The sequence below is a fragment of the Virgibacillus salexigens genome (assembly GCF_000723585.1).
Taxonomy (GTDB): Bacteria; Bacillota; Bacilli; order Bacillales; family Amphibacillaceae; genus Virgibacillus; species Virgibacillus salexigens.
In genome coordinates this window covers 346,029-403,699 of the sequence record NZ_CCDP010000001.1, presented here as the reverse complement: position 1 = coordinate 403,699, position 57,671 = coordinate 346,029, and the positions used below count along the sequence as shown (strand labels likewise).

The following is a 57,671-nucleotide window of genomic DNA, read 5'->3' as shown; positions in this document are numbered from 1 at the left end:
AGGTTCTAAATGATAGTTAGGTACCTTAGGACTTAAGTGATGTACATGGTGAAAACCAATATTCCCTGTCATCCATTGTAAGACCTTTGGCAGCTTATAATACGAACTTCCATCAACAGCAGCTTTTACATAATCCCATTCGGCTTCATTCTCAAAATAAGAATCCTCAAATTGGTGCTGAACATAAAACAACCAAATTCCTAGAGACCCAGAGATAAATAAAATTGGTAGCTGGATAATGAGAAAAGCACTCCAGCCAACTGCCCAAATTAAGCAAGCGTAGATAACTAGGATTGATAAATTAATCACATACGTATTGTATCGCTCTTTTCTCTTTGCGCCTTTTCGATTAAACCGATTCGATAGTAAGAAGAGATACAAGGGACCTAACCCAAACATAACAATAGGGTTTCTGTATAGACGGTATGCTAGCTTTCTCCAAAAAGAAGCTTCTAAATATTCATCCACCGTCATGATCCACACATCGCCTGTACCACGCTTGTCTAGATTACTGCTTGTTGCATGATGAATCGCATGACTGCGTTTCCATTTTTCAAACGCAAATAAAGTAATAACTCCTGTGATGGTTCCTATAATTCGGTTAGCTTTTGGGTTCTTAAAGAAAGAACTATGGGTACAATCATGAAAAATAATAAATATTCGAATTACGAATCCAGATGCAACAACAGCTAAACCAAGTGTAAGCCAGATGGAAATGGCAAGACTTTGGTAAGCAAGGTACCATAACAGTATAAAGGGTAGAATTGTATTTATAAGTTGGAGTATGCTCCGTTTTACATCCGAATTCGCAAAGCGAGCCACACTTTTCCTTAATTGAGCTTGTTTTTGTCTACTCATGTTTTCCTCCTAGTTTATAGCTTTTCTCTCATCTTAATACGATCTAAGAGAGACCTGAAGGCATAAATATCAAGGAGGATATATGACAAGTATCATATATCAACAATTAGTGCCTCTTCTGTTCAATTACCAGTAATACATAAACCCAAGATAAAACTTCCTAATCACCATTGAAGTTCATATCATCCTCCTTTTTTATGATATAAATCAGCTAAACGCAGTTGTTTATTTTTCATCAAGCCGACCAAAAAGCATTAGATTTGTCGAATTTTTATATTTCAGGCTTGGGTACTTGAAAAATTTTACAGCACCCATCGTCGTTTCACCGCTTTAGGAGGAAATAGTGATATTATGGAGCTTCTACAAATAAATCATAGCTTATTTCGTTTCATTAATGATTTAGGTAAGCAATTCCCTAGTCTCGACCCAATCATTATCTTTATTGCTGAATACCTTGCCTTTATCTTAGCGTTTGGTGTAATTATTATTTGGTTTACTCGACATAGACAGCATAGACGTATGATTATGAGTGCCTTGATTGCTTTCTTTCTTGCTGAGATCTTAGGAGTTATAGCTAGCAGTGTTCATTTTAATAACCAACCTTTTTACGAACTAACAAATGTTAACCAGTTAATCACGCATGAAGTTGATAACTCTTTTCCAAGTGACCATACTATTTTATTCTTTTCATTTTGTCTTACCTTTTGGCTGTTCCAAAGAAAAGGTGGGTGGATGTGGATTAGCTTGGCTATAGGCGTAGGTATATCTCGGATTTGGGTTGGGGTACATTATCCTTTCGATGTAGCAGCGGGAATTATTTTAAGCACATTCGCAGCAATGATTGCTTTTCAATTCACAACAAGACTATTAGTTGTAGATAAAGTACTTATTTTCTATGAGAAACTAGAACAACGAATATTTCCCAACTTAAAAAAGAAGGATAGCCAACAGCAGCATAACAACGGCAAAACAACCCACGTATAACTGGACTAAGACATTACAAAAACGGATATTTCTTAAATTCCAAACATTGAGCTATTGAACCGCAATCCAAAATAGGCATGCTTTCCAGAGGAATGATCTTAGGAATTGCTTACTCGTTTGGAACATGCCTATTTCATTCACTGTGATTTTCGAATAGTTATATTCCCTTTCTTTCGGCAGTAATACAACTTACTAGAACGAATCATGAAAATCATCTTTACTTTTTTGACTTATGAAGATCACATAAAAACACTGCTGCGGCTAGGAGATTTGGAAAAGTCCAATCTGCTTTGCTTGTTGTTTGCCGGTTTCCTACTAGAATTGTTTTTACACCCGCTTTCTTACCAGCCTCCACATCTACTTCTCGATCACCAACCATAAAACTATGTTGTAAATCAATTTGATGTTTCCTTGCTAGTGTATAGATCATTTCTGGTTTTGGCTTACGACAGGCGCAGTTAGCATCGGGCTTATGTGGGCAATAAGCAATATCGTCAATATGCCCATCAGATTTAGCTATTTCCTCCTTCATCTTTTTATGTACCGCATGTAAATTTTCCTCATTCATATACCCTAGTCCAATTCCACCTTGATTCGTCACAACAAACACCTTATAACCTAAATCATTACATATTTTTATTGCCTCAGCTACACCTTCTAACAGGTAAACATCTGCAGGCTGATTTACAAATTTCACCCGCTTTGTTAAAACTTCATTGACAACTCCATCCCGATCTAAAAAGACGGCCGACTGTTTCATACTGCTCCTCCTCACTATGCGTTATTACTTTATTTTGAACCAATTTGTCTTGTTTTATAGATGAATACTGTTTAGTGTTCTCTAAAAACGATTAACAATATCTTAACTTGACATTCACTTGACACATTTCCTATATACACTGTTATTGTCCACGGCATGAAGGAGGTTAACCCACATATTGTTTCAATGAACCTAGAAAGGAGGCAAATAAATGCCAATACAAACTTCTTTTAACCCAAAAGGACGTAATGAATTAAAACACGCGATATCTGTAGCAGAATATCACGTGTTACAAGATAAACTACAACATTACCTAAGAAGAGATCCAAACGCTAAACGAAACGGGAGATATCTTATTCGATCTACCTATTTTGATAACGTTGACAATAAAGTATTACAGGAAAAGAAAGAAGGATACTTGAATAGAGATAAATACCGTGTCCGTATATATGGAAAAAGCGGTAAAGTCATTCATTTAGAACGTAAAAGTAAGCGTAATAACCTCACATTTAAAACCAAATGCGAGATTTCAAGATCCGAGTTTGAAAAACTACGGATAGGCGATATTACCTGGATGGAAAACGACGAAAGGGCACTCATCCGTGATCTAATGTTCGAAATGAAGTACCATCAGCTAAAGCCGAAAGCGGTAGTTGATTATGAACGAGAACCGTGGATCTATCCATATGGCAATGTTCGCATTACCTTTGATATGAAGGTGCAGTCAAGTATACAAAATACAGATATGTTCAATAGACATTTGCCAATGATAGATGTATTAGAACCTCATTTAATTATTTTAGAAGTAAAATACGATGCGTACTTGCCAGACGTTATTAAACATCTCTTACAATTATCGGATACCAGACAGGAAGCGTATTCCAAGTATCAATTAAGTCGCATGTATGGTTAAAAAAAGCTAAAGGAGAGAGAAATATGGATTCAAACACAACAAACTTTTCAGATATATTCAAATCAAGTTTTTTAGAAAATACATCATCCATCGTAGATTCCTTACTTGGACTTGGATTATCATTCCTAATAGGATTATTCATTTACATGATTTATAAGAAAACATTTAAAGGCGTAATATACTCACATTCATTTAATATTTCATTAGTTATTATGACGATGGCTACAGCATTGGTCATTATGGGAATCAGTCAAAACGTATTATTATCACTTGGTATGGTAGGTGCATTGTCGATTGTACGGTTCCGAACACCCATTAAAGACCCAATGGACTTAGTATTTTTATTTTGGTCTGTAATTGCAGGTATATTATGTGGAGCAGGTTTTCTATTATTAGCTATTGTCGGTACCATCGTTATTGGGATTGTCATTGTATTATTTGGAAACAAAATTAAGGTAGAAAATCCTTATCTTTTAGTCGTTAAATACAATAATGATCGCCTTGGAAACCAAATAGAAAGTCTGATTAACGAAAAAACGAAACGATTTTCTTTAAAATCAAAATCTATCATACAACATGATGAAATCGAGGTTACATATGAAATCAGAGTTAAAGAGAATGACTCTGCCATCACATCCGAAATTTCAACAATGGATGGTGTCAATTCAGCAGTCATGTTGAGTTACGATGGTAACTTCACGGCATAAACAAGGCAACGAAGTAGTTCTATTCCATTAGGCTACTTCATTCCTATCATGATAAAGGGAGGTTATACAATGAAGGTAAAGAATATCTGGATCGTATTTTTTATTAGTATTCTATTAATGATCAGTGGTTGCGGAACCGAGCAAGCTGCAACAACTAGGCAATCAGATAAGCTGATTAGTAACTTAGTTACTTATGATAAGGAAGATGCGTATACAGATTGGGATAATGAAGATGTTACCCATATATATCTGGACAAAACAACTGCTAATGTTGATGGAAACGAAGGGGTAGTTGTTGAAGATCAAAACATATCCATCCGTACGACTGGTACGTATGTAATTGAGGGAACATTAGAAGACGGTCAGATTGTCATTGATGCAGAAGATGATGGGACAGTACGGCTCGTAATGAATGGTGCTACCATTAACTCATCAACGAGTGCTCCTATCTATATCAAACAAGCAGATAAAACCATCTTGTCTTTAGAGGGAAATACGGAGAATACAGTAACAGACCCTGAACAATATACGTATGAAGATGCCGACGAACTAAAAGCAGCCATCTTTAGTAAAGATGATTTAACCATCAACGGCACTGGCAACTTAACAGTGAATGGAAACTATAACGACGGAATCACGAGTAGAGATGAGTTAAAGATTACTGGTGGTACCATTGAAGTAACGGCAAAAGATGACGGCATTGTTGGACGAGACTTATTTACAATGAAAGACGCTGCTATTTCTGTTACATCTACCGGTGATGGAATAAAAGCCTCGAATGATGAGGATGAGCAAAAAGGAAATATCGTCTTACAAAGTGGTTCTTTATTCGTTGAAGCATCCAAAGGTGACGGTGTCCAAGCTGAAAAAGCAATAGTCGCTGTTGATGGGGAATATACGATAACATCAGGTGGCGGAAGTCCAGAAACAATTGAAACAAACCAAGCAGGCGGCGGTATGGAAGCGGGCGGCCCAATGGGTAACCAAGATATTTCCACCATGATTGATCGTTTATTGGAACAAATTGATGTTTCTGAGGAAGTAAAAGAACAGCTCCAAAACGCGGAAAGCTTTGAAGATATGCAAGCAATTATACAAGAAAATCCAGAAATCCAAGAACAAATGCAAACTTCTGGTGGAATGCCTGGTGGCCAGCCTCCTCAAGGAAAAGCACCTCAAGCACCAAACCAAAACAATAATTCCCAAAGCCAGGAGAATGCAGGAAACGCATCAAATACCGATGTATCATCACAATCAGCTAATGAAGAAACGGATTCTGAAAATACAGTTAGTACAAAAGGTATCAAGGCTGGAACCGATCTGACTATTGTTGGCGGCACATTCACGATTGATGCCTTAGATGATGCGATTCATAGCGATCAGGATGTTACCATTTCTGGTGGTGAATCATACCTTTCTACAGGCGATGATGCCCTGCACGGAGATGGAGACCTTACCATTGAAGGTGGAACAACTACGGTTGCTAAAAGTCTAGAAGGTGTTGAAGCAACAAATATTACAATCACAGAAGGCACAACCTATATTCATGCAGAAGATGACGGTATCAATGTTAACGGAGGAAGTACTGAAGGAGAGATGTCAGGTATGGGTGGCGCTGGTGGTGCGTCCCCTTCTGATAATGGGGGAAACGCGACTAGCGAGCAACAAGAACAAACATCTACAACAGAAGAAGTATCAAGCGAGGAAGGACAATTACTGATTGAAAATGGGTATGTCTATATTAACGCCAATGGTGATGGCTTAGATTCTAATTCGTCCATAAAAATGACGGGTGGTAAAGTACTTGTCTATGGTCCAACTCAATCAATGAATGGATCCTTAGATTATGATCAATCCTTTATTATTGAAGGTGGTACGTTAGTTGCTAGTGGAAGTAGTGGAATGGCACAAGGAATCTCTGAAGAATCCACACAACAAGCCATTATGATGACGTTCCCTGAAATGCAGGATGCAGATACATCTATATACCTAGAAGATAGTGCAGGCGAGCAAATACTTGGTATAGCTCCTGAGAATGCATTCCAGTCTGTATTGATTAGTACACCATCTCTTGAAAAAGACGAATCCTATACATTCAACGCAGGTGGTAAATTAACAGGTGAAAGTAACGATGGGGTATATCAAGATGCGACTTACCAAGAAGGTTCCTTAGCCGTCGATTTTCCGCTTTCTGAAGTTATGACGTATATAGATGAATCAGGAGTGACCGAAAATCAATCAAATAACATGTTCGGTGGAAATCGTGGAGGAAATCAAAGAAACGGTGACGGCAATCCACGGAGTAGCAATCAAAACTAAAAATAAACAAAAACGAGGCTGAGACAAAAGTATCTTATTCCTATAATAATCCGAACGATCGCATTCGAATCTGTTCGGATTATTTGTTTACCTATTTTGGTTTGGTTGTGTCCCGGCCCCATTTTGCAGCGAACGAAAAAATACTCTCGCTTTCCAAGGACGAACGCCCGAGCCCCCTCGCGAAATCCACACTGCGGGATCTCTGATCGTCCGGTTTTTTGTTGTTTTTGCTTTTGTATACGTTGTAAGTAAAGGACATTCTATATTTACGACCTGAATTATAGCGGCCAAACCAGCTACGTAAGGATGCATAAGTGAGCACACTTCTCCTTACCGAACGCTGCTATATCAAATCGGTTATTCGATGGTCGAGGTAGAAAACAATAAAAGGGAAAGAGATTAAATAAGGCTGCAAGAAAGCCTCTACAGTACGTATTTAGGAAAAAGCAATAATTATTTTGGTAACGATATTCGAAATATGGTTCCTGTATCACTGCTTTGTTTTAAACATAAATCACCGTTCATCGCCTGAGCGATCATTTTACTTAGAGACAGACCAAGACCAAGTCCCCTTGTTTTATATTTCTTTCCTTCTCCTCGATAAAATCGTTCAAAGATAAATAGTTGTTCTTCAAACGGTATTCCTGGACCATTATCTTCAATATCGATAAACACATTATTCGTATCACTACTTAAATTCACCTGAATTTCCCCTGCTTGCATCGCCTGCATTGCGTTATTAAGTAAATTTGTAATAATTTGTTCAAGCCGAATAACATCCACTTCTAATTGAACAGCAGATTCTAAGAAAGAAACCCTTGTTTCCATGTTTTCTTCCTCTTGAGAAATACTCCAATGATAAACAATATTTTTCACTACATCGTTCACATTTACCTGTTCCCTTGATAAGGGTACAGCATTTGCAGCAAATGAATTAAATGCTAGTAAATCTTCAACCATTGTTCGCATTTTTTCCGTTTCTTTCAAGGATATTGCTAAAAACTCTTTTGCCTCATATCCAGTTACTACATCATCATTTACAGCCTGAAGTAACCCATTGATAGAAGTAACTGGAGTTTTTAATTCATGGGTAACTCCAGCTAATAATTGGGTTCGTAAAGATTCTAGTTGTTCTAGGCGATTCGCCATGTCTTTAAATGAAGACACAAGCTCGTATACTTCTTCTTCCTTATTATTTTCTGGTAGATCGATTCGATAATCCCCATCCTGCACCCGTCTAGCGGCTTGAGCAACTTCTTTGATTGGCCTTGATAAACGTCTTGTTAATAAATAAATAGCAACCCAGCCGAGTAATGCTAGACTGATAATCATGATTGCTAATAATGTATATTCTTGCTTTACTTTTGCCAATACGTTTTCTGATTCGACCATCATAACCCAACCAACCGTATCTTCATCGACAGCTATTGGTGCTTTTACCAAATAAAAATACGTATTGTTCTCACCAAGCTTCCGCTTTTGTACGGACGCTTCTGATTGTATCCATTCTTTCTTTACTTGATTTTCTAATGGTCCCATAGGACGGTTGCTGGAAACAATTTGACCATCCGACTTGATAATATATACAAACGGATCACTTTCTAAATCCATCCAGTGTCGACGTTCAGGGAATCCCCCTTCACCATCAGGATGTGGTCCTATTTCGCCAGTATTTGTTATTTGATTCGCCATATCTTCTGTTAATAATTCCATGATATGAAGACGATTTTCTAATGTCGTATGGCGAATCCATAGTGCAGAAAGAATAGCTATAACAATTAAGCCAATACATAATGTCAATAAGTAACGGCTTGTCCAAAAGCGACTTAATGGAATTCGTTCTTTCTCTTTAATAAACACTTAACTGATACCCCAATCCACGAAGTGTTTTAATTTCTCCTTCTATCTTAGGCCAATCCTCTAACGCTCTTCTTATTCGCTTTATTGCCAAATCAACTGCTCGATCACTGCCTTCATATTCCCACCCCCAAACATGTTCAATTAATTGGTCCCTTGTAAACGTTTGGTTTGGATGATCAGCTAAAAATAAAAGTACCGAAAGGTCTCGGGGTGTTAATCGAATGATGTTTCCTGACAATTTAATGGAATGTGATTTCATGTCAATTTCGAGTTTACCAAAGCGTTTGACCTGAGAGTTCTCTGCTTTTGATCGACGTAAAACAGCTTTCACACGAGCTACCACTTCTTCTGCATTAAATGGTTTTGCGATATAATCATCTGCACCTTCATTTAATCCGTCTAAACGGTAGTTGATATCACCTAAAGCAGTTAACATGATTACCGCACATGTGTCCATGTTACGTATCTCTTTAAGTAAATCCCATCCGTCTTTACCTGGGAGCATGACATCTAATAGTACAAGGTCCGGATTAGTTGAATAAAAGGCCTCCATTGCCTCTTCTCCATTAAATACCTGATCCACACCAAAACCAGCCTTTTGTAAGTATGCTCTTAGTACTTGGCTTATTGAAAATTCATCCTCTATAATTAATATACGTTTCATTCTATTCATTCCTAACAAAGTAAACGTTTTTACCTTTTATTATAACCTCTGTTTATGTCAGGAATAAGTCAATTCTGTCCTTCAACTGACCCTAATGCTGAGATAACGGAACCAATTGCCTGAATCCAGCTTCCGATTGCATTAATTTCCTCTTCATTTTCTTCCACTCTTCCAGATAAAGCTTGGAGCGAATTACCAATGGCTTGCAAAAGATTACCATATATATTATAAAGCTCATCTTGACTTGGTTCACGACCTAATGCATCCCCGAATGCAATTCCACCTCCTAAGGCCTGCATAAGGTTGCCTTTTGTATTTAAATCATTTTTGGTTTGTTGATTAAAATCAATAACAATACCAGCAATGACTGTGGAATTACCAATCGCCTGAATTTCATTGGCAATTTTATTCAGGTTTACATATTCGATGCTGTCAGCTACTAATGCATTTCCTGTTCCTTGCAAGACATTTCCTATCAAATTCAAGTCGTTTGCTAATGATGTCTTTATAGGGATAGAGGGGGTTGAGCCAATAGCTGATAGTACAGTTCCAACCGCTTGGATCCATGAACCAACTGTCCCTTTCCAACTATTATCCCCCATCAACTGAACCCCCTAAATTAGCTCTCCCTATATTCTAAACAATACCTCTACCACTTGTTACAAAGGAACTAAAAATGAATCATTCGTTTATTCAACTTATTTGTCATTCGATAGTATATAAAAAAGGCTTCATCTCTCTCCCATAAGAAACGAAGCCTTTTGGCCCAGCCTGTATGTTACCCCTTTATTCTCACAGACGGTGCTGCGATTTCCAAGATCTGCCCACTCAGAAACCGTTTCCAACCCATTATAACAGTTTATCCTAATAAAGAAAACCAACGAAATCTAATACGCGTACAGCTTATGTCTACGATGCTGAAGCATCTGCTTTTAATCCGTATAGCATCATTGCATCTATTGGAATACTAGGAGTGAGAACACATGCCATCGATTGATTACTTATTCACTTGTCGAAAGGAATCAAATGGTGACATCTATCCATATCTTCGCTAGAATAAAGGGGAGAAGATTTTATCAGAGATGGGGTTTTGCGGCATGAAGAGATTGGTCATTCTTGGTGGGGGTTATGGTGGTCTAAAGGCATTATTAGGGATCCTTGATTACCAATTACCAGAAGAACTAGAAATTACGTTAGTTGATAGAAATCCATACCATTCGATTAAAACAGAATTCTATACAATAGCGGCCGGTACATCTGCGGAAAAGGACGTTCGTTTAAGCTTTCCAGATGATCAACGGGTTCGCTACTTTTATGGAGAAATTAAAAAGATTGATACTGACAAAGAGGAAATTTTATTCTCTAATTCCAGTGAAGTGATTCCTTATGATTATCTTGTCATCGGATTAGGATGTGAAGATAACTATCATGGCATTGAAGGAGCGAAAGAATTCACTCATAGCGTACAAACATTCGAAAAAGCTCGTAAAACAGGACTTGCCGTCTGTAACCTAAAAGCTCATGGAAAGGTTTCTGTAGTAGGTGCTGGCTTAAGTGGTATTGAAGTAGCTTCCGAAATTAGAGAAAGCAGACCGGATCTCAATATTCGATTACTTGACCGAGGCGCGAGTGTATTAAAAGCATTCGATTCTAAGATTCAAGCGTATGTATCAGAGTGGTTTGTTCGAAATGATGTAGATGTGATCCATCATGCAAACGTGGAATACGTTGAAAAGGATGGTGTTTGTAATAACGGTATCTGTTATGTAAATGATGTGACGATCTGGACTGCTGGCGTTCGCCCTAATTATTTAGTTAGAGAATTGCCATTTGCTAAAGACGATCAAGAAAAAATGATTGTAAACCAATTTTTCCAAATTCCTGAGCAGCCCAATATCTACGTCGTTGGCGATTGCGCTTCTTCTGAGTATTCACCTAGTGGTCAACTAGCTGGACAGCAAGGAGAAAGAGTTGCAGAGGTATTATTAGCTGTTTTAAATAATAAAGAACCGAAAAAACCAAAAGAAATTAAATTAAAAGGAACGTTAGGATCCCTCGGAAAATCAGATGGCTTTGGTAATATGATGCAAAAACCAATGACAGGGCTATTACCACGATTAGCAAAATCTGGTGTTCTTTGGTTAAATAAACGACACTAGGTGTACAGCATAAAAAAGCCGAAGCAAACAATAGCGAGCTGCATTGCTTCTTCGGCTTTTTTTAAACTACATTAAGATAAGCACTAGCCCTGGGGTAATAACGGAAACTACAATCGCACTAACTACCATTGCTATCGTGCTAATCGCCCCTTCCAATTTACTGGATTCCATGGAAGTAGCTGTACCAATCGCATGCGATGCACTGCCCATCCCTACACCACGGCCAAGGTAATGGTCAATTCGGAATAAGCGTAGTACATAAGTGTGCATAAGCACCCCGCCAATACCAGCAATCATGACAAATACTGCAGACAATGACATGACGCCACCTAACGTCTCTGTAACCGCCATTGCCACAGGGGTGGTAACGGACTTTGGTGTTAATGAGTAAATAATAGAAGAATTAAAACCTGCCCATTTTGCCAGTAGCAAGCCAGTTGAGATTCCTAAGATTGCTCCAAAGGAAGTCCCAACTAAAATCGGACCGGTTAATGTCCTTAATGTATCTCTATGCTGATATAAAGGATAGGCGAGCGCAACTACAGCAGGTCCAAGTAATTCATCTATCCATTTACCACCTAACATATATGTTTTATATGGGATATGAAATATTACTAATATAATAATGATAATTGCCGTTGCGATTAAAACAGGAGCAGTAAAGGGATGATTCCACCTTTCATGAATTTTCAATGCGAGATGATAGATTAAAAACGTCCCTAGTATTATTACAACGGCTAACATAACCTCATTCATGCTTATATTCCTTTCTACGAACAAGCCACTGACTGACAATGCCTGATCCAGCCATTACAAAGATGGTACTAATTAATACAATGATAATTAATAAGAAGCCTTTGCCCGAAAATAATTGATAATAATTTAAAACTCCTACGGTTACAGGAATAAAAAAGAATGCTAGATTCTTAACAATAAAATTAGCACCTTCCGCAATCCATGAAACCTGAATAATATTTGTTATTAACAAAAGGAATAAGATTAGCATACCAATGACGCTTCCAGGAATAAATAATCCTAACGTATGTTCTATCCAATTTCCCAATAGGAAAATAAGATAAAGCAAACAAATATGCACTGCAATTTTACCTAACTTTACCAAGATTGTCACTCCTACTCTTCTGTGATGTCAGGGTAAAATCTCCTAAAAAATGATCTGAAGAATATCTAAACATAATACATTAAAGTAAATCACGTATGAAAAGACAATATAAGTAGTATAGCAGGTATACTATCCATCAGGAAACGAAAGGCTTTTTATCGATCGTCCATAAATAGATTTCAAGTAAAAAACCAACTGAACCTCATATGTCCAGTTGGTAAAAATAGTTTAAATTGATCGGTAGCTGCGACTAGATAGAATTTCATTTTTAGCTGAAACCCATTGGTTATTTTTTTCAATTGCTTGTGTTACCTTCTTCAATTGTGCAGTTACTTGATTCTTCGCAGTACCTCCTGTTGCATTACGTGCCTGCACGACAGCTTCAGGTGCTAAGTAATCATAAATATCTGATTCAATTGCATTCGAGAAGGTTTGAAACTCTTTTATTGTTAAGTCAGTCAAGTATTTATTTTCTTTGATACAATAAAGGACCGTCTCTCCTGTAATGGCATGGGACTCCCTAAATGTAATACCTTTGCCCACAAGATAATCAGCAAAATCAGTAGCATTTGAATAATCATTCTGCACTGCTTTGTACATAGCTTCTTTATTCACGTTCATTGATTCAATCATTGGGGCAAATAACGAAAGTGCACCTCTTAGTGTTTCCACGGTATCAAACATACCTTCTTTATCTTCCTGCATGTCTTTGTTGTACGCTAGAGGAAGACCTTTCAATGTTGTTAACATCCCCATTAAATGACCATATACACGTCCAGTTTTTCCTCTTACCAATTCAGCAACATCGGGGTTCTTCTTTTGTGGCATCATGCTGCTGCCTGTAGAAAATTCGTCATCAATCTCAATAAAATTGAATTCTTGACTAGACCATTGCACAATTTCTTCGCAAAGGCGAGAAAGATGCATAGAAATCATGGACGCATCACTTAAAAATTCTACCACAAAATCTCGGTCACTTACCGCATCCAAGCTGTTTTCACAAATTCCTTCAAAGGCAAGCTGCTGCGCAACATATTTTCGATCAATTGGAAATGTTGTCCCAGCTAATGCGCCTGCACCTAAAGGGGACTGATTAACCCGTTTCCAACTATCTATCAGACGTTCAATATCACGCTGAAACATCCAGGCATATGCTAGCAAATGATGGGAGAATAAAACTGGCTGTGCTCTCTGCAAATGCGTATATCCAGGTAAAATCGTATCCATGTTAGCAGTGGCTTGTTTCACTAGGGCTTGCTGAACTTGAACAGCCAATTGTGTTATTTCTACGAGTGCATCACGGAGATACAGGCGCATATCAAGGGCAACTTGGTCATTTCTACTTCTACCAGTGTGAAGTTTCCCACCAACAGGGCCGATCGCTTCAATGAGTAAACGCTCGACATTCATATGAATATCTTCATGCTCTTCCCTTAATATTGCTTCACCACTTTCAATAGTGGATGCAACTTTTTGAAGACCTTCTGCTATTGTCTTCGCTTCTTCTTTCGTAATGATCTCACATTTACCAAGCATAGCAACATGGGCTAAGCTACCTTCAATATCATAGACTGCTAATTTCTTATCAAAATAGATAGATGCTGTATATTCATCTACTAGTTGACTTGTTGGTTTTGTGAAACGTCCTCCCCAGAGCTTCATGGTTTTACAGCTTCTTTCACATCTAATACCGCTTCTTTTACTGATTCATCCATATTAGCATGTGTTTGATTGACAGTTGCATGGACTTTTGTCGGTAGCCCCCATAGTTTGATAAAACCTAATGCTGCTTCATGATCAAATGCATCTTTCGCATTATACGTAGCTAAATCAAAATCATATAACGATTGTTGTGATTCACGCCCAACGACTTGAGCAAGGCCTTTATATAACTTTACTTTAACTGTTCCTGATACATATTGCTGAGTTTCATTAACAAATGATTTTAATGCATCCGTAAGAGGAGAATACCATAGACCATCATAAACAGATTGGGATAACTTTTGCTCAATGGTTGGTTTAAACTGAGCCACTTCTCTCGGTAATGTCAATGCCTCTAATTCTTGATGTGCAGTAATCAGAGTAAGTGCTGCTGGCGCTTCATAAATTTCACGAGACTTTATACCAACTAAACGATTTTCCACATGATCGATTCGACCGACACCATGTTTTCCTGCAATGGAATTCAATTCCAAAATAAGCTCTTCTAAAGGCATTGATTTTCCATCCAATGAGATGGGTTTTCCTTGTTCAAATGTAATCTGCACCGTTTGCGCTTCATCTGGCGCTTCGGTTGGATCCGTGGTTAAATCATACGCTTCTTTCGGTGCCTCAGCCCACGGGTCTTCTAAAATACCACATTCATTACTGCGTCCCCATAGGTTTTGATCAATGCTAAATGGATTATCTAAATCGATCGGTACTGGGATATTATGTTGTTTCGCATATTCGATTTCTTCTTCTCTTGACATAGCCCATTCACGTACTGGAGCAACAATTTTTAATTCCGGACTCAAAGCAGTAAATGCAACATCAAACCGTACTTGGTCATTTCCTTTTCCAGTACAACCATGAGCAACTGCAACAGCGCCTTCTTCCTTGGCAATATTCACTAAAATCTTTGCAATCAATGGACGGGAAAGTGCAGATATCAATGGATATTTCCCTTCATATAATAGATTGGATTGAAGGGCAGGCAGTACAAATTCCTTGGCAAATAAAGCTTTTGCGTCAACGACATAAGACTTAATCGCTCCTACTTGTAGGGCTTTATTTTTCACAAATTCAAGGTCTTTTCCTTCCCCGACATCAAGTGCTACCGCAATAACATCATAATTATATTTATCCTGTAGCCATTTCACAGCAACAGATGTATCTAATCCGCCTGAATAAGCTAAAACGATTTTATCTTTACTCATTTTCACCACTCCTGTGCTTATTTCCTTATTGAATTATTATGCATCAATATGAATAATTATTCAAGGGGCAAATACAATATTTTTGTAGAAATTATTTACCAGTTTGTTTTTCACTACCTTTTATTCCTGTCCACATTTTATTGTTCATGTTCAGTAAAACGAAAATTGCAGATAAACTAATAAGGGAGAGTGTAGCAGTATGTGAGATAAAAGAGGGAAATTTCCGACTTCCCTAGGTGCTGAAAACCAAACCTGTGTCAAAGAGAATTTCATGGTTTAACACGATTTGAGGAAATGACCTGTAACAAAGCTATCGTCACTAGTAAAATGAAGGAAAAACCAAATGTAAAATAAAGCTGCTATTATTTGTTTAGGCAATATAAAAACGCTAGCCTCTTTTTCCTGGCTAGCGTTTGTTGGTTTATAATTTTTGTAATGCGTCATCTATCTGAATCTCACCAGAAATGAGATCAAACGACTGATGGTACGTCTTTTCATTCGTTAGTGAGGACACTACTGTTGTTGCAACATCCTCTCTTGGTATGGAACCTCTTTCTAGATTTTCTGCGGCTGAGATTTTTCCTGTCCCCGGTTCATTTAATAAACCACCAGGTCGAACAATGGTATAGTTCAACTTACTTGCTCGTAAAACTCGATCTGCGTAATGCTTTGCTACATAATATGGCTTAATTTTTTCATTCCAGTTTTCGCGATGATGAGACTGATGGGCACTGACAATAATATATCGTTCAAGACCTACCTCTTCAGCTGCTTCAATTGTTTTAATCGCCCCATCTAAATCAATTAATAACGTTTTATCTGGACCCGTACTTCCACCTGACCCAGCAGTAAAGATAACAGCATCTGATCCCTTCATTGCTTTCGCTAATTCATCTACGCTATCTTCAAGATTTGCTACGACTGTTTCAATTCCTTGATTGTTTAGCTCATCTGCTTGTTCTTGTTTTCTAACCATTGCCTTAACTGTATGTTCGCTGCTAGTTGCTAATTGTTTTACGACATGCTGACCAATCTGACCATTGGCTCCTACTACAAGTACTTTCATTGACTGAACCCCTTTCTTAATTGAGTGTTCTAATGATATTATTTCAAACAATACGATCAGAAGCAAAATACTTGTTTGTTCTTCTGATTAAGAAAAAACCTAGGAATGAATTAATCGACGACAATATGTAGATAATGGACAGCCGGTACAAATAGGATCTGATTTACAATGTACCTTCCCATGCTCTACTAACAATGCATGATATTCATTATATAAATCCACATCGCTGGATGATAATGCTTCTTCTACATCAATACGGAAGGCATCATATCCTTTTGGTATATTATATCCAAACCGATGAAAAATCCTTCTCGCGTATGCATCTGCTATAAAAATTGATTTGTCAAAAACATAAAGCAAAATGACGTCTGCCGTTTCATGACCAACACCTTGAATGGATAATAGTTCTTTTCGTAGCTTATCTCGATCGAAATGCCTGATTTTTTCGATTTGGAATTGATACTTTTTAAACCAATCTAGGAAGGTTTTGATCCGTTTTGCTTTTATGTTGTAAAAACCACTTGGACGAATCCGATAAGCTAACTCCTCCAACGGCATATTGTCCAACGCTTCCGCGGTTAAAACGTCTTTTATATTTTGCAAGGCCTTCTCCGCATTTCTCCAATTTGTATGTTGCACAAGAATGGACCCTACGATCATTTCGATTGGTGTATCCGCTGGCCACCAGCCTTGTGGTCCATAATAGCAATACAGATTATCATAAACTTCTTTAAAGGTAAGCATCTATTAATCCTTCCATCAAAACATTAGATTATAAAACCTATCGTAACAAACAAATTGAAGTATCTCTACTACCTTTTCTCCTAAAAATTACCTATATCGACATTCCTTTACCAGCTTTTATACATCTTTCAAGTTAAAATGGTACTATTTTTTAGCAATTTACAAAAGCTTTACATTCCAAACATACTTCCTTAATATTCGCCTACTATACTAGCAGTTGAGAGGGGAAAAACTCCTCATAAAACTATCCACATATTTATAGGGGGAGGCAATTTTAATGAAGTTCAAGAAGTATCTTATGTTCCTTCTTATCGCAGTAATAGCTATCGTAATTACAGCTTGTGGCTCAAATTCAGAAGGAAATGATTCCGGAAATGCTAACGCTGAAAACGAAGGTGAATCAGAAGAACTAGAAGGTAATGTTGTCATAGATGGATCCGGAACCGTTTATCCGTTAATGTCACGCCTAGCTGAAGAATACATGGTAAACGAACAACCAAATGTATCTGTCGAAGTTAGTCGCGCAGGAACTAGTGCTGGATTCGAAAAGTTCCTTGTAGAAGATGGAACAGACTTTAATGATGCTTCTCGTAAAATTAAAGATGAAGAGCAAGCAAAAGCCGATGAATTAGGAATGGAAGTAAAAGAATTAAAGGTAGCGCTAGATGGATTAACAATTGTAACACATCCAGACAACGACTGGGCTACTGAATTAACAGAAGACCAAATCAAAGGTATTTTCCTTGGAGAGTACACGAACTGGTCTGATATTAACCCAGAATGGCCAGATGACAAAATTCAAACTTATGGTCCTAATGAAAATCATGGAACCTATGAATTCTTCTATGAAAACATTATGGAAGAACAAGATTTAGTTAGCGATATTAACCTTCAACAAGACTACTCAACGCTAGTAACACTAGTTTCAGAAGATAAAAATGCTATTGGATTCTTCGGATTTGGTTACTACGATAGTAATAAAGATAAAATACAAGCAGTAAATGTTGACTTCGGTGATGGTCCTGTCGAGCCATCTCTAGATACGATAGCAGAAGATGGAGACTATGCTGGTTTCACAAGACCTGTATTCACTTACTTGAACGTAGATCATGCAAAAGAAAAACCTGAGGTATTAGATTATGCACTATTCATAATGAATAATATCAATGAATTTGCTGGAGAAACTGGATTTGCACCAATTCCAGATGCTGAAGCAGAGGAATTAATCAGCGAATTAGAAGGATTAAAGCAATAATACCCTCAGAAAAAAATTTAAAAAAACAGGACAAGGTGAGAGCGGCATGCTCTCATCTTCTTGTGACTTAACGCTCTGAAAGGGGGCGCCAATTATGGCATCAAACAGCAAGATAGACGACCAAGACGACTTAAAAATACAAGAAATGATTGCCCAAAAGAAAAATGGGCGGAATCTTAGTCGATTCACAGAAAGGATTATTCCGGTTCTCCTTTTCTTGATAGCGTCCGTCTCTATTCTAACGACGATCGGTATCATTTATACACTATTAACAGAAACGATTGAGTTCTTTAAACGTGTGCCTATTGCTGATTTCTTTACAGGTACTATTTTAAAACCCTTAAGCCAAAACCCTGAGTTCGGTGTACTTCCACTTATTAATGGAACGATCATATCTTCCGTAATTGCTATGTTAGTAGCTGGTCCAATTGGAATTATGACTGCTGTCTATTTAAGCGAATATGCTTCGGATCGTATTAGACGGACATTAAAACCACTATTGGAAATCCTAGCAGGGATTCCTACTATTGTATATGGTTTTTTTGCTTTTACGTTTGTCACTCCAATCATACGAGAAATCTTCCCAACCGTAGAAGCAACCAATATCTTAAGCCCCGGTTTAGTAATGGGGGTCATGATTATTCCAATGATTGCATCATTATCGGAAGATGCGATGACCTCTGTTCCTAATTCGATGCGAGAAGGTGCATTGGCATTAGGTGCTACCAAGCTAGAGGTTGCATTCCGTGTTGTGATTCCTGCTGCATTATCAGGAATAATTGCCTCGTTTGTACTAGGAGTATCACGAGCGATTGGAGAAACCATGATTGTCACAATTGCAAGTGGGAGTTCCAAGAACTTCACTTTCGATATCACACAATCCATGCAAACCATGACTGCCTATATCGTTGAAGTATCAGGAGGAGAGGCACCTGCCGGATCTACTATCTATTACAGTTTATATGCAGTTGCTTTCACATTATTTATCTTTACATTGCTAATGAATCTACTTGCAAGATATGTCTCTCGTAAGTTTAGGGAGGAATATTAATATGAAATATGTTGACGCAGCCCAAGTACAGAAAAAAATGAATGGACGCATTCTAAAAAATAATATATTAAAAACATTATTTCTTGCAGCTACTCTATTTGGATTAGTCATCCTAGCTATATTAATTATACGTGTCTTACTCCAAGGTGCAAGTTGGATTAACCTGGACTTCTTAACTGGAAAACTCTCTACTTCTGCAGATCGTGCAGGTATAATGGGTGCCATTCTTGGAACGTTTTGGCTTATGGTTGTTGTTATTCCAGTCACCCTATTCTTAGGTGTTGGTACTGCGATTTATTTAGAATTATACGCCAGGAAAGGCAAATTTCAATCATTCGTCCAAACAAATATCGCAAATTTAGCAGGAGTTCCTTCTATTGTTTACGGAATACTAGGTATGACTTTATTTGTTCGAGCTCTAGATTTTGGAAATATCGTATTAGCAGGCGGTTTAACCATGTCCTTGCTCGTACTTCCCATCATTATTGTGGCAGCACAGGAGGCTGTTCGAGCTGTACCGCAAGATTTGAGTGAAGCCTCTTATGGGATGGGTGCAACAAAATGGCAGACGGTTAAAAATATTATATTGCCAGCAGCTTTACCTGGTATTCTTACAGGATCGATTTTGTCACTTTCGAGGGCAATTGGAGAAACGGCACCATTAGTAGTCATTGGTATTCCAGCATTGCTTATCCCGTTTCCTGGTGGAATTATGGATAAATTCACTGTCCTCCCAATGCAAATTTACTATTGGACGTTAGATTCTTCATTAGTGGCAGAATATGCAAATTTAGCTGCAGCGACTATCATTGTATTACTTGTACTCTTATTCTTATTAAACGCTACGGCAATCATTATCCGTAACAAGTTTCAAAAACGATATTAATTAAGGAGTGTGTGATATGAGTACCTTAACAAAGCCAAAATTTGATGAAGAGCTTACGATTTCAAATGATCCGCGAAATAATAAAGATACACCAAAAACTACCGTTTACGATACAAAGGATTTAAATTTATGGTATGGTGATACACATGCATTGAAGGATATTAATTTATCCATCTACGAGAAAGAAGTAACAGCCATTATTGGTCCTTCTGGCTGTGGTAAATCTACGTATTTAAAAACACTGAACCGGATGGTAGAACTCGTTCCAAGTGTACGTACCTCTGGCATGATTACCTATAAAGGAAAAAGTATATTAGATAAATCCTTTAAAGTAGAGGATTTACGTACCAAAGTAGGAATGGTTTTTCAAAAGCCTAATCCTTTCCCTAAATCGATTTACGATAATATAGCGTACGGTCCAAAGATTCATGGCATTCGGAATAAAAAAACACTTGATGAAATTGTTGAGAAAAGTCTCAGAGGTGCATCCATTTGGGATGAGGTTAAAGATCGTCTCAAGGAGAATGCATACGGGCTTTCCGGCGGTCAACAGCAGCGCATTTGTATTGCACGTTGCTTAGCCATCGAACCAGATGTCATCTTAATGGATGAGCCTACTTCCGCATTAGACCCGAAATCAACATTAAGAGTAGAAGAATTGATTCATGAACTCAAAAAGGAATATTCAATTATTATCGTAACCCATAATATGCAGCAAGCTGCTCGAATTTCTGATCGTACTGCCTTCTTCTTAAATGGAGAAGTAATTGAATTCGATGAGACAGACAAAATCTTTACTACACCAACCGACAGCCGTACAGAAGATTATATCTCTGGACGATTCGGCTAATTCATTCATTAACTCCCCCATTTCAATAAATAAACCTGACCACTAACGTGGTCAGGTTTTTATTTATATCGAAGGGTTTACGTATCATCTGCTATTGAATGTCATAACGTTGGGTATGAATAGCAAGAGAGTCTGCTAAATCAGTAAGTTTATTTCCAATTTCATCATTATTCCTCAACAGATGTAATTGTTGACTGCTGCCTAAAAGCATTTCTTCTGCACGGATTAAATTATCTGCTGACATGGAGGAATAATCAATTGCTGATTGTTGCAATTGCGGGAGTGTTTGTTCAAATTCTTGAAGATCCTTTTCTATGGACCTTAATTGATTATTTACTTTCTCGATTTCAATTAACAGCTCATTAAATGAAGACTGGGAAGTAGCAGCCATCGTAAGTGTTGATTTTGTTTTTGATAGCATTTGCTGAAACTCATTAGACGCTTCTATTGTTATACATTCCATTCTCGATGTTGATTCAGTGATATCACTAGCTGCTCGAGAAGATTGTTCTGCTAGTTTTCTTATTTCCTTGGCCACTACAGCGAATCCTTTACCTGATTCACCTGCACGGGCGGCTTCGATAGCTGCATTTAATGACAATAGTTTGGTTTGTTCTGCAACCTCTTGAATCATATCCACCATTGCTGTAATGGATTTAGACTCCGTTTGCACCATGTTAACCGTATTTGTAAGTTGTTCAAAATCGGTTTCAAAAGAAGTTATCGTTTGGTTCAATTTGTTTATTTGCACATCGCCTTGCTGCGCAGAAGCAATCATTTCTCCAGAACTTTGAAAAATAATCCCCATATTCATCATTTCCAACTTACCTTTGATTTGGAGAACCATTTCTACACTACTTTTTGAACTCGATGCCGTTTGCTCTGCTCCTGTCTTCACTTCATTAATTGCTTCCATTAGCTGTTGACCTGATTCTAACGTGGTTGCAGATGAACGTTGTAATTCTCTGCCTGTGTTATTCAGATGATCGGTTGTGACTTTGATTTCCTGAAGCGTCGTTCGCATATAAGAAATCATCGTTTCATATCCATTTTTCAGTGCTATAAATTCAGGCAATGTCGTCTTAATAGGAAGGACTTTTCCTAAGTTTCCAATTTTTACTTCTTGCATAGTATCTCGTAATACCATAATGGGTTTGGTTAAACTTCTTACAAAAATAGTAATCAATAAGGTCGTGAGCAAACCACTAACCATAATAATCGCAATGGTATAATAGCCCATTGATTGCACGGGTTCCATGTAAGATGATGTTGGAACAGCTAAGACATAGATTCCTTCTATTTCTTCCATTTCTTGAAAAGTAAATGTATATTCTTTGTTATCTATCGTTTTATGTATAAGACCGTTTTGGCGTACCGATATTTCCTCTATAATAGCTGTTGATAATCCTGGCAATGCATCTTCACTACTTTTAAATGGGGTCACCCGCTCTCCTTTAACATAAAAATATTCAGAAGCAATGCCATCATCAGCTAATTTGTTTTTTTGAGTACGAATATTACTTTCAAGTTGTTGCATAAAATAATTATTATCGCTTACGTATAAAAATTGAAGGTTATCAGCGATGTATCCCATTAACTCCGTTTCTCGTTTAAGTCTGTTCTCGATAGCTGTCATCGTTGTTCCTTTCGCCTTTAGATAGGAACTTATCCCTACTGCCGTACTGGAAATGAATATCAAAACGATAAACAAGAGCAACAAACGGCTACGTAAGCTTAGTTTTTTTAACATCGTATTGCTAAATTGCATTATCCATTGCTTGTATTTTTGATAAACCTTCAATCAATCTCCCCCTACGATCCTTTATCTAGCAATAAGTATAGCAATCAAGTTTTAAGATACTGTAAATTTAATGTTAAAAATAGTACATTAGAACCAGGATTATTGTATAGTTATCTAGGCGAAAATTGCACTTTTACCTAAAAAAGAGAATGGCTGACTACGGCTATCAACCACTCTCTTGCAAAACCTACTGCTTTTTCTGGTTCACATATTGGTTTGGCTCCTCACCGCCATGAGAGTTACTGTTTTTATATTGGCTTTTCCGTCCATTGCGATGCTCTCCGTGATTCGTATTTTCTTTAAATTGATTATTCTTGTTTCCCATTTCACGTCCTCCTTTCAGGCTACAGCTTGCCTATAGTTTGTGGGATATTTGTGCTTTTATGCTTATTTGATAGAAGTCCATTAAATGGGTTCTCTCGTTCCATATATCAAAACAATCACAAAATAATTCATAATTATGATTCGTCTTTTTTCTCAAATCCATTTATAACCTTTATAATAGAGATAGATTGTTCTTTGGAAGGACTGTTCAACATGGATATATCTTTAGAAATGCTTGTTTTTCTCTTTTCTGCAATGCTTATTGTCGGAGCTTTGGCAACAAAGTTCTCCACAAAGTTAGGACTACCAGCACTCGTATTATTCCTCTTAATTGGCATGGGGCTAAATCAATTCATCTTCTTCGAAAACGTTCATCTCACACAACTAATAGGAATTATGGCCTTAATTATTATCCTATTTGAAGGTGGAACCCAAACAAAATGGGAGAATGTCCGCCCTGTTATTGGTGCAGCAGGATCCTTGGCTACCTTAGGTGTGCTACTGACTACGGTTATTACTGGGTTAGCTGCCATGTATATTCTTAACTTATCCTTATTAGAAGGTATGTTATTTGGGGCGATTGTTGGTTCTACTGATGCTGCTGCTGTATTTAGTGTGCTAGGAAACAAAAACATTAAATCCAAACTCACCTCTACCCTTGAAGCAGAATCAGGATCTAATGATCCAATGGCGGTTTTTCTCACTGTTGCTTTAATTGAATTAATACAAGTGCCAGATGCATCGATATGGCTAGCTATTGGCAGCTTTTTCGTCCAAATGGGGCTTGGCCTATTAATCGGATTATTGCTTGGAAAACTGACTGTATTACTCATAAATAATATAAATTTAGACACCTCTAGTTTATACCCTGCTCTTGCAATAGGTATGGCTACTGCTACCTATTTTATTTCTGACTTTTTAGGCGGAAGCGGCCTACTGGCTGTTTATGTAATGGCTGTATTCGTTGGGAATAGTGACCTCATGTATCGCTTTTCGATTTTACGTTTTAATGAAGGATTTGCCTGGATGATGCAGATCGTTATGTTTATCCTGCTTGGTTTACTTGTATTTCCAAGTCAATTACCTAGTGTATTCTGGCAAGGGGTTTTATTAACGCTTATCCTAATGTTTATCGCACGTCCAATTGCAGTCTTTGTTTCCATGCTATTTATGAAATATAACGTAAAAGATAAATTATTTATTTCGTGGGCAGGATTAAAAGGTGCCGTACCTATCGTATTGGCAACTTATCCAATTATTGCTGATATAGAAAATAGCGATCTTATATTTAATGCTGTGTTTTTCGTCGTTCTTATTTCAGCACTGGTACAGGGAAGTACGTTATCCTGGTTAGCAACAAAGCTTGGTCTAACAGGCGGAAAGAATGATCCGAGCAAACCAACAATGGAATTAATTAATCTAGGAAATACCGAGGCTGAAATAATGGAAGTAAGAATGACCCCGCGATCAGCTGCCTTAAATCGTACACTGATTGATTTGGAACTACCAGATGAAACGCTGGTAATCGGAATAATCCGAAATAAGCAATTGATCACACCAACAGGCACCTCCGTTATCCAAGATGATGATATACTCTATGTATTGAGCAATAAGCGGAATAGAGAAAAAGCAAAACGGGTTCTCTTAGGGAAGAAAGAAAATAAACCACCGAAGAAACCATTAGCTACTGAATAAAGGAAGTGAGCCAAACCGCCTTACTTCCTTTATTTTTTTGTAATCACCATTGCCACTTCCTTACGTAATGATCCGATTATAGTTATAAGAACGGGCAGTGGCATCTATGGAATTTCTATCAAATAAAGATGTTTGTCCAATTGGAAGAATATATGCTTTCATACGCTGTTATGGAAAGAGAATATGAAGAAGACTGGAGGAATAAGTAATGAGACTTTATTTAGATCCAGGTCATGGAGGGTCTGATCCAGGTGCAACAGGAAATGGACTATATGAAAAAAATATTAATTTAGATATTGCCTTACGAATTAGAAATATCCTTACCAGTGAATACAATAATGTGCAGGTACGAATGAGTAGAACAACCGATGCTACGGTTAGTCTTAATCAACGAACGAATGATGCCAACACATGGAATGCTGATTACTTTCTATCCGTACATTGCAACTCTTTTAATGGTTCTGCTAGGGGCTATGAAGATTATATTCATTCGTCACTATCTGATGGTTCACAAACAGCACAGTACCGTAATCAAGTACATTCAGAAGTCACGAAAGTAAATCAACTGCGTAATAGAGGGAAGAAAAAGGCCAATTTTCACGTTCTACGTGAATCTGCAATGCCTGCAATACTAACGGAAAACGGATTTATAGATAATCCGAGTGATGCTGCATTAATGCGTAGTGCTTCTTGGAGACAAACCGTTGCTCGTGGGCATGTCAATGGATTAGCAAAAGCTTTTAATCTAACAAAAAAGCCAGGTTCGGGTAGTATTTATCGAGTGGTAGCTGGATCTTTCAAATCCCGAGATAATGCAGAACAACGTGTTGATATGCTACAGTCGAAAGGGATTAATGCCTTTGTCGACTTAGTAACCATTTCCGGACAGCAATGGTATCGTGTTCAAGCAGGAGCTTTCACCAATCGATCAAACGCTGAAGAACAATTAACAAAAGTGAAAAACGCTGGTGTAACGGATGCTTATATTGTTCATGAAAGCCGCTAGGTCATAGTAATAAGAAATGGGCATGTTGAATGCCTGTTTCTTATTACCGGCTATTCTCCCCCGGAAACATGCCAGGTTACACCAAATTGAGCAATAACTTGATCATAAGCTGGGCTCCAAAATGCTTCTTGCATTGGCATTGCCTCAGCTCCATCATTTGTTAATAGTTTGTTATAAATATCCTCTGCCTCTTCCTTTCCATCGAATATTATCGTAATAGTAACATTCGTTCCCATTTCAAACGGGGTCCCTGGTAGCGTATCAGAAATCATTAAATCAAAACTACCTACTTTTAAATGGGCGTTAAGAATAGGTCTTTAGCTTGATCAGGAATCCAGGTTTACTCACTATCTGGCATACATTAGAAATTTTACTGTTCTACACGGGTTTAATAAACACCATAGCCAAAGAATGAAACATTCCTTTACAAAAGTCATTTATTGTTATCATACTTTTCAAAGATAGGAAGTAAGATAGGATAAACTCCCTTATGCCTTAAAATAGGGAGTATAGTATATGTCTACCCTGATTCGGAACCAAATTAATTCCATTTTATACTAGCAATCTAAAAAAGTTGATTAATGATATTGTAGATGCTTAGGCAGGGTATTCATCTTAATATAAATGAATTGTCGTAACTACATGATTATGGATCATGATATCAAGTTCTCCACAATCATTATTTAATTTTCATACGATGATATTCGGTCTGCATTTCTATGATGTTAACGATCCAGTTATAACGTTGGAAGGAGTTCCTTTAAGGGACCTCGATGAAAATATCATTATGGTATGTAATGGGTAATGAGAATCCTTAATTATCTGGGGGATGAAAATATGACAAGGATTCTTCTCGAAGGATGGACGCCTTTTATCCTTACAGGATTAATAACAGCATCCGTCATTATTATTTTAGCAAGGTTGATTAATCGGGTAACATTGTACATCATTACTACGCTTCTAAGCCTTGCCGGTTTTATTATATTCATTATCAGTATCTTTGCTATCGGCGAATGGACGGGAATGGGGATAGGCTTGTTTTCCATCTTTACTTTAATAGGTGTTAATTTAGGCCTGGTCTTTAGTTTTTTTATCAAGAAAAACTAAAAAAGGCCATGCAGTAATCTAGATGCACGACCTTACCTGATAAAAATGTATACCATCTGGTTATTCTTTTTTAAATTCTTTCGTGCTTCTTACCGTATCAATCGGGCGCACCATTTTCTCAATTTCTTCACGATTTGGCTCGAGGAATGGTGGTAGCGATAAGCTCTCTCCGAGTGTTTCATATGGTTCATCTCCCATAAACCCAGGACCGTCAGTGGCAAATTCAAACAGAATTTGGGGAGCTACACGGGCATATAATGATTCAAAGAAATGGCGATTAACATAACCAGACGTTTGAAATCCGAAATTCTCCATTCGTGTGATCCATTCCTCTAACACATTTCGGTCGTCAACACGAAATGCAGCATGATGCACCGTACCATACCCTTGTCGACCGTTTGGCAGTACCGGGTTATATTCAACAATGACTTGTGCTCCATTGCCCCCTTCCCCCACTTCAAACAAATGAAAAGCACCATCTTGGTCTATTTCATTGAAAGCAAGTACTTTTTCCATCATTTCTTTAAAATATTCAAAGTTTGCAACTCGAACAAATATCGGCCCCAGACCTGTTATTGCATAGTCTAGAGGAATTGGTCCATCCTGCCATGGAACCCCCGCTTCGACACCAATATTCTCTTCGTCAGAAATTAATTGATACTGCTGATCATCAAAATCCACAAAGGATAATGTTCGCTTACCAAACTGTTCTTTAACACCTGTATGCGTTACCTCTAAGCGGTCAAAACGTTTGACCCAATAATCAAGAGCAGCATCAGAAGGAACGCGAAAAGATGTTTTAAAGATTTCATTTGTTCCATGCGAACCTTTTGGAATACCCGGAAAATCAAAAAACGTCATATCGGTCCCAGGATTTCCTCTATCATCTGCAAAGAATAAGTGATACGTTTGAATATCATCTTGATTTACTGTCTTCTTGACTAAGCGCATCCCAAGAATATAAGTGAAAAACGCATAGTTCTTTTCTGCACTACTTGTAATTGCTGTAACATGATGAATCCCTTTCAAACCTTGCATCATTGATCCTCCTATAGCTTTAGATATTTATTTATTCTTAATTCATTTATCTTTAATTAAATATAAATATACCATGTATTTTTTATAATGTCCACTTATTTTACTCACCACATGGAAAAACACACCCCATAGGATGTGTTTGATTCGAAATTTTTATTTTTCATTAAGATGTTCATTCAATTCTTGAGCCGTTCGACTTTCATCCAGCACCAGCACCCTGATAGAACTGCGAAAAACTATAGTGACTGAACGGTAATACTCTATTCTCAAATAACGCTGTATGAATTTGCCTGTATTCATACTTTCTTTCCTGAAAAAAAGCACCCCTTTTATGGGTGCTTTACGTTGTTGGGTATTTCTCTTTCAAGAAGGTAACAGACTGGTTAATTAATTGTTTAAGAACATCAATATCAATATCTGCTAGCTTATTGATATAGACACACGCTTTCCCACTTGTATGCTTTCCTAGTTTCTGTAATAAATCTTCACGTTCTTGATCTCCTGTTGCAAAATACAAGCTAAATTTTGCTTTTCGTGGTGAAAAACCAACTAATGCTACGTCTCCTTCATGGCCACTTGCATATTGATAATGGTAGGAGCCAAATCCGATTATACTAGTACCCCACATTTTTGCAGGATAACCGGTAGTTTCTGTAAAAATATCTAGTAATCGGTAAGCGTCTTCTTTTTTCTTTGGGCTTTCCACTTGTTCAATGAATTCTATAACATCGTCCTCATTTTCTTTGGTTTTCAATTCGTACATCGAATCCCCCTCAAAATAAGTATAATTATAACATTAGTTCGATATAACTGAATGGAATTCCTTCCATCTTCGGATATAGGGGACACCCTTGGTCTCTAACTACTCTACAACGAATCAAAGAAATAAGCCTTATGAAAATAATTAGCCAGATGTGTAACTGACCACATCTGGCTATTCCTTAACTAAGATTCAATTCTTGTGGACTTTCTCCCTTTTTATTCATTAAGCGAATATGCAAAGGTTTAATTTCTAAGATAGTGAGTTTTGGATCGTTTGGTCCGTCAAAATACAGCTTCATGCGATCATTCCAAAGTTGATCTTTCAACTCTTGCGACTCATTAAACGAAACCTTTCCTTCATATTCTACATACGTGTCACCAAATCCTTCACCCTCATAGCCCAAAATAATATGGGTATACGGATTGGCTTCAATGTCTTCTGCTTTATCCGTCTCCTTATTTGTCGGGGTATAAAGCGTTAGATTTTCATGAAAAAAAGTCATGTATCTTGAATGAGGCATCTGCTTTTTCACCGTTGCCATCGTTCCTACTGAACTATCCTCTAATATATGTTCGATTTGTTGTTTTAATTTTTCTTGACTCATTTTCGTCACTCCTTGTAACCTCGTGTATATCATTATTATTCCTTTATCATGAAATCCTAAACCCTTATCCTTTATTGTGCATATCCTTTAAAATGCTGTTCGATATAATGGTAGTTTTCGAAGTTGCCCGTTATTTCAGCGAGCTTGTATAAGTTTCTCAACAACAATCGGCGATCAATATCAAAAATAAACTCGGTGTAAATATGATCAATTGTATTACTAGCAAATCCCCAAATAACATCATGATGTTTTTCATCGACGGCTCCCGCCAATCTTGTAAGTGCAGCAATAATATCGGTGATAATTGGATAATTCTTCTGAGCATAGTGCCTAATAACACCTAAGCCCTGATATAGATGGTACTCAAAATTATCTACCCCTAAAATCAAGCGAACCTGCTTGTACTCATCAACTAAATATGGAGAAAACGTGACATTCTTTTCTAATGTTAATAACAAATCGGTCACTTGGAAAATGGTATTAGATGCAGTTTTAGGATCATCATTCCCTATCGCTTTAATTGCTATTTCCCCCAGTTTATTGAGTCCAAATTTCAAATCCTGAATCTCCGTTTCCTTATGACCAATTCGGATTAATTGAACATACTTCGCTTCATCTACATTATCTGCGCCCGGTCCCCAATAGGTAAATAGTTGATTTCCATTTAAAACAAAACTGCCCACTCGTACTTCCATTTTAATTATGATATTATCTTTCCTTGCCTCTTTAATCAGATCCTTAAAAAGAATTAGCTGGATATAACCAGATTTAGGGGACATTACCGTTTTACTTTGCGGATAATCATGTTCCAACATATCCCCAGGTTGACTCGTTCGTATTTCTTCTAGTTCTTGGGAGAAAACACCGTTTAATATTCCTTCAGAAACATCATTCATCATATCGGTAATATTATGAACTTGCATCCACGTGGTTGCATGATTAATGAAATAGATGAAGACAATGGCTGCGAAAAAGGCAATCAAAACTGTCACAAATGGTACTGCGGTATAGTAGTCTACAGGTTTACTGCTGATAAATAAAAACATGATTAGAACATAAACAAAACTGCCATTAAACACTCCAAGAATATGTTGCGTTTGCTTATCTTTCACAAAATTTTGCAGCAACCTTGGCGAGAATTGTCCACTAAATGTAGTAAGGACAACAAGCAAAGAATTCAATGTAAAAGCACTTAATGTTAAAACGCCTCCAATTAACGAGCTAATAAGTAGACGAGTGGTTTCAAATTCCGCCTTAAAAAAAACAGGCATATATTGTGCCAGCCCGATACCAACATCAAGATACAATGTAATAGCTGCAAATAAGAATGTAACAATCACATAAAGTAGCGGTGTCCACCATAATGTTAAACGAAGTTCGTATTGTCTTTCTGGCTTAGACATTTGCAAATACTTACTGATTGAAGGTGGTAATAATTTTACAAGCATATTCTTTTCTCCTCTATTTTGTTTTTAACACCGGTGTTGTTTCTTATAGCTCTTACCCCGAATCGTAGTTTTTAACACATGTGTCTTAGTCCTACCGTGATTTTACTTTGTCCATTATTTTTTGAGAAAAAAGGGAAAAAAACATCCCAAGCTAGAAATTTATGTATAATGATAATTAATTCTAAAAAATCTAATTATTTTAAACTGTTACAAAACTGAAGGAGGATACATATGCATACGGAGTCCCCCATTCTACAAGTAGAAAATTTACATACGCATTTTATTACCAAAGCAGGCATTGTGAAAGCCGTAGATGGCGTTGATTTTGATATTAAACCTGGGGAGACATTAGGTATCGTTGGTGAATCTGGATCTGGGAAAAGTATGACAGCCATGTCGATAATGGGATTGATTCCTTCTCCGCCTGGAAAGATTGTAGAGGGAGAAATCCGATTTAAAGGGGAAAATTTGCTTACCAAAACCAAAAAACAAATGCGAAATATTCGGGGAAAGGAAATATCAATGGTGTTCCAGGATCCGATGACTTCTTTAAACCCAGTATTCACCATCGAGAAGCAACTAATTGAAACAATACTGGCTCACGAAAGTTTTTCAAAAAACCAGGCACGATCAAGAGCCTTGGAATTACTTCATTTAGTTGGGATTCCTGATCCAAAAAAACGATTAAAGAATTATCCACATGAATTCAGCGGTGGGATGCGACAGCGGGTTATGATTGCTATCGCATTAGCCTGTAACCCTTCCGTGCTAATTGCAGACGAACCAACCACAGCATTAGATGTAACCATTCAAGCACAAATACTTGAGCTCTTCAAAAAAATGCAAAACGAGTTAAATATGGCCATTATTATGATTACCCATGACCTTGGTGTCGTAGCAGAGGTTTGTGATCGTGTAATGGTTATGTATGCCGGCAAGCCAGTTGAATATACAGAAACAAACCACTTATTTGACCAAGGAAAGCATCCTTACACTTTAGGATTAATGAATTCTATACCAACGATTAATAAGCAAAAGAAAAAACTTGAAGCTATTGATGGGGTGCCACCAGATTTACGCTCCCTTCCAAAGGGATGCAGTTTCGCACCTCGCTGCAAGCATGTCATGGAGGCGTGTTTACACATTGACCCGACTCTAACGGAAGTGAATGATCATCATTTCGTCCGTTGTTTATTATATGAGGAGACGAACTCTGAAAAGGTGGTCAGCCCATGAGTACATTATTAGAAGTAACTAATTTAAAAAAGCATTTTCCATTAAAAGACAGTAAATTATTTTCCAGGGAAAAGCCTGTACTTAAAGCGGTTGATGGCATTTCCTTCTCTATTCAATCAGGGGAAACGCTAGGATTAGTTGGCGAAAGTGGTTGTGGAAAATCTACTGCAGGAAGATCAATATTGAAATTAATTAATCCAACCGAAGGAGACATCTATTTTAAGGGAGAAAATATTTCTCATTATCGCGGGGAGAAGCTTCGTAAATTAAGAAAAGATATGCAGTTGATCTTTCAAGATCCATACGCATCCTTGAATCCTAGAAAAACAATTGCCCAAACCATTACAGAACCGATGAAGATCTTTCAATTATCAAAAGAGGAGCAATATAAAAAGTTAGGACAGTTGCTAGATGTCGTTGGTTTACGTTCCTATCATAAAGATCGTTATCCCCATGAATTCAGTGGAGGTCAACGTCAACGAATCGGAATCGCCAGATCACTTGCCCTTGACCCTGAACTTGTCATTTGTGATGAGCCAGTGTCTGCACTGGATGTATCCATCCAAGCACAAGTCATTAATTTAATGGAAGATTTGCAGGAAGAGTTTAACCTTACTTATATTTTTATCGCACATGATCTAAGTGTCGTTCATCATATTAGTGATCGAGTTGCCGTTATGTATCTAGGAGAGATTGTTGAAATAGCCGAAGCAAACGAGCTATATCAGGACCCAAAGCATCCGTATACCCAAGCACTGCTTTCAGCAGTACCAGAGGCAAATCCTCATTTAGAAAAGCAGCGGATCATTCTAAAAGGCGATCTACCCTCTCCTGCCAATCCTCCTAGTGGTTGTAAGTTTCACACTAGGTGTCCATTTGCAGAAGAAATTTGCCGTCAAGAGAAACCAGAGCTAAAACAAGTCTCATCCAATGGACAAATGGCTGCATGCCATTTCGTTAGGGAGGTGGTTAGCTAATTACATCAACCAATACCAAACCTTGGAAAGTGTCATCTAAAACATAGGATCAGAGGGGGAATTATGTTGAAAAAACGTTCCATTTTAGCATTATTTGGTTTACTTTTTATTTTACTCTTCATTTCCGCTTGTAGTAATAATACAAGTTCTACAGGTGAGGAAAGTGAAGGTTCAGGTGGAGAAGATCAAACAACGGAAGAAGCCTCGGGTGAAAAAACACTTATATTTGGTCGAGGTGCAGATTCCATCCAATTAGACCCTTCAAAAGTTACTGATGGGGAATCGATTTATGTTACGAACCAAATTTATGACACGCTTGTTCGTTACCAAGAGGAAAGTACAGAGGTTAAACCAGCGCTAGCAACAGAATGGGAGACCAGTGAAGATGGGCTGACATGGACATTTCAATTGCGTGATGATATCAAATTCCATGACGGTACTGATTTTAATGCTGAATCCGTTGTATTTAATTTTGAACGTTGGGCAACTTCAGCAGAATATATTTATTATGGATATATGTTTGGGGCTTCAGAAGAAGACTTGGGTGGCATCATTGAAAAAGTGGAAGCAACTGGAGATTATGAAGTAACCTTCACACTTTCTGAACCAAATGCACCATTTTTACAAACGTTAGCCATGCCACCATTTGGTATAGCTAGCCCTGATGCAGTAGAAAAACACGGAGAAGATTACTTCAAAAACCCCGTCGGTACAGGTCCATTCGTTTTTGAAGAATGGCTTCCAGATGAAAGCATCACCCTATCCAAAAACGAGGAATACTTTGGAGAAGTAGCTAATGTAGACAAAGTTGTCTTCCGTACGATCCCTGATAATGGTGCACGATTTATGGAATTACAATCGGGTTCAATAGATTTAATGACAGGTTTAAACCCACAAGATATTCAAACAGCAGAAGATGACCAGAATCTACAAATTATCCGCAGGCCATCCATGAATGTTAGCTACCTTGCGATGAATACTGATAAAGAAGGCCCTTTATCCGAAAAACTAGTACGCCAAGCTATTAATTTAGCGATTGATAAAGAACGGTTAATCAGTCTGTATGAAGGTATTGGCAAACCTGCCAAAAACCCGCTTCCACCATCTTTATGGGGATACAATGATGATATTGAAGATTATGGTTATGACGTCGAAGAAGCAAAGGCTCTCCTAGCAGAAGCAGGTTATGCCGATGGATTTGATATTACCTTGTATACATTTGCCAATCCTAGACCATATATGCCGCAGCCAAAAGTATCTGCTCAAGCCATACAGGAAATGCTCAAAGAAATCAATGTAAATGTTGAAATAATTGAAAATGATTGGGATACCCATCTAAATGTTACAGAGAATGGAGAACATGATATGGCGTTTCTAGGCTGGACTGGTGATAATGGTGATCCAGACAACTTCCTATATGTATTATTAGACAAAGATAATGCGAAAAAGGGATCTGCAGGTAATATTGCATTTTATAAAAATGATGAGGTACATGATTTACTAAAACAAGCACAAACAGAAATGGATCAAGAAAAACGTACCGAACTTTACTTAAAGGCACAAGAAATCATTCATGAAGATGCTCCTTGGTTCCCAATTGCGCATACAACACCACCAATTGCTGCAAGTAAAAATATCGTCAATTATTCACCACACCCTACGGGCAGTGAACCATTTAATCTATTAGATATTGAACAGTAGAAAAGATACAAACCACGCTTAGGTTGATCCTTACGTCAAATACGTAAGGATCTCCCTTAAGCTGAACCAAAGTATATGTTAAAGACATTATTCGGAGGAATTTTACTATGCTTAAATACATTATCCGAAGACTATTCATGCTCATTCCTGTCTTAATAGGTGTTTCCATATTAACCTTTTCACTTATTCACCTCATTCCTGGTGATCCAGCCAGAAGTATGCTAGGAGAAAAAGCAACAGAGGCACAATTAGAATCCTTACGGGAAGAACTAGGACTAAATGATCCTTACATTGTCCAATATGGTCGGTTCTTAGGAAATATTGTACAAGGCGACTTGGGGGAATCTATTCAATCAAAAGAAAACATCGCTGAGCAATTACTCTATAAGTTACCCGCTACCGTAGAATTAACCATTTTCGCTATGATTTTGGCAATTATCGTCGGTGTTCTAGCTGGGGTAATTGCTGCTGTTAAACAATATTCCTGGTTTGACAATATTAGTATGACTGGCGCCTTATTCGGTGTATCCCTACCTATCTTCTGGTTAGGTTTAATGATGATTTGGCTTTTTTCTGTTGTATTTAACATTCTGCCACCTTCTGGGAGACTCACTTCTGGTATGGAATTAACCACGATTACGAATTTTTATTTATTAGATAGCTTGCTAACTGGTAACTGGGCTACCTTTAAAGATGCTTTCTCCCATCTATTAATGCCTGGTCTTGCCCTAGGTACCATCCCCATGGCAATCATCGCAAGAATGACCCGGTCAAGCATGCTGGAGGTTATGCGCCAAGATTACATACGGACAGCAAATGCGAAAGGATTAAGAACGAGATTTGTTGTTTTTCAACATGCTTTAAAAAACGCATTTCTACCAGTTCTAACCGTGATTGGGCTGCAATTTGGATTATTGCTAGGTGGAGCAGTATTAACAGAGACGATATTCTCATGGCCTGGAATTGGACGTTATGTCTATTTAGCTGTGCTTGGTCGTGATTACCCAGTCGTTCAAAGTACGATCTTAATTGTCGCAACGATTTTTGTATTGGTTAATTTAATCACGGACATACTTTATAAATATTTTGATCCACGTATCCGTTTTGATTAAGAATAAGGGCGCTCTCTATTAAGGACGTACGATAGTTGGCCTATGAATTGTGGTTCATTCACATTTGCAAAACAAAATCTTTTTTCTTGTTTCTAATACATTGCGTAAGCTTCAAGAAGTAGATTTATATGAAAGGATGTGCATCATGTCACTTCAACCGAACCCAACACCAGAACCGAATCCCGCACTACCTGATAGCCATGATCTCCAGCAAACGAAAGCTCGAAAGCTTTGGGTAGATGCACTAATACGAATTGTGAAAAGCAAAACCTCGCTAATTGGTTTATGTATTATTTTGGTTCTTGTGTTAACGGCTATCTTTGCCCCGGTAATAGCAACGCATAGTCACACTGCTCAAGATATCATTAACCGTTATCAGCCTCCCTCTGCCGAACATTGGCTAGGTACGGACGAACTTGGCAGAGATATTTTCTCTAGAATTGTTTATGGAACTCGTATATCTATACAAATTGGCGTGATAGCCGTTGGAATTGCTATGATAATAGGTGTAGTATTAGGTAGTGTTGCTGGTTATTTTGGTCGTTGGATTGACCAGATCATCATGCGAATAATTGATATTATGATGGCCTTCCCTAGCATTCTACTAGCTATCGCATTAGTAGCCGTTTTAGGCCCCAGCTTAACCAATGCAATGATAGCCGTTGGGATCGTAGGGATCCCCCAATTTGCTCGGATTGTCCGATCAGCTGTGTTATCAATTAAGGAAACCGAATACATCGAAGCATCCAAAGCAATTGGAGCAAAACACGCTAGAGTATTATTCCAGCATGTGCTACCAAATTGCGCCGCACCCATCATTGTACAAGCTACCTTGAGTATAGGCACTGCTATTTTAGATGCAGCTGGATTAAGCTTCTTAGGTCTCGGCGCTCAACCGCCAACGCCAGAATGGGGAGCGATGTTAACCGATGGCAGGGCTGCTATCCAAAACGCTCCATGGGTTGTTGCATTTCCTGGGTTAGCCATCTTCTTAGTCGTACTTGGATTTAATCTATTTGGCGATGGCTTACGAGATGCACTAGACCCGAGACTAAAAGAATAGAAGATTGTTTTGGAAAAGGTAAGGCAAAACATGCTTTACCTTTTCCATATCTAACTGAACCGGTTTACTGATTTAAACAGCGACGAAAAAATAGCAAAAAGTAGGAGAGGTGGACAAAAATGAATAAATACATGCCGTTCTTCCTATGTTTATTACTTGCCTCCATTATTACGATATCCACGCGAAGCGCCCCCAACCCGAATCACATAAATACATACCCAAATTTGCCAGCCCCAATCGGCGAAGAGAGAATTCTCATTACATCGGCAGGACAAGCACCAGAAAGCACGATTATCAGTAACATAGCTGATAACTTAAATCTTGAAATGGATTATCGCCCCAGGGCTCTCGCAACCGACCTTTATGATTATCAAAGCTTAATTATCGTTATTGGTTTTAGTGCCAATGGTATGCTGCACACACCTCGTAGCTTGTCTGATGAACTGAAACGAACGAAACAGCTAGTAGAAGAGGCCGCGATTCAAGATGTACCTATTATTTTAGTCAATCTGGTAGGTAAGCATCGCGAAGATCCAAATTCAATGAAATTGTTTCAAGCTGCCGTTCCCTATGCCAATTACTATATTGGTATAAAACAAATGGAGAACAAGGAAAATGTTCTAGCTACGTTACGATCTTATAAAATACCAGCTACTCTTGTACATCAATTGCAAGATATTTCTGTCCCATTAAATTCAGCATTTCGTTAGTAACATGCAATATACATATTAAAATAAGAAGGTTGATGACAGATAATGAAAGTAAAACACCCTTATCTCACAGGAATAATTGGGCTTCTATTGATGATATATGGTTTCTTTCTTCCATACTTTGTTAAAGATTGGACATTATTTATTGTTGATGGAATACAGCATAGTATTGTACACCAGGATAGCGGGCAATTGATGATTACTTCCTTTGCTTATGTGGGTAAGTATACACTTATTTTTTTTCTTATTTATTTTGGTGCATTGGTAATTTCTTTCGCATTATATAGTAAATTGGATTCGCCTCATTTTTCTTTTCTATTCATTGGTATTGTTTTCATTGCATTCTTTCTTTTCAACATTATCTTTGGTGAATATTTCTCCTATGTAAACTGTTTCGTTAGTCTAGCGATTATTATATTTCTGCAAATATATATTCCCAAGCAAAAATTTTTCTTTCTTATTTCATCCATTATTATCATTTTGATTTTATTTGCTACGCAATGGATTCAGTTAGTCCCAGCACTTTCCAAATTTGGTTTTGGAACAAATGATTTAGCAATCAGCATTAAAACGGCTGACTTATACTTTACAAATAATAAATTGTATAACACATTAGCAACTCTGTATTTCTTGGTATTTCTTGTCATCGCTATTATCCTTACGTTTCTTATTCATTTACTAAACAAGCAGTTCTTTACACTGAAAAAATACCAGCAACAGGAGGAGGAGTTGAAGGAAACAAGAATTGCCCTTATCGAGTCAAAAGTTTATGAAGAAATTACAACATTAGTACATGACTTAAAGACGCCCTTAGTTACAATAGAAGGACTTCTGTCTTTATTAGAGATGAAATCACAAGTGAACATGCATTCGACTTTCAGCAACTATTTTGTTCGGATTGGAGCTTCTTTAGATAACATGAAAGATATGATTTCGGAAATTTTATATGAGAATATTAAAAAGCATATTTCAGTAGAGGAACTGTTTGCCTACGTAACAAGTCACCTAGGCTTAGATAACCATGAAAAAATTCATCTAAGAATTGATATTGACCAACACACTCCTCCAGTTTTTGTGAATAAGATTCGGTTTTCACGGGCTATTTCCAATATTATTGAAAATGCGATAGCTTCATTTGCTCATGAGGCAGGATATATCCATGTCCGTGTCAAAAGAATAAATAGTGGTATTTTATTTCGAATTCAAGACAATGGCCCGGGTATTGAAGCAATACATATGAAAAATATTTGGCATGAAGGGTTCAGCACAAAGAACTCATCTGGAATAGGTCTTTCGTTTGTTAAAAGTGTAGTCGAAAATCATGGGGGGAAAATCTCGGTAAAAAGTGAACCAGGGAATTATACGCAAATGAATATCGTGCTTCCGGTTCCTAAAGAGGGTGAAAAGAAAGGTGAAGTCAACGATTTTAATTGTAGATGATAATGAGGATATACGATTTACATTAAACGAAGTTTGCAGCTTTGGAGGATACGCTGTATTAGAAGCTTCTACAGGAAAAATGGGGGTAGATGTATGTAAAAAGATGGAACCTGATCTCATTTTACTGGATTATCATATGCCTAATTGGGATGGCTTAAAAACAACAAAAGAAATTCGGAAATTTAATGATAAAACGCCAATCATCATTCTTACCGTCGATGAAAGGCAGGAAGTAGCTAATATGTTTCTACATGCAGGTGCTACCGACTTTGCATTAAAGCCCTTTAGAGCTCCAGATCTATTGTCTAGAATACGAATTAATTTAAAAATTGGTAGACTAACTGCTAATCAAGAGAGTGTCTTTGTTGAAAAGGGAATTAACCAAGGAACATTAATGTCAATTAAAAATTTTTTGTTACAACAAGGAACAGCAAGAACCATAAATGAAATTCAAGAAGAATTACCGATTGCATATCAGACTGTACACCGTTATTTAAACTATTTGGAGGGAAAGGGAGAAGTAGAGATTATCTGCCATTACGGAAAAAAAGGAAGACCTAAAAATCTGTATAAGCTCGTTTAAAAGAAGAAGCAGAGCATCACAAATGCCCTGCCTCCTCTTTTTATCCCCTCGTTTGCATTATCTTTTTCATATGCTGTGCTGTTTGCTGTGGATGAGGAGATTTGGAAATAGCACTTCCAACAATAATAATATCTGGATTCTCTTCCACAACCTCTGGCAAGGTATCTTCCCTAATTCCACCAGCTACAGCAACTTTAAACCCATATCCATTTACAAAAGAAAACAATTCCGTATTAAAATGATTCCCTTTTGTTTGTTGATCCTTTCCGACATGGAGACTAACTAACTCTACTCCTAACCGCTTCAATTCTTCCATGCGTTGATGAGAGGAAAGCTCAAGTAAATCAATCATTATTTGCTTCTCTACTTGTTTGGCTACATCTAATGTATCCTTAATGGTAGCATCTGATGAAAAGGCCATGACAGTTGTTAGATCTGCGCCAGCGTCAAACGCCTGCTTGGCCTCATGCTTTCCAGCATCGCATGTCTTCATATCCGCAAGAATCGTCTTGTCCGGATATTTCTCTCGGATTTCTCTTACAAATGCCATTCCATACTCTTTTATAACACCTGTACCTATTTCTATAATGTCTACGATTTCTTTGGTTTCGGAAATAACATGCAAACACGCTTCTTTTGTTAACCTGTCCAGAGCTAATTGTAATTTCACTTCTGACACCTCTTTTTATCGTTCAATCCGTTCTACTTCTCCAAGCCGTTGCTGAACTTCTTCATAATAGGGCAATCCTTCATTGTCTCCAATGACTCCAACAACCATTGATCCAATCGTATTAGCAAAATGCATGGTTTTAGCTAATGTCCATCCATTCAAAAATCCATAAAGCACTCCAGCATTAAAACCATCCCCAGCTCCTACTGTATCCACCACTTTTGCTGCTTTTACAGGTGAGGCTTCGATCGTCTCACCATGATAATACCCTACTGAACCTTTATCCCCTTGTTTGACCGCAATGTAAGAAATGCCGAGTTCTATTGCTTTTTCTATAATTTTCTTTGGGTCCCTTTCCCCCATCACGATTTCCATTTCTTCATCACCAGTTAGCAATATATCAACATGTGGCAATAGTTTGCTAATTACAGTTTTTGCTTTGTCCTTACTCCACATGCGAAGGCGAATATTCGGATCAAAGGAGATTTTTACATCATGTTTTTTAGCTAATGCTATCGCCTTCTCTATGACAGCTATATTTCGATCATCAATTGCAGGATAAATCCCAGTTAAATGAAGTATTTTTGCATTTCTAATATACGATTCATCTAAATCTTCCGCAGTAAGCGTAAGGGTAGGGGATTTATCTCGATAATAAAAGGTACGAACACTACCACCCTCCATGATTTCTTTAAAATTCAAAGAGGTTGGATATCCCTCAATTTCATCGATTTGAGATACGTCTATTCCTTCTCCACGGGCGAAATTGTGTATATGCTTCCCAAACTCATCTTTGCCTAATCTTGTCATATATCCTGTTTTCAATCCTAACCGAGAACAGCCAACTGCCAAATTCAGTTCTGCTCCGCCAACTTTCTTTTCGAAGGTATTGACGAATTTCAGTGGTCCTGTCATTCCTGGATTAAAAACAATCATTGCTTCTCCTAATGTAATCACATCATTCACGTTTATTCCTCCAGATTCTTTCTCTTACTTTTCTTTTGTAAGCTTTTCTACTTTACCTTCTTCTCCAGCTATAACTATATCAGCCATAGATGTAAACAACCCTGTTTCAATAACTCCTACCAATTGCTTTAATTGTTGATGCAGCGAATGTGGATCTTCGATAAGCTTGAATGGGCAATCTAAAATATAATTACCATTATCTGACACAAACACATCTTGCTCAGATAATTTCCTTAACTTTGGTTCAACACCAAATGCCGCAATTGCTTCAGCTGTTTTCTGCCATCCGAATGGTACGATTTCAATTGGAAGTGGATATGTTCCTAATTGAGGCACTTTCTTTGTCTCATCTATAATAATGATCAATTGTTGCGCATTGGCATCCACAATTTTCTCACGAACAAGCGATCCGCCTCCACCTTTGATTAAATGAAACGATGGATCCACTTCATCTGCTCCATCAATAGCCAGGTCGACCTTCGTAATGGTAGCGAAATCAACAATCGGTATCCCCAGATGTTTTGCTAGTTTTTCCGTCTTTTTTGATGTAGGCACACCCTGTACCTTCAATCCTTCTTTTACTTTTTCAGCCAATTTATCTAGCATATAGTCAACCGTAGAACCAGATCCTAATCCAACTGTCATTCCAGATACAATATAATCCACAGCAGCTGCTCCTGCAGCTCGTTTATTAATTACTGAATAATCCAAAGCTAAACACCTCTTTAACTAAATAGATTCGGTATAAAAAAAGTGACCTCGGGCAAGAAAGCAATAATCAATAAAACAACCACAATAATGAACAAGTAAGGAATGACAGCGATAAACGATCGCTCTACAGATAATTCCCCGATTTTCGCTGATAATAACAATACCAGTCCATATGGTGGTGTAGCTAAACCGATAGCTAATGTAATAACAACAATTAAGCCTAAATGAATAGGATCGATTCCAAATTCCAAAGCAGTCGGTAAAATAATGGGAACAAATAAGATCATAGCTGGAATGGCATCCATAAACGTTCCTACAAATAAGAAGAAAACAATTAGAATGAAGATAAATAGCCATTCAGAACCTATATGATCGCTAAAGAACTCTTGGGCGATGGTCCCAAGTTGATAATAGCTCATTAACTCACCTAAGGCACTTGCTGCCGCTAAGGCAAATAAGGATAAAGAGCTTAATGCTAGTGTATCCATTAATATTTTTGGTAAGTCTTTTAATTTTAATGTTTTATATACAAACATACTAATCAAAAAAGTATACAAAGATGCAACAGCTGCAGCCTCCGTAGCCGTGAAAAAGCCAAAAACAATGCCGCCAATAATAATAATTGGTGTTAACAAAGCTGGTACAGATTCAATGAATCGTTTTCCTACTTTTGTTAACTCCGGACGTGCAGCCTTTGGAAAGTTACGTTTAATTGCAATAACATAAACAAATAGCATCATCCCCAACCCAATAAGAATACCGGGTATAATTCCTCCAAGGAATAAAGCGCCAATCGAAGCATTGGTTAAACCTGCAAAAATAATCATAGGGATACTTGGTGGAATAATTACCCCCACCGTAGAGGATGCAGCAGTTACTCCAACTGCTGTCTCCGTGTCATACCCCTGTTTTTTCATACTTGGTATAAGAATTTTTCCCACACCGGCAGCATCTGCTTGGGAAGCTCCAGAGACCCCGGCAAACATCATGGAAACTAGAATATTTGCGTGTGCCAAACCACCTCTAATCGGGCCCACAATCGCTAAGGCAAGATCAATTAACTTTTCTGAGATCTTGCCTGAATTCATCAGGTTGGCTGCTAAAATAAATAACGGTACAGCTAATAGAACAAATGAGTCCAGTCCATTTACCATTTTCATCGGAACGGTCGCTTCTGGAGTATAGGGCATTCCAAAGATTCCCAACAAGGCTACTATTCCAATAACGAAGGCAATCGGCATTCCTAAAAGCATTAATACAAGAAATAACCCAATTAATAGAAAGCCCATTATTCCATAACCCCCTTCGTTTTCCACGTCTCTATATGGTTAATCAAATGGGATATGGAGTAAATAACCATCGTACCTGCCATAATAGGAATGGACAACCATACATAACCCATTTTCATTTCTGGAATTGTGGCCCATGTATAATTCCAAAATTCAATGACTACTTGAATGCCAAGGCTAAATATAGCGAGATTAAAAGCAATTAACACAAGGTCATTAAAAATACTCAAGGTGATTCTACTTTTCCCTTTAAGCTTTCGTTGTAACAAGTCAAAATTAAAATGTTCCCTTCGATTAACCATTACCGCTGCTCCCATAAAAATTGCCCAAATAAATGAGTAATTTGCTACTTCTTCCGTCCAAATAACCGAAATTCCTATATATCTCGTAATTATTTGCAGCATAATAACTAGGAAGAAAACCGTTAGAAATGCTAATCCAATCGTGATTTGCGTTTTTTCAAGCATTCGTATCAACTGTTTCATAATATCCCCCCTATTCCTCTGCAAGTTGCCTAATTGCCTGTAACATTTGTTCTGCATCAATTTCTTCAGCGAAATTATTCTGAATTGGTTTAGCTAATTCAATAAACGGCTGACGATCAATTTCATTTACAACTGCACCTTCATCGATTGCTTTTTCTTTATAATCAATATCCTGCTTATTCGTTGCAGCTCTTTCTGCCTCTACAGATGCTTTAGCAGCTTCTAGAATAATAGTTTGATGTTCTTGTGAATAATTATCGAATTTCTCTCCATTAATTAATAGAAAGCGTGTCGTAAAATCATGTGCTGTTTCCGTAATATACTTCCCGTTCGGTGTCGTATGATGGGATTGTTGGACAAAGAATGGGTAAGCGTTTTCGGAAGCGTCAACAACATCTTGCTGTAATCCTTGATAAAGCTCTCCCCACGAGATGGATGATGGGATGGCACCCGTAGCTTCCCAGAAGTCACCGATCACTCCGGATGTCTGCGTCCGTAAAGAAACCCCTTTCAAATCATCCATTGATTCTAATGGTTTTTTTCCGTAGAAATGCCTTACTCCTGCCGTCCAATAGCCTAATAGTTTAAAAGCGTTGTTTGACTTTTCATTAATGATCTTCGCCATTTGCTGGCCAACTTCACCATCAACGACACGTAACCAATGTTCATAACTATTAAATAAGTACGGTGCTGAAAATAAGTCAACCTCTCGTATCCCTGTTTGAGTCATAAATCCTGGAGAAACAAGGACTACATCCGCAGCCCCCAGTTGTAGTTTCTCTACTAATTCTGATTCCTCCGTTCCTATCGTTCCAGCATGAACCTCTACTTCTATCGATCCACCTGATTTCTCCTCTGCAACTTCTTTAAATTTCAACATCCCTGTTTGGTATGGGTTATCAGGAGAAGTTTGGTTATGTGCAGCAATTATTTTTATCTTGCCGTCACCATCTGGATCAGCTTCTTCTGAACAAGCGGAAAGCAAAGAAACCGTTACCAAAATAAAGAAGATAAAAGCATATCTCCGATTAATCATCTTACATCCCTCCCCTTCGCTTACTTATTATTTATCCGCTTGTTTGCGATATTTTTTAGCGGTTTCGGTTAATCTTTGATAATCTTCAACCGTCTTTAATTGAGGAGCATTGACCAGATTACTTCCAATACCTACCGCTTTACATCCTTTTTCCAAGTAATCATTCATATTATCCAGGGTAATCCCACCAGTAACCATTGCTTCTACATGCGGGAGAGGCCCAAGTATATTCTTTACATAGGAAGGTCCAACAGTAGTAGCTGGGAATATTTTAACCATCTTAGCACCGTGTTCATAGGCGGTGAGGATCTCTGTAGGGGATAACACACCTGGAATTGCCAACACCCCATATCGATTCGCTAGTTTTAAGGTTTCAACATTTAGAGCTGGCGATACAATGAACGCAGCTCCTGCTAGTAGAACCGTTCTAGCTGTTTCCGGGTCCAATACAGTACCGGCTCCAATGCATACTTCATCTCCCATACTTTCATGCGCTTTTGCAATAACTTGAGCCGCCCGAGGTGTTTCCGCAGTAATTTCTACTGCCTTTACTCCTCCAGCTGATAAAGCCTTCAATATAGATACAATATTTTCTTCATTTGCTTTACGAATAACAGCTACCACTTTCGATTCCTTTATTACATGAATTGATTCCATTGACATGTCCTCCTTTATCTATTCCAAGTTTGCGTGTTTTTGATTTAATGCTGTATGATTATTGGCTTCCGGTAATCTCTCTAGAAGATAAGCTATTACTGCATCTAATACCAAGTGTGCCGATTGATCAAACTGACTTCCTAGTGGCTGTATTGTAGCTGGTTCTGATGACAATCGTTTTTTCGTTGCAGCAGGTACCACTATAATAGAATCACTGATCTTCCCAATCATCGATTCTCTATTCGTAGTAACTAATGCCACCTTCGCGTCTATAGCTTTTGCTTTTTCAGCAAAATACTTCAATGTACCTGTACTACCTGAACCGGAAAGAATTACTAATAAATCATCCGCTTCAATACTTGGCGTAATTGTCTCCCCGACAACGTATATTGGGAACCCAATATGCATCATACGCATTGCAAACACCTTACTAATTAAGCCTGATCGCCCAGTTCCTGCAACAAAAATACGGTTTGCTTGTTGTATTTTTTCAGCCAATGTGATGGCTTCATTTGCATCTATCCGATACAAGACCTCAGAGACTTCAGAAGCAATCGTAGTAATCGTCTTTCTCATTTTTCTCTACTTCCTTTCTATTATGTTAGCAAGATTCTCTTTCCATCAGCTGTGGTGCAAAGCGATATACGTTGGTTTCTGATCGAGAATCTCCCTGTATTTGATTAAATAATAACTGTGCAGCTTTTTTTCCCATGTCGAAAGCTGGCTGAGCAATCGTCGTTAACGTTGGACTATAAAAGGAAGCAAACGAAACATCATCGATACCAATAATAGCGAGATCAGCAGGGATTTGAACTTGGTGATCTTTCGTATATTGTAATAACTCAAACAATACACGGTCATTTAATGCAAGAATGGCCTCTGGAGGATCTGCTAATGTAAGCATTTCCTTAATTCGTATGTGCATATCCGTGATTTCTCCACTTGCTAAATAGGCTGGTCTAAATTCGATCCCGTATTTTTTTAGTGCCGTTTTGTACGCCTCCATTCTCTCTCTTCTCGGTGTGACAGGCTGTTCCATTGGGGGTGAAATCATCCCTATTTTCTTGTAACCTGCTTTAATAAATTGCTCTATGGCTAAATGAACAGCTTTTTCATTATCAAGTAATACCGCATCCATAGCTACTCCTGGAACTAGCCTATCCATTAAGATAAAGGGATAGTTTTCCTCTAATAGACCTTGATATAAATCGATGTTTTCCCCTGTAGGAAAAGCAATTATGCCATCTACTTGCTTGGCCCGAAGCATTTCAATATATCGCTTCTCTTTCATTGGATCATCGTCAGCATTACAAACAATCACATGAAAATTAGAAGCATTGCAATAATCCTCGATTGCCCGAATAACCTGTGTGGAAAACACATGGAGTATATTTGCAACGATTACACCAATCGTTTTTGTCGACTTTTGCTTTAAACTCCGGGCAATTATATTCGGGCTATACCCTAAAGCTTTAATAGCTGCTTCAATTCGCTTCTTTGTATCTGCTCCCATATAATCGTATCGTTTATTTAAGTACTGAGAAACCGTACTTTTTGAAACGTTGGCATACGTTGCCACATCAGCAATTGTAATCTTTTTCATGTCTTTCTCCTCTTTATTTGCTTTGGACTAAACCGATTTACTAAATCGATTTAGTCCAAGTATAAATTATTTGTAAGCGGTTTACAAGAGAGAAATCGCAAGCTTGTTCATGGATATTAATAGAAATAGAGAGCAATGACTAAATGGCCAGGTTACTCACAACGTATTCCATGTCATAGATGAATCTTGTCGGACATAGATATAAACTAAATAATCTAAATAGGGAGTTAGTGACATGGAAGAAACATTATCTATCACAGAGGAAGAAATAAAACGATACTATGTATTGCACGAGCAAAAAAAAGAAATGGAGCAGGAATTAAACCAGTTAAAAAAGAAATTTCACCACTACTTAGATAACACTACTGGAAAAGATAGAAAAGGTGACATTCAGCGAGGCAATTATCAAGTACTACGACAGATTCGTTCGGCCATCAAATACACGCCAGAACAAACGGTACAAAAATTGGAAGAACTACAATTAAGTGATTTTGTTATTACCGAAAAACGCCCAGATACAGAAAAGTTAGACGCTGCTATTAAGTTAGGGCTCGTAGATGAAGCAGCCTTTGAAGACTGTAAAAACACAAAAGTAACCCAGGCGATTGTAGTTAAAGAGGGAAAATAATAAACAAAAATAGTTGCCATTTCGTTCAACTTTGACTTGTAGTGAACCTTTCTCTACAAGTTTTTTTCTTGTCAACATCTAGTAGCTCTATTTTCCCCACTAGCTCGTTACCCCATCTAAAAAAGCCTTTCTAATTAAATTTTGAATTTGGAAGCAAAATGAATGATCAATACGTAGGTAGGAAAGAAAGGAGTTTAACAATGCTTAAAATCATTACTGGTATCGGGGTGATTGCAATACTTATTTCCGCAACTTTTTTAGGAATATGGACGAGTGGGCTGCAACAACGCGCTAACTACCAATCAGAAACGAGGGAGCACCGTGAATTCCGTACTAAAATTGGTTTATATAGTGGACTTATTGGCTTGATTTTTCTCGGAATTGCTGGACTAATATGGTATTTTTAAAGTAGATAGCATCACTTATTCCAAAAAAGGGGGTGATTACGTGCAAGTCAATCGTATACCGATACTTATTCTTGTCATGAGTATCGTATATATCTTTATCATTCCTTCCGAACCAGGTAATTTCAAATTGTTTTTTAAGATAATACCTATGTTATTAATTATTATCTATGCAATGAATCAGATGCCTAGACAGCGATCAAGCACGCATTGGTTAGTTATTATTGGACTCATTTTTTGTATAATTGGAGATGGTACATTACGATGGTTCATCATCGGACTTACTTTCTTCTTGGTTGGCCACTTGTTTTATTTAACAGCTTTTTCCTTGCAATGGAAGTTTTCTTGGTATCGATTCCTGATGATTATTCCACTAGCTATCCTTGGTTTTCTAATGGGAAATGAATTAATTCAGGCAATTGCTAGTTCAGGTGATGAAATATTCGTCCTACCTGTGATTAGTTATATCGCAGTGATTACTAGTATGGCCTGGCTGGCAATTATGACAGGAAATAAGTTTGCAATCATCGGGAGTTTGTTATTTCTTATTTCTGACGCTATTCTTTCCTGGAATATGTTTATTTCACCAGTTCCCTACTCACATGTACTAATTATGACGACCTATTATGCTGCACAATTCCTAATTGCCCATAGTATTAGCTCCGTCGTAAAGCAGTCTAGTCGAATGGTTTGGTAATTAACTATTCGTAAACACTTGCAACAGAGGAGGAATCACATGAAAATTGTACTAGCACCAGATTCATTTAAAGGGAGTCTTACTTCCTTAGAAGCAGCAATAACTATGAAACAAGCGATTCAATCCATTGACGAACAAGCAACTATCTCAATAAAACCGATGGCCGATGGCGGAGAAGGAACGGTAGACGTGCTGCTTGCTTCTACAAAGGGAGAAAAAGTACCTATTACATGCACCGGTCCACTTGGTACGCCAATACATACGTATTATGCTGTACTGAAAAACAATACAGCGGTCATCGAAATTGCGAACATAGCTGGGTTAACGCAGATAGCTAAATCACGCAGAAATCCAGACATAACCACTACTTACGGCCTTGGTGAAGTTATTAAGGCTGCGTTAGACAGAGGTTGTACGTCCTTTATTATTGGACTTGGTGGAAGCGCAACCAATGACGGGGGATTTGGATTATTACAAGCGTTAGGCATGCGAGCATGGAATCATGCTGGTAGTCAGTTGGGGATATTCGGCAAAGACATGCTTGCCGTGAAAGATATTTGCTTTTCAGATATAGATCCACGTCTACGTAAAGTCCACATCCAAGTAGCTTGTGATGTAGATAATCCTCTTGTTGGAGATAGAGGGGCAAGCGCTATTTATGGGCCACAAAAAGGCGCAACAAAGGAACAAATCATCATGTACGACAAAGCCCTATCTACGCTAGGAAAAAGACTGGAAGCAGAGCTGAATCAAGACTTCACCACCGTTCAGGGAGCTGGAGCAGCGGGAGGACTTGGTTTTGCCCTTTTAGCTATTGGTGCAGAACTTACATCTGGAGCTGCTTTAATCGGAAAAGCATCTGGCATCGATCATGCGATCAGACAAGCAGATCTAGTAATTACCGGAGAAGGCCAAAGCGATGAGCAAACACTCTATGGGAAGGCCCCAGGCTATATCGTGGAAGTAGCGAATAAAAATAAAGTACCGGCAATATTATTGTCAGGATCCTTGTCTGGTGATTTAGCTGCACTACGAGAGAAATTTGATGGGTGTTTCTCCATTATTACCAGTCCTTCCACTGTAGAAGCTTGCATGGAAAATGCAGATCGTTTGTTATTTAATCAGACCGTGAATATTCTACACCTGATACAAAACTTGAAAAGCTAGCGAGCTTCGTTTTCCTTTCAATACTGTAAGCATGTTGAAAGACAAATCCAACGTAGGAATGAATTTCTCGTGATAGGATTTATCTATCATTAGTAGAAAGGATACAGTTGGATGAAAAAATTATTTATCACAATTTTAGGATGCGGCCTCATTATTGGAGCCGGTTTACTAATTATGCAACTATTTTCAAACGAAGTAACGGATCGATTTAACCCGCTCGTACCAAAGAAAGAAATATATGTACAAGTCAATAAAGAAGGAACCGCTCTCAGTCCAGGAGGTTATAACTATACGTTAACTGGGTTCGATAAAGATGGCCGGAAAAAAGAAGTCACCTTCTATGCTAGTGGAGAATTAAGAAAAGATGCTTATTTACGTATTTTTACCAAAGGGAAATATATTGAAACTTGGGAAGAAGTACAACAGCAAGATATTCCTGAACAAGCCAAGCAAAAGTTATAACGCCTGCTCCACACATTTATACATTGCTTTTTAAAGAAAGGAATGTTAGGATAAATTTAATAAGTAAATATTGCATCACATGTTACTGATACGATCAGGCATGGTGGTACCTACGATGGATTTACTCCTCTTTGTACTGCCATGCCTTTTTTCGTGTCGTGCATGAATCTATATGATTGGATAAACTAAACCTAAGTGTATATCCATTCCATCATTGCGATCGCATAAGAAAGGAGAAATAAACTTGTTTAAAAACTTATTCAAAAAATCAAAAGATCAACATATCTATGCACCGGTAAATGGTAAAATAGTTTCTCTAGAAAACGTACCAGATCCTGTTTTCAGTCAAAAAATGATGGGGGAGGGCATTGCTATCCTGCCAAGCGACGGTAAAATTGCAGCTCCTTTTGATGGAAAGGTCGTGCAAATCCCTGAAACCAAACATGCTATCGGCCTTGTTACAGATGAGGGATTGGAATTGCTCATTCATGTCGGCCTAGAAACCGTTGGATTAAAGGGTGAGGGGTTCCGTGTTGAGGTGAATACCGGCGATACTGTTTCAAAAGGACAATTACTAATGGAAGCAGACTTGCCTTACATTAAAGAACATGCAGCGGATATTATCACTCCTATTATCATTACCAATAGCAATGATTTAGACAAACAGTTCACTTATGCAGAAGAAACCGTAGCAAAACAAGGCGAAACGATGATTATCACATTAAACTAAGTAACATGGAAGCATGGAAATAGGAGGTGTCTTCCGGTGAGAATCACAAAAATCTTAAATAATAATGCCGTTATCGTTATGGATGGGGACCAAGAAAAAATAGCTATCGGTGCTGGTGTTGCCTTTGAAAAAAAGAAAAAAGATATTGTTAATCCTGATAGGATTGAAAAGCTATTTGTAGTAAAGGAAAATGAAAAGCTTCAGGAATTAATTGTGCGTATCCCGGAAGAACACCTAATTATTTCTGAAGAGATTATTGATTTCGCTGAAAAACAGCTAAATACAAAACTAAATGAACATATTCTTCTAGCTCTAACCGATCACTTATCCTTTGCGATTGAAAGAGAACAAAAAGGTATTCATTTAAAAAACAAATTATTGCAGGAAATAAAAATTATGTATAGACAAGAATTTGACATTGGCGTTTGGGCACTTCATCACATGAAGGAGAAGCTAAATGTGGATATGCCTATTGATGAAGCCGCCTTCATTGCCCTGCATATCCACACCATGAAAATTCAAGGAGGTGATTTACACGAGACGGTTAGGCAAACAGCAATTGTGAAAGATATGATGGAAACGATAAAAATTGACTTGGACATCACCATTGCCACAGATGATCTAGCCTACGAGCGTTTAATGACACATCTCAGATTCGCATTAAATCGTATCTACCATTATGAAGTTCACTCGATGGACGAGGAAATGCTTTTTATGATCAAACGAAAATTTAAACGCAGTTATCAATGTTCCGAACGCGTTGCTAAGATGTTGTCCACTTCCCACGGTATCCAACTTCCTTCTGAAGAGTTAGGATATATTACACTTCATATTGAACGACTTAAAAAATATCAATGACCTTATACCAATTATCTTATTTATAGGGAACAATTATTATAAGAGACTACAACAATCAAGGGGGAATATGTATGATGAACTATTTACAAAGACTCGGTCGCTCATTAATGCTGCCGGTAGCTGTGTTACCAGCTGCTGCTATTTTAATGGGGATTGGGTACTGGATTGACCCGTCTCCAACTGGTTTTGGGTCGGGGAACCCGGTCGCTGCATTCTTTGTCAATGCAGGATCATCGATAATTGATAATATTTCCATTCTCTTTGCAATTGGGGTTGCTCTGGGGATGTCAAAGGACAAAGATGGGTCAGCCGCTTTGAGTGGGCTGGTGGGTTATCTTGTTGTCACTACATTACTTTCAACAGATACCGTTGCATTATTACAAGGCATCGAAGCAGAAAATGTAAATGCTGCGTTTGGGAGTATCGAAAATGCATTTATCGGTATGCTTTCAGGGATTATTGCCTCCATGATGTACAACCGTTTCAGCCATGTTAAGCTTCCAGATGCGTTAGCTTTCTTTAGCGGCAAACGACTTGTTCCTATCATGACGGCCTTTTCTATGATGATTATATCTGGCGTCTTATTCTTTGTATGGCCAGTTATATATAGTGGGTTAGTATCCTTTGCTGAATCAATTAGTCAACTAGGTGCAGCAGGTGCCGGACTATATGGATTCTTCAACCGTCTTTTAATTCCAACTGGATTACACCATGCTTTAAACTCGGTGTTCTGGTTCGATGTGGCAGGAATTAATGATATAGGGAACTTCTGGTCAGGTGAAGGGGAAAAAGGCGTCACCGGCATGTACCAAGCTGGATTTTTCCCAATTATGATGTTTGGTCTGCCTGCAGCAGCTCTTGCCATGTACCATACAGCTAAAACAAAAAGAAAAAAACAAGCAGCATCTTTACTACTTGCAGCAGGATTCGCAGCTTTCTTTACAGGAGTAACAGAGCCACTTGAATTTTCATTTATGTTCTTAGCACCAGCACTTTATTTTGTACATGCCGTGTTAACCGGTTTATCTTTAGCAATTGCAGCTTTCTTTAATTGGACTGCTGGATTTGGTTTCAGTGCCGGATTTATTGACTTGTTCTTAAGCTCACGACTTCCATTAGCCAATGAGCCCTATATGCTCGTTGTTCAAGGACTCGTATTCGCAGTGATTTATTATTTCTTGTTCCGTTTCTTAATCAAAAAATTTGATATGAAAACTCCTGGTCGTGAATCAGACGAGGATTTGGATGAAACAGATAAAGAAGGTGAAGAAGTATCATCCGATCAGAAATTCACTGCAATGGCTGCACAAATTTACGAAGGATTAGGTGGAGACGGCAACGTTACCTCTGTCGATAACTGTGTTACTCGATTACGTGTCGAAGTAGATGATATGAATAAAGTGGATGAGGCGAAAATTAAATCTACAGGCGTACCAGGAATTAATATTGTTGGAGCACATAGCATTCAAGTAATTGTCGGTACGAATGTACAATTTGTTGCGGATGAAGTGGCTAAAATTCGCGGCAAACAGGATTAACACGAACGAAAAAGCGAACTGTTTATACGGTTCGCTTTTTTCATTTATTGTAATCCTTTTTCCAGCTTGCTTGCCTTTGATATGATACTATGTAGTGAGAGAATAAGGAATATAACTTAAGGAGAATCGATGTATGGCTCCATTAAACGAAGACCAATTAACCCAAATTCGTATCGAACGGAAAAATCAAATAATGAAAGCAGCATTGAAAGTATTTGCTGAGAATGGCATAAGACTAACCAAAGTAGGGATGATTGCTAAGGAAGCTGGAATTAGTCATGGCCTGCTCTATCACTATTTTCACTCCAAAGATGAGGTGCTTTTTCATAGCCTTGAATGGGCAATGGAAGGGACAGATGAACTATTCAGGGAAATCCACACGCTATCATTATCTCCCTTGGAAAAAATAAAATATTTTACAAAGGTGGCTTTCACTGAGGGAAATAGTGATATTTTCCGAGTTATCCAACATATCACTAGAAGTAACGATAATATCTCCAATTCTACCGAACAATTGATTGAGAAAGTAGGAAAGGATTACTATGAACAGCTGCTTCCGTTAATAAAACAAGCGCAAATCGACGGCGATATCATTCCACATGATCCAGACGAATTGTTAAATCTTTACTTGACTGTTGTATCTGGAATTATTGTAGAAGACATTACTTGGATTCAAACAGATTTAGGATCAAAAGTGGACCTTATCTTACGGATGTTCACAACAAGGTAAAGAGGGAATACCTATCTCTTTCCAGATTTTCTCCACTGCAATTTGGATTGACACTGGCGTTGATTCCATTTATTCTTATATTGACTGATTAAGTCAATCAAAAAAGGAGGAAATGTATGGTTATGGAAATCAAGAAAGCAAGTGAATTAGAAAAGAATGTAAGCCACGATATTAGTTCCATTTTTGTCGATGGTTTTGGAGAACATCTCACTTTCTTTTCAAAGAAGAGGGAAACATTAACCGCTGCACTGGCACACATGTTTGTGACAGAAGTTTTTTATGTTGCAATCATTGATGGAGAAATTGCTGGAATAACAGCATGTACAGATGGTCATATCCTATCTGTTCACCCAAATAAACAGGAATTAAGAAAACACCTTGGCTTCGTTAAAGGTACATTTGCCTATTATGTTTTTAACCGTGAATTTAAAAAACCTCCCATTGAAACTGGATCGGGTAAAGTATCTATTGAATTCGTGGCTACTTCTCCCGCCTTTCAAGGAAAAGGGGTTGGTACAGCTATTTTAGAGCATTTACTTTCCTCCCCTACATTCACTGAATATATACTAGAGGTAGCTGATACAAATACAAAAGCGATGAACTTATATCGTAAGCTAGGCTTCAAAGAATTCACCAGAAAAAAACAAGCGTTTCGTAAGCTAAGCGGGGTCAATTACCGTGTTTATATGAAATGTAAAACGAATGACTAAGATCTCATTACTCCCCCTCTAGGCCATACAAAAGGAATCTTTCTATTTATTCTATGAAATAGTAAAATTATGTAATTACTGGAAAGTCTGTACGGAAGGATTCCTTATGGTATAATTAACTGGCTGTCCAACAACATCCCTCACACGTTAAGACATTCAACGCGTGACGTCCACATTTATGACGTTTCAACCTTCATTTATCCATTTTCATAGTAGGGGGTAATTTATCAAATGATTAATTTTGACATTTGGGCTTTAATGCTCGATGTAAGTATTATTTCTGGACTATTATTAATTGGAACCATTTTACGAGCGAAAGTTAAATGGATACAATCACTATTTCTTCCTGCTAGTATGATTGCTGGCTTTCTTGGACTCGCGTTTGGTCCAAGTGGGTTCAATTTGCTGCCTTTTTCTAATCAGTTCAGCACCTATCCTGGACTATTAATTGCAATTATCTTTGCCGCTATTCCAATTGGGGCAGCAAAAGTCAATCTAGGAGAAGTGTTTCATCGTGTTCGAAACATGTTTTCTTATTCCTTGATCCTCACCCTGTCGATGTGGGGGGCTGGTGCGTTATTCGGACTCGTGGTATTAGTACCTCTGTTCTCAGATTTACCAAGTGGATTCGGACTAATCTTAGGTGCTGGATTTTTAGGTGGTCATGGAACTGCTGCAGCCATCGGGGAAGGTTTTGCACATTATGGTTGGGAAGAGGCCATGGACTTAGGGATGACCTCTGCTACGATCGGTATATTAGTTGCTGTACTAGGCGGATTATTCTTAATTAAGCAAAGTACAGAAAAGGGACATACAAAGTTTATTACTAGTTTTAAAGATTTACCAGATGAACTTCGATCTGGATTAATGCCAAAACATAAACGGTTTAATATGGGGCAAGAGACGGTGTCTTCCAGTTCCATTGACCCTTTTGTTTTGCATTTAGCAATTATCGCTTTCGTAATTGGTGTATCCTATTGGTTAACTAATGTATTAACCGACTTGATTCCTTCTGTATCCATTCCGTTATTTAGTGTTGCCTTTGTTTTAGGACTTATCTTTCAAACAATCAGTAGAAAACTAAATGCCGATGCGTATGTGGATCAACGAGTCATGGAGCGCATTGGTGGTACCGCCACAGATTTTCTTGTAGCGATAGGGATTGCTTCGATTAATATAACCGTGGTAATGGACTATGCTGTGCCACTGCTCTTATTATTCGCATTTGGAGTGCTATGGGCTTATTTTCTATTCCGATTTATTGGTCCGAATATTTTCCAGCAATTTTGGTTAGAAAAATCATTATTTGGCTGGGGGTGGAGTACAGGGACAGTAGCGATGGGACTAGCCTTATTACGTATCGTAGACCCTGAATTAAAAAGCAAAACCCCAGAAGACTATGCATTAGCCTATATTGGGGTGGCCCCAGTAGATATCATCATCGTTACGTTTACACCAATTCTATTTTCACTTGGGTTCACATGGGTAATTCCTGCTGTACTCTTACTCATTTGTGTAATTATTGTTGGAATTTATATGTATACCGGCTTATGGGGAAGTAGCAGGAATCATCAGCCATAACAAAAATGACAGCTCTCTAAAAAGAGAGTACTGTTGAAGGAAAAATCAACTTATGATACACGAGGGAATGTCATAAGTATGCATCAAACCGGATGTGTAGCATGCTACAAGTACAAGGAAAACTCTATCAAGTATTTGTTAAGACAGCCGAGCAGTGATGTGCTCGGCTGTTTGTAATTCAGATGACAGCTGGCCCTACTAACGAATAGGCTTGCTTTCCCAGTAAGAGACTGCTTACATTACCATAACCAATATGTTTATAAGCTCCTAATAATGCTTGCAAGTCTTGTATATCTTGCTCTGATTTTAGTTGATCTACTTCTTTTTGATAAACGGATAAGATAAACGCATTCTGTACTTGCGGACGGAAGCTGCTCGGTTCTTCATTCATAATTAAACAGCCCATGTATTGATAATTAAATTGCAGCTGTCTGGTTAAATCAATGATTTGTTTAAAACGCTGGTATAATCCAGGTTTATTCTCTTTAAATTCGTCAATTGCTTGCTTTGCTTCTTCTAGTTCATGGTAACTTGTTGTAATAAGCATCCTTTTCACTCCTTTCGCCTATTCATCCCAAGGTTTTTTAATAGAAAGTTTCGATACTAAATCTTTATTTTGCTGTCTTTTTAATTTACGAATCTTCGCCCGTTCTTCTCCAGTATCATATAGGAATTGCTCCTCTTCTGATTCAGGAATAACGGTTGGAACTTCAATCGGTTTCTTATCTTCATCCAAAGCAACGAACGTTAAAAAGGCTGTAGCTGCAATTCGGCGCTCTGCTGATATCATATCTTCCGCTATGACCTTGCAGAAGATTTCCATGGAGTTCTTTCCTGTATAGGACACAAAGGATTCAATACATACGGAATCGCTTTGACGAATTGGCGATATAAAATTAACTGTGTCGGTGGATGCTGTTACACATTCCTTCACCCGAGCATGTCTTCTAGCAGAAAGTGTGGCACAGGCATCTAGCTTTTTCATAAGCACGCCACCAAATAGGGTATGGTAGTTATTCAAATCGTT

Annotated in this window: 60 protein-coding genes (2 of these 60 cut by a window edge); 31 read left to right on the top strand and 29 right to left on the bottom strand. The window is 37.9% G+C overall.

Features of this window, described 5'->3' with window-relative positions:
• Positions 1–858, bottom strand: the 5' portion of a protein-coding gene (desA, locus tag BN990_RS01985) for a Delta(5) desaturase DesA (RefSeq protein WP_021289981.1). It extends 183 nt beyond the left edge of the window; the window shows 858 of its 1,041 coding nt (coding positions 1–858); the start codon lies at positions 856–858; the stop codon falls past the left edge of the window.
• Between the two features lie 351 nt (positions 859–1,209).
• Between desA and BN990_RS01980 the strand changes: the two genes are divergently transcribed.
• Positions 1,210–1,842: an undecaprenyl-diphosphatase gene (locus BN990_RS01980; RefSeq protein WP_038241984.1), complete on the top strand. Its 633-nt coding sequence runs from the start codon at positions 1,210–1,212 to the stop codon at positions 1,840–1,842.
• Positions 1,843–2,059: 217 nt separating this feature from the next.
• Here the strand turns inward: BN990_RS01980 and BN990_RS01975 are convergent, their stop codons facing one another.
• Positions 2,060–2,602, bottom strand: a complete 543-nt coding sequence (locus BN990_RS01975) for a D-glycero-alpha-D-manno-heptose-1,7-bisphosphate 7-phosphatase (RefSeq protein ID WP_021289983.1) — start codon at positions 2,600–2,602, stop codon at positions 2,060–2,062.
• Between the two features lie 211 nt (positions 2,603–2,813).
• On the opposite strand from BN990_RS01975, the gene BN990_RS01970 reads away from it, so the two are divergent.
• From BN990_RS01970 to BN990_RS01960, 3 genes are all read left to right on the top strand, one after another.
• On the top strand, positions 2,814–3,515 hold the full coding sequence (locus tag BN990_RS01970) for a polyphosphate polymerase domain-containing protein (protein ID WP_038241983.1): 702 nt from the start codon (positions 2,814–2,816) through the stop codon (positions 3,513–3,515).
• Positions 3,516–3,538: 23 nt separating this feature from the next.
• On the top strand, positions 3,539–4,222 hold the full coding sequence (locus tag BN990_RS01965; protein WP_038241980.1) for a DUF4956 domain-containing protein: 684 nt from the start codon (positions 3,539–3,541) through the stop codon (positions 4,220–4,222).
• Between the two features lie 69 nt (positions 4,223–4,291).
• Complete coding sequence (locus BN990_RS01960) at positions 4,292–6,541, top strand: carbohydrate-binding domain-containing protein (RefSeq protein WP_051738995.1); 2,250 nt, start codon at positions 4,292–4,294, stop codon at positions 6,539–6,541.
• Between the two features lie 453 nt (positions 6,542–6,994).
• Here the strand turns inward: BN990_RS01960 and BN990_RS01950 are convergent, their stop codons facing one another.
• The 3 genes from BN990_RS01950 to BN990_RS01940 all read right to left on the bottom strand — a co-directional run bounded on the left by BN990_RS01950 (position 6,995) and on the right by BN990_RS01940 (position 9,667).
• On the bottom strand, positions 6,995–8,401 hold the full coding sequence (locus tag BN990_RS01950) for a HAMP domain-containing sensor histidine kinase (RefSeq protein WP_038241967.1): 1,407 nt from the start codon (positions 8,399–8,401) through the stop codon (positions 6,995–6,997).
• A complete protein-coding gene (locus tag BN990_RS01945; RefSeq protein ID WP_038241966.1) occupies positions 8,391–9,065 on the bottom strand; it encodes a response regulator transcription factor in 675 nt (224 codons plus the stop codon). Before BN990_RS01945 ends, BN990_RS01950 begins: the two co-directional genes overlap by 11 nt.
• Before the next feature lie 68 nt (positions 9,066–9,133).
• The gene (locus BN990_RS01940) at positions 9,134–9,667 is read right to left on the bottom strand and encodes a DUF6944 family repetitive protein (RefSeq protein WP_038241965.1); all 534 of its coding nucleotides are present in this window, start codon (positions 9,665–9,667) and stop codon (positions 9,134–9,136) included.
• A gap of 495 nt (positions 9,668–10,162) precedes the next feature.
• Here BN990_RS01940 and BN990_RS01935 point away from each other — a divergent pair, with 495 nt between their 5' ends.
• Positions 10,163–11,224: an NAD(P)/FAD-dependent oxidoreductase gene (locus tag BN990_RS01935; RefSeq protein ID WP_021289991.1), complete on the top strand. Its 1,062-nt coding sequence runs from the start codon at positions 10,163–10,165 to the stop codon at positions 11,222–11,224.
• Positions 11,225–11,290: 66 nt separating this feature from the next.
• Here BN990_RS01935 and BN990_RS01930 read toward each other — a convergent pair whose 3' ends face one another.
• From BN990_RS01930 to BN990_RS01905, 6 genes are all read right to left on the bottom strand, one after another.
• Positions 11,291–11,980, bottom strand: coding sequence for an LrgB family protein (locus BN990_RS01930; RefSeq protein WP_038241964.1), 690 nt, complete (start codon positions 11,978–11,980; stop codon positions 11,291–11,293).
• Positions 11,973–12,353 (bottom strand): CidA/LrgA family protein, encoded by a 381-nt coding sequence (locus BN990_RS01925; protein ID WP_238323664.1) that lies wholly within the window; start codon positions 12,351–12,353, stop codon positions 11,973–11,975. The genes BN990_RS01930 and BN990_RS01925 overlap by 8 nt, the downstream gene beginning before the upstream one ends.
• A 219-nt stretch (positions 12,354–12,572) precedes the next feature.
• Complete coding sequence (gene argH / locus BN990_RS01920; protein ID WP_038241956.1) at positions 12,573–14,006, bottom strand: argininosuccinate lyase; 1,434 nt, start codon at positions 14,004–14,006, stop codon at positions 12,573–12,575.
• A complete protein-coding gene (locus tag BN990_RS01915; protein ID WP_021289995.1) occupies positions 14,003–15,262 on the bottom strand; it encodes an argininosuccinate synthase in 1,260 nt (419 codons plus the stop codon). The genes argH and BN990_RS01915 overlap by 4 nt, the downstream gene beginning before the upstream one ends.
• A gap of 421 nt (positions 15,263–15,683) precedes the next feature.
• A complete protein-coding gene (locus BN990_RS01910; protein WP_267903312.1) occupies positions 15,684–16,349 on the bottom strand; it encodes an SDR family oxidoreductase in 666 nt (221 codons plus the stop codon).
• A gap of 78 nt (positions 16,350–16,427) precedes the next feature.
• Complete coding sequence (locus BN990_RS01905) at positions 16,428–17,072, bottom strand: endonuclease III domain-containing protein (RefSeq protein WP_021289997.1); 645 nt, start codon at positions 17,070–17,072, stop codon at positions 16,428–16,430.
• A gap of 277 nt (positions 17,073–17,349) precedes the next feature.
• On the opposite strand from BN990_RS01905, the gene BN990_RS01900 reads away from it, so the two are divergent.
• The 4 genes from BN990_RS01900 to pstB all read left to right on the top strand — a co-directional run bounded on the left by BN990_RS01900 (position 17,350) and on the right by pstB (position 21,114).
• On the top strand, positions 17,350–18,327 hold the full coding sequence (locus BN990_RS01900; RefSeq protein ID WP_038241950.1) for a PstS family phosphate ABC transporter substrate-binding protein: 978 nt from the start codon (positions 17,350–17,352) through the stop codon (positions 18,325–18,327).
• Positions 18,328–18,421: 94 nt separating this feature from the next.
• Positions 18,422–19,378 (top strand): phosphate ABC transporter permease subunit PstC, encoded by a 957-nt coding sequence (pstC, locus tag BN990_RS01895; protein ID WP_021289999.1) that lies wholly within the window; start codon positions 18,422–18,424, stop codon positions 19,376–19,378.
• A gap of 1 nt (position 19,379) precedes the next feature.
• Positions 19,380–20,264 (top strand): phosphate ABC transporter permease PstA, encoded by an 885-nt coding sequence (pstA, locus tag BN990_RS01890; protein WP_021290000.1) that lies wholly within the window; start codon positions 19,380–19,382, stop codon positions 20,262–20,264.
• Positions 20,265–20,280: 16 nt separating this feature from the next.
• Positions 20,281–21,114, top strand: coding sequence for a phosphate ABC transporter ATP-binding protein PstB (gene pstB / locus BN990_RS01885; RefSeq protein ID WP_021290001.1), 834 nt, complete (start codon positions 20,281–20,283; stop codon positions 21,112–21,114).
• A gap of 91 nt (positions 21,115–21,205) precedes the next feature.
• Here pstB and BN990_RS01880 read toward each other — a convergent pair whose 3' ends face one another.
• Both BN990_RS01880 and BN990_RS22855 read right to left on the bottom strand, forming a co-directional pair.
• Positions 21,206–22,915 carry a methyl-accepting chemotaxis protein gene (locus BN990_RS01880; RefSeq protein WP_021290002.1) on the bottom strand — a complete coding sequence of 570 codons (1,710 nt, stop codon included), beginning with the start codon at positions 22,913–22,915 and terminating at the stop codon, positions 21,206–21,208.
• A 187-nt stretch (positions 22,916–23,102) separates the two neighbouring features.
• A complete protein-coding gene (locus tag BN990_RS22855; protein ID WP_021290003.1) occupies positions 23,103–23,240 on the bottom strand; it encodes a hypothetical protein in 138 nt (45 codons plus the stop codon).
• Between the two features lie 212 nt (positions 23,241–23,452).
• Between BN990_RS22855 and BN990_RS01875 the strand changes: the two genes are divergently transcribed.
• Together BN990_RS01875 and BN990_RS01870 are read left to right on the top strand one after the other, a co-directional pair.
• Complete coding sequence (locus tag BN990_RS01875) at positions 23,453–24,934, top strand: potassium/proton antiporter (RefSeq protein ID WP_021290004.1); 1,482 nt, start codon at positions 23,453–23,455, stop codon at positions 24,932–24,934.
• A 208-nt stretch (positions 24,935–25,142) separates the two neighbouring features.
• Complete coding sequence (locus BN990_RS01870) at positions 25,143–25,940, top strand: N-acetylmuramoyl-L-alanine amidase (protein ID WP_021290005.1); 798 nt, start codon at positions 25,143–25,145, stop codon at positions 25,938–25,940.
• A 50-nt stretch (positions 25,941–25,990) separates the two neighbouring features.
• Here BN990_RS01870 and BN990_RS01865 read toward each other — a convergent pair whose 3' ends face one another.
• Positions 25,991–26,212: a VOC family protein gene (locus BN990_RS01865; RefSeq protein ID WP_021290006.1), complete on the bottom strand. Its 222-nt coding sequence runs from the start codon at positions 26,210–26,212 to the stop codon at positions 25,991–25,993.
• 565 nt (positions 26,213–26,777) lie between these two features.
• Here BN990_RS01865 and BN990_RS01860 point away from each other — a divergent pair.
• Positions 26,778–27,047 carry a hypothetical protein gene (locus BN990_RS01860; RefSeq protein WP_021290007.1) on the top strand — a complete coding sequence of 90 codons (270 nt, stop codon included), beginning with the start codon at positions 26,778–26,780 and terminating at the stop codon, positions 27,045–27,047.
• A gap of 60 nt (positions 27,048–27,107) precedes the next feature.
• Here BN990_RS01860 and BN990_RS01855 read toward each other — a convergent pair whose 3' ends face one another.
• From BN990_RS01855 to BN990_RS01840, 4 genes are all read right to left on the bottom strand, one after another.
• On the bottom strand, positions 27,108–28,085 hold the full coding sequence (locus tag BN990_RS01855) for a ring-cleaving dioxygenase (protein ID WP_021290008.1): 978 nt from the start codon (positions 28,083–28,085) through the stop codon (positions 27,108–27,110).
• A gap of 340 nt (positions 28,086–28,425) precedes the next feature.
• A complete protein-coding gene (locus BN990_RS01850) occupies positions 28,426–28,848 on the bottom strand; it encodes a DUF1801 domain-containing protein (protein ID WP_038241947.1) in 423 nt (140 codons plus the stop codon).
• Between the two features lie 178 nt (positions 28,849–29,026).
• A complete protein-coding gene (locus tag BN990_RS01845; RefSeq protein WP_021290010.1) occupies positions 29,027–29,452 on the bottom strand; it encodes a pyridoxamine 5'-phosphate oxidase family protein in 426 nt (141 codons plus the stop codon).
• A 71-nt stretch (positions 29,453–29,523) separates the two neighbouring features.
• Positions 29,524–30,900, bottom strand: a complete 1,377-nt coding sequence (locus BN990_RS01840; RefSeq protein ID WP_021290011.1) for a DUF2254 domain-containing protein — start codon at positions 30,898–30,900, stop codon at positions 29,524–29,526.
• Positions 30,901–31,131: 231 nt separating this feature from the next.
• Here BN990_RS01840 and BN990_RS01835 point away from each other — a divergent pair, with 231 nt between their 5' ends.
• The 8 genes from BN990_RS01835 (at position 31,132) to BN990_RS01800 (ending at position 39,722) form a co-directional block, all read left to right on the top strand.
• On the top strand, positions 31,132–32,136 hold the full coding sequence (locus BN990_RS01835) for an ABC transporter ATP-binding protein (protein ID WP_021290012.1): 1,005 nt from the start codon (positions 31,132–31,134) through the stop codon (positions 32,134–32,136).
• Positions 32,133–33,113, top strand: coding sequence for an ABC transporter ATP-binding protein (locus BN990_RS01830; protein WP_038241944.1), 981 nt, complete (start codon positions 32,133–32,135; stop codon positions 33,111–33,113). Before BN990_RS01835 ends, BN990_RS01830 begins: the two co-directional genes overlap by 4 nt.
• A gap of 63 nt (positions 33,114–33,176) precedes the next feature.
• Positions 33,177–34,814: an ABC transporter substrate-binding protein gene (locus tag BN990_RS01825; RefSeq protein ID WP_038241941.1), complete on the top strand. Its 1,638-nt coding sequence runs from the start codon at positions 33,177–33,179 to the stop codon at positions 34,812–34,814.
• A 107-nt stretch (positions 34,815–34,921) separates the two neighbouring features.
• A complete protein-coding gene (locus BN990_RS01820; protein ID WP_038241938.1) occupies positions 34,922–35,926 on the top strand; it encodes an ABC transporter permease in 1,005 nt (334 codons plus the stop codon).
• 145 nt (positions 35,927–36,071) lie between these two features.
• Positions 36,072–36,989, top strand: coding sequence for a nickel transporter permease (nikC, locus tag BN990_RS01815; protein ID WP_021290016.1), 918 nt, complete (start codon positions 36,072–36,074; stop codon positions 36,987–36,989).
• A gap of 119 nt (positions 36,990–37,108) precedes the next feature.
• Positions 37,109–37,699 (top strand): DUF6305 family protein, encoded by a 591-nt coding sequence (locus BN990_RS01810; protein WP_021290017.1) that lies wholly within the window; start codon positions 37,109–37,111, stop codon positions 37,697–37,699.
• 45 nt (positions 37,700–37,744) lie between these two features.
• Complete coding sequence (locus BN990_RS01805) at positions 37,745–39,139, top strand: sensor histidine kinase (RefSeq protein ID WP_038241935.1); 1,395 nt, start codon at positions 37,745–37,747, stop codon at positions 39,137–39,139.
• Positions 39,111–39,722 (top strand): response regulator, encoded by a 612-nt coding sequence (locus tag BN990_RS01800; protein ID WP_021290019.1) that lies wholly within the window; start codon positions 39,111–39,113, stop codon positions 39,720–39,722. Before BN990_RS01805 ends, BN990_RS01800 begins: the two co-directional genes overlap by 29 nt.
• Positions 39,723–39,762: 40 nt before the next feature.
• Here the strand turns inward: BN990_RS01800 and hxlA are convergent, their stop codons facing one another.
• From hxlA to BN990_RS01755, 9 genes are read right to left on the bottom strand one after another with little or no spacing between them, the layout of a single operon-like run.
• Positions 39,763–40,392 carry a 3-hexulose-6-phosphate synthase gene (gene hxlA, locus BN990_RS01795; protein WP_038241933.1) on the bottom strand — a complete coding sequence of 210 codons (630 nt, stop codon included), beginning with the start codon at positions 40,390–40,392 and terminating at the stop codon, positions 39,763–39,765.
• Positions 40,393–40,407: 15 nt separating this feature from the next.
• Entirely contained in the window at positions 40,408–41,358 is a 951-nt protein-coding gene (locus BN990_RS01790) for a sugar kinase (RefSeq protein WP_038241930.1), read from the bottom strand.
• Between the two features lie 24 nt (positions 41,359–41,382).
• Positions 41,383–42,069 (bottom strand): ribose-5-phosphate isomerase RpiA, encoded by a 687-nt coding sequence (rpiA, locus tag BN990_RS01785; protein WP_021290022.1) that lies wholly within the window; start codon positions 42,067–42,069, stop codon positions 41,383–41,385.
• Positions 42,070–42,083: 14 nt separating this feature from the next.
• A complete protein-coding gene (locus BN990_RS01780) occupies positions 42,084–43,358 on the bottom strand; it encodes a TRAP transporter large permease (protein WP_038241927.1) in 1,275 nt (424 codons plus the stop codon).
• Positions 43,358–43,843, bottom strand: a complete 486-nt coding sequence (locus BN990_RS01775) for a TRAP transporter small permease (protein ID WP_021290024.1) — start codon at positions 43,841–43,843, stop codon at positions 43,358–43,360. Before BN990_RS01775 ends, BN990_RS01780 begins: the two co-directional genes overlap by 1 nt.
• A gap of 10 nt (positions 43,844–43,853) precedes the next feature.
• Positions 43,854–44,879 carry a TRAP transporter substrate-binding protein gene (locus BN990_RS01770; RefSeq protein WP_021290025.1) on the bottom strand — a complete coding sequence of 342 codons (1,026 nt, stop codon included), beginning with the start codon at positions 44,877–44,879 and terminating at the stop codon, positions 43,854–43,856.
• A 27-nt stretch (positions 44,880–44,906) separates the two neighbouring features.
• Positions 44,907–45,536 carry a bifunctional 4-hydroxy-2-oxoglutarate aldolase/2-dehydro-3-deoxy-phosphogluconate aldolase gene (locus BN990_RS01765; protein WP_021290026.1) on the bottom strand — a complete coding sequence of 210 codons (630 nt, stop codon included), beginning with the start codon at positions 45,534–45,536 and terminating at the stop codon, positions 44,907–44,909.
• 18 nt (positions 45,537–45,554) lie between these two features.
• Entirely contained in the window at positions 45,555–46,112 is a 558-nt protein-coding gene (hxlB, locus tag BN990_RS01760; protein ID WP_021290027.1) for a 6-phospho-3-hexuloisomerase, read from the bottom strand.
• 25 nt (positions 46,113–46,137) lie between these two features.
• Complete coding sequence (locus BN990_RS01755) at positions 46,138–47,139, bottom strand: LacI family DNA-binding transcriptional regulator (protein WP_038241922.1); 1,002 nt, start codon at positions 47,137–47,139, stop codon at positions 46,138–46,140.
• A gap of 235 nt (positions 47,140–47,374) precedes the next feature.
• Between BN990_RS01755 and BN990_RS01750 the strand changes: the two genes are divergently transcribed.
• The 11 genes from BN990_RS01750 (at position 47,375) to BN990_RS01700 (ending at position 56,644) form a co-directional block, all read left to right on the top strand.
• On the top strand, positions 47,375–47,767 hold the full coding sequence (locus BN990_RS01750) for a hypothetical protein (RefSeq protein WP_021290029.1): 393 nt from the start codon (positions 47,375–47,377) through the stop codon (positions 47,765–47,767).
• 200 nt (positions 47,768–47,967) lie between these two features.
• Complete coding sequence (locus BN990_RS01745; protein WP_021290030.1) at positions 47,968–48,174, top strand: DUF5316 family protein; 207 nt, start codon at positions 47,968–47,970, stop codon at positions 48,172–48,174.
• Positions 48,175–48,214: 40 nt separating this feature from the next.
• On the top strand, positions 48,215–48,868 hold the full coding sequence (locus BN990_RS01740) for a lysoplasmalogenase (RefSeq protein ID WP_038241907.1): 654 nt from the start codon (positions 48,215–48,217) through the stop codon (positions 48,866–48,868).
• Between the two features lie 39 nt (positions 48,869–48,907).
• On the top strand, positions 48,908–50,035 hold the full coding sequence (locus tag BN990_RS01735) for a glycerate kinase (protein WP_038241904.1): 1,128 nt from the start codon (positions 48,908–48,910) through the stop codon (positions 50,033–50,035).
• A gap of 111 nt (positions 50,036–50,146) precedes the next feature.
• Positions 50,147–50,497 (top strand): YxeA family protein, encoded by a 351-nt coding sequence (locus tag BN990_RS01730; RefSeq protein ID WP_021290033.1) that lies wholly within the window; start codon positions 50,147–50,149, stop codon positions 50,495–50,497.
• Positions 50,498–50,741: 244 nt separating this feature from the next.
• The gene (locus tag BN990_RS01725; protein WP_021290034.1) at positions 50,742–51,227 is read left to right on the top strand and encodes a PTS sugar transporter subunit IIA; all 486 of its coding nucleotides are present in this window, start codon (positions 50,742–50,744) and stop codon (positions 51,225–51,227) included.
• 36 nt (positions 51,228–51,263) lie between these two features.
• Positions 51,264–52,085 (top strand): PRD domain-containing protein, encoded by an 822-nt coding sequence (locus tag BN990_RS01720; protein ID WP_021290035.1) that lies wholly within the window; start codon positions 51,264–51,266, stop codon positions 52,083–52,085.
• Between the two features lie 71 nt (positions 52,086–52,156).
• On the top strand, positions 52,157–53,623 hold the full coding sequence (gene nagE / locus BN990_RS01715; RefSeq protein WP_021290036.1) for an N-acetylglucosamine-specific PTS transporter subunit IIBC: 1,467 nt from the start codon (positions 52,157–52,159) through the stop codon (positions 53,621–53,623).
• Positions 53,624–53,756: 133 nt separating this feature from the next.
• Positions 53,757–54,353: a TetR/AcrR family transcriptional regulator gene (locus BN990_RS01710; RefSeq protein WP_021290037.1), complete on the top strand. Its 597-nt coding sequence runs from the start codon at positions 53,757–53,759 to the stop codon at positions 54,351–54,353.
• Positions 54,354–54,469: 116 nt separating this feature from the next.
• Positions 54,470–55,063 (top strand): GNAT family N-acetyltransferase, encoded by a 594-nt coding sequence (locus BN990_RS01705; protein WP_021290038.1) that lies wholly within the window; start codon positions 54,470–54,472, stop codon positions 55,061–55,063.
• Positions 55,064–55,294: 231 nt separating this feature from the next.
• Positions 55,295–56,644, top strand: coding sequence for a sodium/glutamate symporter (locus tag BN990_RS01700; RefSeq protein WP_021290039.1), 1,350 nt, complete (start codon positions 55,295–55,297; stop codon positions 56,642–56,644).
• 178 nt (positions 56,645–56,822) lie between these two features.
• On the opposite strand, the gene BN990_RS01695 is transcribed toward BN990_RS01700, so the two are convergent.
• On the bottom strand, positions 56,823–57,191 hold the full coding sequence (locus BN990_RS01695) for a hypothetical protein (protein ID WP_021290040.1): 369 nt from the start codon (positions 57,189–57,191) through the stop codon (positions 56,823–56,825).
• Between the two features lie 18 nt (positions 57,192–57,209).
• Positions 57,210–57,671, bottom strand: partial view of an acyl-CoA thioesterase gene (locus BN990_RS01690; protein ID WP_021290041.1) — the 3' portion only. The gene runs 57 nt beyond the window's last position; only the last 462 of its 519 coding nucleotides appear in the window; its start codon lies beyond the right edge, outside the window — the gene reads right to left on this strand; the stop codon is at positions 57,210–57,212.

Excerpts from the sequence above, each read along its gene's own strand:
- nagE (WP_021290036.1), top strand. The coding sequence starts at position 52,157 with ATGATGAACTATTTACAAAGACTCGGTCGCTCATTAATGCTGCCGGTA.
- nikC (WP_021290016.1), top strand. The coding sequence starts at position 36,072 with ATGTCACTTCAACCGAACCCAACACCAGAACCGAATCCCGCACTACCT.
- BN990_RS01730 (WP_021290033.1), top strand. The coding sequence starts at position 50,147 with ATGAAAAAATTATTTATCACAATTTTAGGATGCGGCCTCATTATTGGA.
- BN990_RS01850 (WP_038241947.1), bottom strand. The coding sequence starts at position 28,848 with ATGTACGAATTGAAAACCAAAGAAAATGAGGACGATGTTATAGAATTC.
- BN990_RS01975 (WP_021289983.1), bottom strand. The coding sequence starts at position 2,602 with ATGAAACAGTCGGCCGTCTTTTTAGATCGGGATGGAGTTGTCAATGAA.
- BN990_RS01755 (WP_038241922.1), bottom strand. The coding sequence starts at position 47,139 with ATGAAAAAGATTACAATTGCTGATGTGGCAACGTATGCCAACGTTTCA.
- BN990_RS01930 (WP_038241964.1), bottom strand. The coding sequence starts at position 11,980 with ATGAATGAGGTTATGTTAGCCGTTGTAATAATACTAGGGACGTTTTTA.
- BN990_RS01820 (WP_038241938.1), top strand. The coding sequence starts at position 34,922 with ATGCTTAAATACATTATCCGAAGACTATTCATGCTCATTCCTGTCTTA.
- pstC (WP_021289999.1), top strand. The coding sequence starts at position 18,422 with ATGGCATCAAACAGCAAGATAGACGACCAAGACGACTTAAAAATACAA.
- BN990_RS01810 (WP_021290017.1), top strand. The coding sequence starts at position 37,109 with ATGAATAAATACATGCCGTTCTTCCTATGTTTATTACTTGCCTCCATT.
- BN990_RS01960 (WP_051738995.1), top strand. The coding sequence starts at position 4,292 with ATGAAGGTAAAGAATATCTGGATCGTATTTTTTATTAGTATTCTATTA.
- BN990_RS01825 (WP_038241941.1), top strand. The coding sequence starts at position 33,177 with ATGTTGAAAAAACGTTCCATTTTAGCATTATTTGGTTTACTTTTTATT.
- BN990_RS01965 (WP_038241980.1), top strand. The coding sequence starts at position 3,539 with ATGGATTCAAACACAACAAACTTTTCAGATATATTCAAATCAAGTTTT.
- BN990_RS01830 (WP_038241944.1), top strand. The coding sequence starts at position 32,133 with ATGAGTACATTATTAGAAGTAACTAATTTAAAAAAGCATTTTCCATTA.
- BN990_RS01940 (WP_038241965.1), bottom strand. The coding sequence starts at position 9,667 with ATGGGGGATAATAGTTGGAAAGGGACAGTTGGTTCATGGATCCAAGCG.
- BN990_RS01855 (WP_021290008.1), bottom strand. The coding sequence starts at position 28,085 with ATGCAAGGTTTGAAAGGGATTCATCATGTTACAGCAATTACAAGTAGT.
- BN990_RS01860 (WP_021290007.1), top strand. The coding sequence starts at position 26,778 with ATGACAAGGATTCTTCTCGAAGGATGGACGCCTTTTATCCTTACAGGA.
- pstA (WP_021290000.1), top strand. The coding sequence starts at position 19,380 with ATGAAATATGTTGACGCAGCCCAAGTACAGAAAAAAATGAATGGACGC.
- BN990_RS01745 (WP_021290030.1), top strand. The coding sequence starts at position 47,968 with ATGCTTAAAATCATTACTGGTATCGGGGTGATTGCAATACTTATTTCC.
- BN990_RS01695 (WP_021290040.1), bottom strand. The coding sequence starts at position 57,191 with ATGCTTATTACAACAAGTTACCATGAACTAGAAGAAGCAAAGCAAGCA.
- pstB (WP_021290001.1), top strand. The coding sequence starts at position 20,281 with ATGAGTACCTTAACAAAGCCAAAATTTGATGAAGAGCTTACGATTTCA.
- BN990_RS01700 (WP_021290039.1), top strand. The coding sequence starts at position 55,295 with ATGATTAATTTTGACATTTGGGCTTTAATGCTCGATGTAAGTATTATT.
- BN990_RS01870 (WP_021290005.1), top strand. The coding sequence starts at position 25,143 with ATGAGACTTTATTTAGATCCAGGTCATGGAGGGTCTGATCCAGGTGCA.
- BN990_RS01905 (WP_021289997.1), bottom strand. The coding sequence starts at position 17,072 with ATGCTTACCTTTAAAGAAGTTTATGATAATCTGTATTGCTATTATGGA.
- BN990_RS01845 (WP_021290010.1), bottom strand. The coding sequence starts at position 29,452 with ATGAGTCAAGAAAAATTAAAACAACAAATCGAACATATATTAGAGGAT.
- BN990_RS01945 (WP_038241966.1), bottom strand. The coding sequence starts at position 9,065 with ATGAAACGTATATTAATTATAGAGGATGAATTTTCAATAAGCCAAGTA.
- BN990_RS01705 (WP_021290038.1), top strand. The coding sequence starts at position 54,470 with ATGGTTATGGAAATCAAGAAAGCAAGTGAATTAGAAAAGAATGTAAGC.
- BN990_RS01980 (WP_038241984.1), top strand. The coding sequence starts at position 1,210 with ATGGAGCTTCTACAAATAAATCATAGCTTATTTCGTTTCATTAATGAT.
- BN990_RS01970 (WP_038241983.1), top strand. The coding sequence starts at position 2,814 with ATGCCAATACAAACTTCTTTTAACCCAAAAGGACGTAATGAATTAAAA.
- BN990_RS22855 (WP_021290003.1), bottom strand. The coding sequence starts at position 23,240 with ATGGGAAACAAGAATAATCAATTTAAAGAAAATACGAATCACGGAGAG.
- BN990_RS01780 (WP_038241927.1), bottom strand. The coding sequence starts at position 43,358 with ATGGGCTTTCTATTAATTGGGTTATTTCTTGTATTAATGCTTTTAGGA.
- BN990_RS01915 (WP_021289995.1), bottom strand. The coding sequence starts at position 15,262 with ATGAGTAAAGATAAAATCGTTTTAGCTTATTCAGGCGGATTAGATACA.
- BN990_RS01750 (WP_021290029.1), top strand. The coding sequence starts at position 47,375 with ATGGAAGAAACATTATCTATCACAGAGGAAGAAATAAAACGATACTAT.
- BN990_RS01900 (WP_038241950.1), top strand. The coding sequence starts at position 17,350 with ATGAAGTTCAAGAAGTATCTTATGTTCCTTCTTATCGCAGTAATAGCT.
- BN990_RS01735 (WP_038241904.1), top strand. The coding sequence starts at position 48,908 with ATGAAAATTGTACTAGCACCAGATTCATTTAAAGGGAGTCTTACTTCC.
- BN990_RS01710 (WP_021290037.1), top strand. The coding sequence starts at position 53,757 with ATGGCTCCATTAAACGAAGACCAATTAACCCAAATTCGTATCGAACGG.
- BN990_RS01805 (WP_038241935.1), top strand. The coding sequence starts at position 37,745 with ATGAAAGTAAAACACCCTTATCTCACAGGAATAATTGGGCTTCTATTG.
- BN990_RS01840 (WP_021290011.1), bottom strand. The coding sequence starts at position 30,900 with ATGCTTGTAAAATTATTACCACCTTCAATCAGTAAGTATTTGCAAATG.
- BN990_RS01875 (WP_021290004.1), top strand. The coding sequence starts at position 23,453 with ATGGATATATCTTTAGAAATGCTTGTTTTTCTCTTTTCTGCAATGCTT.
- argH (WP_038241956.1), bottom strand. The coding sequence starts at position 14,006 with ATGAAGCTCTGGGGAGGACGTTTCACAAAACCAACAAGTCAACTAGTA.
- BN990_RS01775 (WP_021290024.1), bottom strand. The coding sequence starts at position 43,843 with ATGAAACAGTTGATACGAATGCTTGAAAAAACGCAAATCACGATTGGA.
- BN990_RS01765 (WP_021290026.1), bottom strand. The coding sequence starts at position 45,536 with ATGGAATCAATTCATGTAATAAAGGAATCGAAAGTGGTAGCTGTTATT.
- hxlB (WP_021290027.1), bottom strand. The coding sequence starts at position 46,112 with ATGAGAAAGACGATTACTACGATTGCTTCTGAAGTCTCTGAGGTCTTG.
- BN990_RS01935 (WP_021289991.1), top strand. The coding sequence starts at position 10,163 with ATGAAGAGATTGGTCATTCTTGGTGGGGGTTATGGTGGTCTAAAGGCA.
- BN990_RS01835 (WP_021290012.1), top strand. The coding sequence starts at position 31,132 with ATGCATACGGAGTCCCCCATTCTACAAGTAGAAAATTTACATACGCAT.
- BN990_RS01865 (WP_021290006.1), bottom strand. The coding sequence starts at position 26,212 with ATGATTTCTGATACGCTACCAGGGACCCCGTTTGAAATGGGAACGAAT.
- BN990_RS01770 (WP_021290025.1), bottom strand. The coding sequence starts at position 44,879 with ATGATTAATCGGAGATATGCTTTTATCTTCTTTATTTTGGTAACGGTT.